The sequence below is a fragment of the Paenibacillus sp. UMB4589-SE434 genome (assembly GCF_030226685.1).
In the GTDB taxonomy this organism is placed as follows: domain Bacteria; phylum Bacillota; class Bacilli; order Paenibacillales; family Paenibacillaceae; genus Paenibacillus_B.
Window position 1 is genome coordinate 57,672 of record NZ_JASOYK010000010.1, and the last position, 57,671, is coordinate 115,342.

49 protein-coding genes and 1 riboswitch (2 of these 50 cut by a window edge) are annotated in these 57,671 nt (G+C 45.1%); of the genes, 42 read left to right on the forward strand and 7 right to left on the reverse strand.

Going from position 1 to position 57,671, the window contains the following annotated elements; all coding sequences use genetic code 11:
• The 25 genes from QP775_RS23735 to QP775_RS23855 all read left to right on the forward strand — a co-directional run.
• Nucleotides 1–921: the 3' portion of an endo-beta-N-acetylglucosaminidase gene (locus QP775_RS23735; protein ID WP_285109171.1), read on the forward strand. 1,488 nt of this gene lie to the left of the window's left edge; the window shows 921 of its 2,409 coding nt (coding positions 1,489–2,409); its start codon lies beyond the left edge, outside the window; it ends in the stop codon at nucleotides 919–921.
• A gap of 392 nt (nucleotides 922–1,313) precedes the next feature.
• Nucleotides 1,314–2,249: a metal ABC transporter solute-binding protein, Zn/Mn family gene (locus tag QP775_RS23740; protein ID WP_285109211.1), complete on the forward strand. Its 936-nt coding sequence runs from the start codon at nucleotides 1,314–1,316 to the stop codon at nucleotides 2,247–2,249.
• Between the two features lie 195 nt (nucleotides 2,250–2,444).
• Complete coding sequence (locus tag QP775_RS23745; protein ID WP_239333217.1) at nucleotides 2,445–3,218, forward strand: metal ABC transporter ATP-binding protein; 774 nt, start codon at nucleotides 2,445–2,447, stop codon at nucleotides 3,216–3,218.
• A 5-nt stretch (nucleotides 3,219–3,223) separates the two neighbouring features.
• Entirely contained in the window at nucleotides 3,224–4,177 is a 954-nt protein-coding gene (locus QP775_RS23750; RefSeq protein WP_285109172.1) for a metal ABC transporter permease, read from the forward strand.
• Complete coding sequence (locus QP775_RS23755) at nucleotides 4,174–5,064, forward strand: metal ABC transporter permease (RefSeq protein WP_239333221.1); 891 nt, start codon at nucleotides 4,174–4,176, stop codon at nucleotides 5,062–5,064. Before QP775_RS23750 ends, QP775_RS23755 begins: the two co-directional genes overlap by 4 nt.
• A 379-nt stretch (nucleotides 5,065–5,443) precedes the next feature.
• Nucleotides 5,444–6,181 (forward strand): Cof-type HAD-IIB family hydrolase, encoded by a 738-nt coding sequence (locus QP775_RS23760; RefSeq protein WP_239333223.1) that lies wholly within the window; start codon nucleotides 5,444–5,446, stop codon nucleotides 6,179–6,181.
• Between the two features lie 56 nt (nucleotides 6,182–6,237).
• Entirely contained in the window at nucleotides 6,238–6,717 is a 480-nt protein-coding gene (locus tag QP775_RS23765) for a DUF456 domain-containing protein (protein ID WP_285109173.1), read from the forward strand.
• Between the two features lie 38 nt (nucleotides 6,718–6,755).
• Nucleotides 6,756–8,426, forward strand: a complete 1,671-nt coding sequence (locus tag QP775_RS23770) for a putative polysaccharide biosynthesis protein (protein ID WP_285109174.1) — start codon at nucleotides 6,756–6,758, stop codon at nucleotides 8,424–8,426.
• 168 nt (nucleotides 8,427–8,594) lie between these two features.
• A complete protein-coding gene (locus tag QP775_RS23775; protein ID WP_285109175.1) occupies nucleotides 8,595–9,890 on the forward strand; it encodes a sugar ABC transporter substrate-binding protein in 1,296 nt (431 codons plus the stop codon).
• Nucleotides 9,891–9,940: 50 nt separating this feature from the next.
• The gene (locus QP775_RS23780; protein WP_285109176.1) at nucleotides 9,941–11,257 is read left to right on the forward strand and encodes a sugar ABC transporter permease; all 1,317 of its coding nucleotides are present in this window, start codon (nucleotides 9,941–9,943) and stop codon (nucleotides 11,255–11,257) included.
• Nucleotides 11,258–12,091 carry a sugar ABC transporter permease gene (locus QP775_RS23785; protein ID WP_239333233.1) on the forward strand — a complete coding sequence of 278 codons (834 nt, stop codon included), beginning with the start codon at nucleotides 11,258–11,260 and terminating at the stop codon, nucleotides 12,089–12,091.
• Nucleotides 12,092–12,184: 93 nt separating this feature from the next.
• The gene (locus QP775_RS23790; protein WP_285109177.1) at nucleotides 12,185–13,921 is read left to right on the forward strand and encodes an alpha-glycosidase; all 1,737 of its coding nucleotides are present in this window, start codon (nucleotides 12,185–12,187) and stop codon (nucleotides 13,919–13,921) included.
• Between the two features lie 83 nt (nucleotides 13,922–14,004).
• Entirely contained in the window at nucleotides 14,005–14,922 is a 918-nt protein-coding gene (locus QP775_RS23795; protein WP_350338995.1) for a LacI family DNA-binding transcriptional regulator, read from the forward strand.
• A 25-nt stretch (nucleotides 14,923–14,947) separates the two neighbouring features.
• Nucleotides 14,948–16,300, forward strand: coding sequence for an alpha/beta hydrolase (locus tag QP775_RS23800; protein WP_285109178.1), 1,353 nt, complete (start codon nucleotides 14,948–14,950; stop codon nucleotides 16,298–16,300).
• Nucleotides 16,290–17,633, forward strand: coding sequence for an alpha/beta hydrolase (locus QP775_RS23805; protein WP_285109179.1), 1,344 nt, complete (start codon nucleotides 16,290–16,292; stop codon nucleotides 17,631–17,633). The genes QP775_RS23800 and QP775_RS23805 overlap by 11 nt, the downstream gene beginning before the upstream one ends.
• Before the next feature lie 71 nt (nucleotides 17,634–17,704).
• Entirely contained in the window at nucleotides 17,705–18,346 is a 642-nt protein-coding gene (locus QP775_RS23810; protein ID WP_285109180.1) for a hypothetical protein, read from the forward strand.
• Between the two features lie 117 nt (nucleotides 18,347–18,463).
• Nucleotides 18,464–18,793 (forward strand): hypothetical protein, encoded by a 330-nt coding sequence (locus QP775_RS23815; protein WP_285109181.1) that lies wholly within the window; start codon nucleotides 18,464–18,466, stop codon nucleotides 18,791–18,793.
• Nucleotides 18,771–19,445 (forward strand): response regulator transcription factor, encoded by a 675-nt coding sequence (locus QP775_RS23820; protein ID WP_285109182.1) that lies wholly within the window; start codon nucleotides 18,771–18,773, stop codon nucleotides 19,443–19,445. Before QP775_RS23815 ends, QP775_RS23820 begins: the two co-directional genes overlap by 23 nt.
• Nucleotides 19,442–20,812, forward strand: a complete 1,371-nt coding sequence (locus tag QP775_RS23825) for a sensor histidine kinase (protein ID WP_285109183.1) — start codon at nucleotides 19,442–19,444, stop codon at nucleotides 20,810–20,812. The genes QP775_RS23820 and QP775_RS23825 overlap by 4 nt, the downstream gene beginning before the upstream one ends.
• A 202-nt stretch (nucleotides 20,813–21,014) precedes the next feature.
• Entirely contained in the window at nucleotides 21,015–22,046 is a 1,032-nt protein-coding gene (locus QP775_RS23830; protein ID WP_483312043.1) for an alpha/beta fold hydrolase, read from the forward strand.
• Between the two features lie 258 nt (nucleotides 22,047–22,304).
• Nucleotides 22,305–23,285 (forward strand): alpha/beta hydrolase, encoded by a 981-nt coding sequence (locus tag QP775_RS23835; RefSeq protein ID WP_285109184.1) that lies wholly within the window; start codon nucleotides 22,305–22,307, stop codon nucleotides 23,283–23,285.
• 324 nt (nucleotides 23,286–23,609) lie between these two features.
• Nucleotides 23,610–24,590 (forward strand): alpha/beta fold hydrolase, encoded by a 981-nt coding sequence (locus QP775_RS23840; RefSeq protein ID WP_285109185.1) that lies wholly within the window; start codon nucleotides 23,610–23,612, stop codon nucleotides 24,588–24,590.
• A gap of 121 nt (nucleotides 24,591–24,711) precedes the next feature.
• The gene (locus QP775_RS23845) at nucleotides 24,712–26,835 is read left to right on the forward strand and encodes a serine hydrolase domain-containing protein (RefSeq protein WP_285109186.1); all 2,124 of its coding nucleotides are present in this window, start codon (nucleotides 24,712–24,714) and stop codon (nucleotides 26,833–26,835) included.
• A 54-nt stretch (nucleotides 26,836–26,889) separates the two neighbouring features.
• Complete coding sequence (locus QP775_RS23850; RefSeq protein WP_285109187.1) at nucleotides 26,890–27,825, forward strand: alpha/beta hydrolase; 936 nt, start codon at nucleotides 26,890–26,892, stop codon at nucleotides 27,823–27,825.
• 197 nt (nucleotides 27,826–28,022) lie between these two features.
• Nucleotides 28,023–30,155, forward strand: a complete 2,133-nt coding sequence (locus QP775_RS23855; protein WP_285109188.1) for a serine hydrolase domain-containing protein — start codon at nucleotides 28,023–28,025, stop codon at nucleotides 30,153–30,155.
• A gap of 228 nt (nucleotides 30,156–30,383) precedes the next feature.
• On the opposite strand, the gene QP775_RS23860 is transcribed toward QP775_RS23855, so the two are convergent.
• Both QP775_RS23860 and QP775_RS23865 read right to left on the reverse strand, forming a co-directional pair.
• Nucleotides 30,384–31,985, reverse strand: coding sequence for a discoidin domain-containing protein (locus QP775_RS23860; protein WP_285109189.1), 1,602 nt, complete (start codon nucleotides 31,983–31,985; stop codon nucleotides 30,384–30,386).
• Nucleotides 31,986–32,330: 345 nt separating this feature from the next.
• On the reverse strand, nucleotides 32,331–34,403 hold the full coding sequence (locus QP775_RS23865; RefSeq protein ID WP_285109190.1) for a serine hydrolase domain-containing protein: 2,073 nt from the start codon (nucleotides 34,401–34,403) through the stop codon (nucleotides 32,331–32,333).
• A 261-nt stretch (nucleotides 34,404–34,664) separates the two neighbouring features.
• Here QP775_RS23865 and QP775_RS23870 point away from each other — a divergent pair, with 261 nt between their 5' ends.
• The 4 genes from QP775_RS23870 to QP775_RS23885 all read left to right on the forward strand — a co-directional run bounded on the left by QP775_RS23870 (nucleotide 34,665) and on the right by QP775_RS23885 (nucleotide 39,671).
• Entirely contained in the window at nucleotides 34,665–35,678 is a 1,014-nt protein-coding gene (locus QP775_RS23870) for a hypothetical protein (protein ID WP_285109191.1), read from the forward strand.
• Between the two features lie 66 nt (nucleotides 35,679–35,744).
• Nucleotides 35,745–36,275 carry an RNA polymerase sigma factor gene (locus QP775_RS23875; protein ID WP_285109192.1) on the forward strand — a complete coding sequence of 177 codons (531 nt, stop codon included), beginning with the start codon at nucleotides 35,745–35,747 and terminating at the stop codon, nucleotides 36,273–36,275.
• A complete protein-coding gene (locus QP775_RS23880) occupies nucleotides 36,272–38,857 on the forward strand; it encodes a DUF4179 domain-containing protein (RefSeq protein WP_285109193.1) in 2,586 nt (861 codons plus the stop codon). The genes QP775_RS23875 and QP775_RS23880 overlap by 4 nt, the downstream gene beginning before the upstream one ends.
• 358 nt (nucleotides 38,858–39,215) lie before the next feature.
• Complete coding sequence (locus QP775_RS23885; protein ID WP_285109194.1) at nucleotides 39,216–39,671, forward strand: YmaF family protein; 456 nt, start codon at nucleotides 39,216–39,218, stop codon at nucleotides 39,669–39,671.
• 157 nt (nucleotides 39,672–39,828) lie between these two features.
• Here the strand turns inward: QP775_RS23885 and QP775_RS23890 are convergent, their stop codons facing one another.
• Nucleotides 39,829–40,347, reverse strand: coding sequence for a GNAT family N-acetyltransferase (locus QP775_RS23890; RefSeq protein ID WP_285109195.1), 519 nt, complete (start codon nucleotides 40,345–40,347; stop codon nucleotides 39,829–39,831).
• Between the two features lie 153 nt (nucleotides 40,348–40,500).
• The gene (locus QP775_RS23895; protein WP_285109196.1) at nucleotides 40,501–41,757 is read right to left on the reverse strand and encodes a DUF2515 family protein; all 1,257 of its coding nucleotides are present in this window, start codon (nucleotides 41,755–41,757) and stop codon (nucleotides 40,501–40,503) included.
• A 147-nt stretch (nucleotides 41,758–41,904) separates the two neighbouring features.
• On the opposite strand from QP775_RS23895, the gene QP775_RS23900 reads away from it, so the two are divergent.
• A complete protein-coding gene (locus QP775_RS23900) occupies nucleotides 41,905–42,240 on the forward strand; it encodes a thioredoxin family protein (protein WP_285109197.1) in 336 nt (111 codons plus the stop codon).
• A gap of 251 nt (nucleotides 42,241–42,491) precedes the next feature.
• Entirely contained in the window at nucleotides 42,492–43,424 is a 933-nt protein-coding gene (locus QP775_RS23905; protein WP_483312044.1) for a COX15/CtaA family protein, read from the forward strand.
• A gap of 195 nt (nucleotides 43,425–43,619) precedes the next feature.
• Here QP775_RS23905 and QP775_RS23910 read toward each other — a convergent pair whose 3' ends face one another.
• The gene (locus QP775_RS23910; RefSeq protein WP_285109198.1) at nucleotides 43,620–43,790 is read right to left on the reverse strand and encodes a hypothetical protein; all 171 of its coding nucleotides are present in this window, start codon (nucleotides 43,788–43,790) and stop codon (nucleotides 43,620–43,622) included.
• A 315-nt stretch (nucleotides 43,791–44,105) separates the two neighbouring features.
• Between QP775_RS23910 and QP775_RS23915 the strand changes: the two genes are divergently transcribed.
• The 9 genes from QP775_RS23915 to QP775_RS23955 all read left to right on the forward strand — a co-directional run bounded on the left by QP775_RS23915 (nucleotide 44,106) and on the right by QP775_RS23955 (nucleotide 54,967).
• Nucleotides 44,106–45,893 carry a UbiD family decarboxylase gene (locus QP775_RS23915; protein ID WP_285109199.1) on the forward strand — a complete coding sequence of 596 codons (1,788 nt, stop codon included), beginning with the start codon at nucleotides 44,106–44,108 and terminating at the stop codon, nucleotides 45,891–45,893.
• A 126-nt stretch (nucleotides 45,894–46,019) separates the two neighbouring features.
• Nucleotides 46,020–46,736 (forward strand): Cthe_2314 family HEPN domain-containing protein, encoded by a 717-nt coding sequence (locus tag QP775_RS23920; protein WP_239333281.1) that lies wholly within the window; start codon nucleotides 46,020–46,022, stop codon nucleotides 46,734–46,736.
• 58 nt (nucleotides 46,737–46,794) lie between these two features.
• Nucleotides 46,795–46,952: riboswitch (SAM riboswitch) on the forward strand.
• A gap of 375 nt (nucleotides 46,953–47,327) precedes the next feature.
• Nucleotides 47,328–48,356 (forward strand): methionine ABC transporter ATP-binding protein, encoded by a 1,029-nt coding sequence (locus tag QP775_RS23925; RefSeq protein ID WP_239333406.1) that lies wholly within the window; start codon nucleotides 47,328–47,330, stop codon nucleotides 48,354–48,356.
• Nucleotides 48,356–49,027 (forward strand): methionine ABC transporter permease, encoded by a 672-nt coding sequence (locus QP775_RS23930; protein ID WP_285109200.1) that lies wholly within the window; start codon nucleotides 48,356–48,358, stop codon nucleotides 49,025–49,027. Before QP775_RS23925 ends, QP775_RS23930 begins: the two co-directional genes overlap by 1 nt.
• Before the next feature lie 96 nt (nucleotides 49,028–49,123).
• Nucleotides 49,124–49,975 (forward strand): MetQ/NlpA family ABC transporter substrate-binding protein, encoded by an 852-nt coding sequence (locus QP775_RS23935; protein ID WP_239333285.1) that lies wholly within the window; start codon nucleotides 49,124–49,126, stop codon nucleotides 49,973–49,975.
• A gap of 232 nt (nucleotides 49,976–50,207) precedes the next feature.
• Nucleotides 50,208–50,990 carry an SDR family oxidoreductase gene (locus tag QP775_RS23940; protein WP_285109201.1) on the forward strand — a complete coding sequence of 261 codons (783 nt, stop codon included), beginning with the start codon at nucleotides 50,208–50,210 and terminating at the stop codon, nucleotides 50,988–50,990.
• Nucleotides 50,991–51,102: 112 nt separating this feature from the next.
• Nucleotides 51,103–52,260 carry a sugar diacid recognition domain-containing protein gene (locus tag QP775_RS23945; RefSeq protein WP_285109202.1) on the forward strand — a complete coding sequence of 386 codons (1,158 nt, stop codon included), beginning with the start codon at nucleotides 51,103–51,105 and terminating at the stop codon, nucleotides 52,258–52,260.
• A gap of 223 nt (nucleotides 52,261–52,483) precedes the next feature.
• Nucleotides 52,484–53,752, forward strand: a complete 1,269-nt coding sequence (locus QP775_RS23950; RefSeq protein ID WP_285109203.1) for a GntP family permease — start codon at nucleotides 52,484–52,486, stop codon at nucleotides 53,750–53,752.
• Nucleotides 53,753–53,821: 69 nt separating this feature from the next.
• The gene (locus QP775_RS23955; RefSeq protein ID WP_285109204.1) at nucleotides 53,822–54,967 is read left to right on the forward strand and encodes a glycerate kinase; all 1,146 of its coding nucleotides are present in this window, start codon (nucleotides 53,822–53,824) and stop codon (nucleotides 54,965–54,967) included.
• Between the two features lie 153 nt (nucleotides 54,968–55,120).
• On the opposite strand, the gene QP775_RS23960 is transcribed toward QP775_RS23955, so the two are convergent.
• Nucleotides 55,121–55,816, reverse strand: coding sequence for an FHA domain-containing protein (locus QP775_RS23960; RefSeq protein ID WP_285109205.1), 696 nt, complete (start codon nucleotides 55,814–55,816; stop codon nucleotides 55,121–55,123).
• A gap of 241 nt (nucleotides 55,817–56,057) precedes the next feature.
• Here QP775_RS23960 and bla point away from each other — a divergent pair, with 241 nt between their 5' ends.
• Nucleotides 56,058–56,903, forward strand: coding sequence for a subclass B1 metallo-beta-lactamase (gene bla, locus QP775_RS23965; RefSeq protein WP_285109206.1), 846 nt, complete (start codon nucleotides 56,058–56,060; stop codon nucleotides 56,901–56,903).
• 241 nt (nucleotides 56,904–57,144) lie between these two features.
• Here the strand turns inward: bla and QP775_RS23970 are convergent, their stop codons facing one another.
• Nucleotides 57,145–57,390 carry a NifU family protein gene (locus QP775_RS23970; RefSeq protein WP_028546897.1) on the reverse strand — a complete coding sequence of 82 codons (246 nt, stop codon included), beginning with the start codon at nucleotides 57,388–57,390 and terminating at the stop codon, nucleotides 57,145–57,147.
• 90 nt (nucleotides 57,391–57,480) lie between these two features.
• Between QP775_RS23970 and QP775_RS23975 the strand changes: the two genes are divergently transcribed.
• Nucleotides 57,481–57,671: the 5' portion of a YuzB family protein gene (locus QP775_RS23975; protein WP_239333297.1), read on the forward strand. It continues 64 nt past the right edge of the window; the window shows 191 of its 255 coding nt (coding positions 1–191); its start codon is at nucleotides 57,481–57,483; its stop codon lies off the right edge, out of view.

A 57,671-nucleotide genomic window follows, 5' to 3' on the forward strand; every position in this document is an offset into this window, starting at 1 on the left:
GACAATCCGTCCCAGACGGAATATGTATCATTACAAACGTTGAGTACTTCTAATTGGACAACAGCATCTTTGCCATTGTCTGCATACGCAGGGCGTACGATTACGGAAATCGGTTTGAAATTCGAAAGCAGCACAGCTATTCCTAACTTTACTGTAAATATAGGGGAGTTGTCTGTACGTAATAGCAGTCCTCAAGCTCCATTGCCAGCGGTATCCAATCTAGCGGTTACAGAGCTTGGCATGAGCGGTGCATCGACGGATGTTCGCTTGAAATGGGACTCTCTTTCAGGCGGTGTTCAGGTGTACGAAATTTACCGCGTGAAGCCTGATGGATCAAAAGAGTTCGTGAATGCAACACCTAACCGTGTTTACTACATTCCGCCTATGTTCCGCATTGGCAACGAGCCACAGACTACACTCGAAGTAATTGCGCTTGGCAAGGATGGACAGCGTGGAGCAGCAGCGCAAGTTAGCTTCCTATGGTCAAATGTGCAGCCGGGTATTACGAATGTTGCTTTGAATCGTACTGCCACTGCGGATACTTTTGTAAGTGGGGAATCCCCAGCCAAAGCTGTTGATGGTACGGCTGCAAACAATAGCAAATGGTGCGCCACAGGCAGCGGCAACCACTGGTTAAGCGTTGACTTGGGATCTTCTTATTCCATCACGAAGTTTGTCGTAAAACATGCTGCGGCTGGCGGGGAGTCAGCAAGTTTTAATACTCGTGATTTTAAGCTTCTGTTAAGCGCAGACGGGGTTAATTGGGCAGATGCTGTAACTGTGACAGGCAACACCTTAGGTGAGTCAAGCCATACGATCAGCGCAACAAATGCCCGTTTTGCGAAGTTGGTGGTGACAAAGGCAACTCAAACGAGTGATACAGCTGCACGTATTTATGAGATGGAAGTATACGGACAATAATGCAGCGTAAATAGCAGAGGGATAGGGCTGTATAGTGATTTAGCAAGGAGTTGCTGCTTGAGTATTCCTACTCGAGCGGCAGCTCCATTTTTAGGACATAAGAAACAAGGCGCATAACAAACTTTTGGACAAAGTACCAGTTAGCTAGGTCGTACATACTTTAGTATGAAAAGTAGTCCTTTATCATTCTATTCACAATGAGTCAACAACTTTTTTTTGCTGAAAAAGTTGCACTTGGGAAACAATATTGTGTATATTAAACAAAAGAAGTGTGGGTAAAAAGTATTGCACTTATATAAAATATATAACTGCATACAATTTATAAAAGGGAGAGTGTAGTGAAAGTGAAGGCAAAGTCAACGAGATGGAATTCAGCGCTCAAGCGCTTGGTCATGACCGTACTGTTCTTAAGTTTGGCAATAGGGCTGGCAGCTTGCGGCAGCGGAAATTCGAAAGAAACTTCAGGCAGCACTACTGGAAATGAAAGCAGCGGTAAATTGACAATCACCACTACAATTGGCATGATTGCGGACGTCGTCGAGCAAATAGGCGGAGATCACGTAGCCGTCACCGGTTTGATGGGCTCTGGGGTTGACCCGCATTTGTATAAGGCATCGCAAGGGGACATTAAAAAGCTGGACGAGGCGGATATCGTGTTCTACAACGGATTGCACCTTGAGGGCAAGATGGTGGATATTTTAGAAAAGATGAGTAAGAACAAAAAGACAGTTGCAGTATCGCAAAAGCTGGACGAAGCGGAGCTGTTGGCCGACCCGGCGGCTCCGGAAGCTCATGATCCGCATATCTGGTTTAACGTGAGCAATTGGATCAGTGCGGCAGAGGTCATCCGTGACACTTTAGTTGAAATGGATGCTGTACACGCGGACGAGTACCGCCAGAATGCAGAAACGTATCTCGCCAAATTGAAGGAAACGGACAACTATGTTCGTGAGCAGGTCCAGAAGATACCAGAGGGCAGCCGTGTATTGGTTACGGCACATGATGCCTTCCATTACTTTGGTAAGGCATATGGAATGAAGGTGATGGGGCTTCAAGGAATCAGCACTGCATCTGAATATGGCAGCAGGGATGTGAGTGAGCTGCGTGATTATCTGGTTGATCACCAGATCAAGGCTGTGTTTGTAGAGTCAAGCGTCCCAAAGAAGGCCATTGAGGCCGTTATCGAAGGAGCGAAGAAGAAAGGCCATAACGTCACCATAGGCGGCGAATTATTTTCGGATGCGATGGGTACACCAGGCACACCGGAAGGTACTTATATCGGAATGGTCAAACATAACGTTGATGTAATTGTTAATGCTTTAAAATAAACAGGGTCCATAATTCAATGGAAAAGAAAGATTCCGTTAGCATGGCATTACTACATTTAGCATCTATCATGCGGGGCAGCATTTTACTTTGTATGTTAAGCACTACTACTTATCATATCTATCCGATATACAAGCTCAAAACGGATGACCGGATTCATGAATGCAAGAAGCAAGAAGTAGAGAGGAGGAGCAACAATGACACAAACAAGACATGCATCACCTTTGACTGTTACAGGATTAACAGTCGCCTATCAAAAAAAGCCGGTGCTTCGCAACTTAACCTTTGACGTACCAGAAGGCAAGCTAATCGGAATTATTGGACCCAACGGTGCAGGAAAGTCCACCATGATAAAAGCGATACTAGGATTGCTCCCTAAGGTTAGCGGAGAGGTTCAAATATATGGCAAGCCATATGCTGAAATGAGAAAGTCTATTGGTTATGTGCCGCAGCGTGAATCGGTGGATTGGGATTTTCCTACGAATGCGTTGGACGTTGTGATGATGGGGCGTTACGGGCATCTAGGCTGGTTCAAACGACCGGGTGCTAATGAGCGGGAAATAGCGCTGGACTGCTTGAAGAAAGTAGGCATGGCAGATTATGCGCATCGCCAAATTTCGCAATTGTCAGGTGGACAGCAGCAGCGGGTGTTCTTGGCTAGGGCGCTCGCGCAGAATGCGGATCTGTATTTCATGGATGAGCCATTTGTTGGTGTCGATGCTATGACGGAGAAAGCGATTATCAGTCTGTTAAATGAACTAAAAGCGCAAGGCAAGACCGTACTTGTCGTTCATCATGATCTAGCAACTGTTAAAGAGTACTTTGACTGGGTGATGCTGCTGAATGTGGAACTGATAGCTAATGGACCTACAGAGCTTGTATTTACGAAATCGCTGCTCCACGAGACGTACGGTGGCAAATTAGCCGTATTCGATCAAGAAGACGGGGCTACCCTCGTCGGATCGAGGTGATAACAATGTCATTATGGTCATGGTCTGTGTTGGCAGACCCTAATACACAATGGATATTGATCGGATGCATGCTGCTCGGTTTGATGAGCGGCATCATTGGCAGCTTTGCTTATTTGCGCAAGCAAAGCTTGGTGGGTGACACACTCGCTCATGCGGCGCTGCCAGGCATTTGTATCGCTTTTATGCTCACTGGCGTGAAATCGCTACCGCTATTTTTCTTAGGCGCATTAGTCGCCGGACTAATTGCGACTTTCTCTATGGCAGTCATCACGCGGTATTCGCGAATTAAGGCCGATGCGGCGATGGGCATCGTGCTGTCCGTATTTTTCGGTATTGGTATCGTGCTATTAACTCAGATTCAGCATTCGTCATATGGCAATCAGAGCGGGCTTGATAAATTTTTGTTTGGGCAAGCTGCTTCTATGATTCAGAGCGACGTATACACGATGATCGGGGTATCGGCAGTTATTATTATCGCGTGCAGCTTACTGTTTAAGGAATTCAAGTTGCTTAGCTTTGACCCGGGATTTGCCCGTGGATTGGGCTTTCCGATTGGCGTGTTGGAACAAATGTTAATGTTCTTCACCGTTATCGCAGTAGTTGTCGGGATTCAAGCGGTCGGTGTCGTGCTAGTTGCAGCGCTGCTTATTACGCCTGCTGTGTCGGCAAGATACTGGACGGATCGACTGGGACTGATGGTGAGCTTGAGTGGCCTATTCGGTGCTGTCAGCGGGGTCATCGGGACGTTGATCAGTACGACCACGAGCAACCTGCCTACAGGTCCATTAAGTGTATTGGCCGCTACGACAGTGTTTGTATTCTCTGTTCTCTTTGCTCCGCGCAGAGGTGTGTGTGCCAAGGTGATTCGAAGAATACGCACTAATCGTACTATTCGAGAGGAAGAACGTGCAAGGATGAGCGAACGTGGCACTCGTGTGCGGAAGGAGGCTTCGTTATGACTGATTTTTGGATCATTGCGACAGGTGCATTGGTCGCCATATCATGCGGCATACTTGGCTGCTTCCTTGTACTTAGAAAAATGTCACTTATAGGAGACGCGATAAGCCACTCCGTTCTGCCCGGAATCGTGATCGCCTTTATGATCAGCGGTTCACGTGATTCGCTTGCCATGCTGTTAGGTGCTTCTGTAGTCGGGCTTATTACGGTCTTTCTGATTCAAATGTTCCAGCAGAGCGGCGTTCAATCCGATGCTTCGATAGGTGTTGTGTTTACAGCACTGTTTGCAGTCGGTGTTGTGCTTGTCAGCTTAAATGCACGTCAAGTCGATCTTGACTTAGACTGCGTATTATTTGGCGAGATTGCGTATGTACATTGGAATACGATTGACGTCTTCGGCATCGATTACATACCGAAGGCAGTATGGATACTTGGCTTCACGGTTGCTGTTATTTTTGTAGTGATTGGACTCTTTTACAAACAATTTAAAATCTGCGCGTTCGATCCCGCTATGGCACTTGCTTGCGGCATTCCGGTTGCGTTGTTCCACTACCTTTTAATGGGTCTGGTATCGATGACAACGGTAGCCAGCTTTGAGAGTGTTGGTGCTATTCTAGTCGTAGGTATGCTGATCGTACCTGCTGCTACAGCCTATTTGTTGACAGAGCGGTTGTCAGTGATGATCATATACAGTGTGCTGATTGGCATAGCTTGTGCAGTACTGGGATATTATACGGCAGCATGGCTCGATGCTTCTATTGCCGGAATGATGGTAACTGTAGCAGGCGCATTGTTCGTATTGGCTTTTATTTTCTCCCCAAGCCACGGTATGTTGGCGCGGTTAATCAAGCAGCGTAAACTTGCTGTACTTCACAGTCAAGTAAGCTGACATATAAGCATTCAGCAAGCGCGTAATAAGCGTGTGATAAGGATCTAACAGGCACGTAAGCAAGTAAGCAGCAAGCACGCAAGATGGTGTGTATCAAGTGCGTAACAAGCATGTTACAAGCACGCATGAAACGAATAGGCAATAGGAAAGCTGGATTCGGGCATCTCATGATGCATCGGATTCAGCTTTCTGTCATATAGGCCAATATACTCAAGTTATTTATAGGAAGAGGTAGATATTTTTGTTGTGCTCGTACCGTTTATGATACAATGTCGTTATGTAAAATGGCGTATGGTAGCCGTCTTACGCGCAGGGTCGCGAATCATGACGAATGTGCGGATGAGCAAGCCATAAACGCCGGACGGGAGTGTAGGCAACAATGAGTAAATATACACTGTTAGCTCTCGATATGGACGGGACGCTGTTAGACGAGGACCAACGAGTGAGTGAGGATACCGCCCAAGCGATAGCGGAAGCGCAAGCAGCGGGTGTAACGGTCATATTATCGACAGGCAGAGCGATTCAAAACGCGGTGCCCTATGCGGAACAGCTTGGTTTGACGGGACCAATGGTAACGGTAAATGGTGGTGAGGTATGGAAAAACCCTCAAGAGCTTCACATTCGCCATCTGCTGCAGCGTAGTGCTGTTACTAAGATGCTTGAGCTATCTGAGAAGTATGACACTTGGTTCTGGGCCTATTCGACTGAACGATTGTATAACAGGGAGAAATGGAACGGAAATGTGGAGCAGGAGGATTGGCTGAAGTTCGGTTATTTTAATGAAGATGATATCGTACGCGGTCAATTGCTTGACGAATTACGTACTTTAGGCGGATTGGAGTTAACCAACTCTTCGCCGCACAATATTGAGATTAACCCGCTCGGCATCAACAAAGCATCAGGTGTACAGACTGTGTGTGATATGCTCGGTCTGGACATCTTGCAGACGATAGCCGTCGGGGATAGCTTAAATGACATTGCAGTCATTCGTCATGCAGGACTTGGTGTGGCAATGGGGAACGCGCAGGAGGAAGTTAAGCAGGCCGCTGATGCGATCGTAGCTTCCAACAATGAAAGCGGCGTAGCGGAAGTGATTCGGCGGTTTATTTTAGCATAATTATAGCGCATGAAGTAATCAATAGGATATCGGCAGCAGCTAAGGAGGAATTCATGATGGCCATTTTGGGATGGATACTTGTCATTGCTTTGTTTGCGGTCGGGATGGCGGGTGCCATCTTCCCTATACTTCCAGGGGCACTCGCGATATATGCGGCGTTCTTTGTGTATGGCCTATTTTTTACATTCGAACCGTTCGGGTTCTGGTTCTGGTCCATCCAGACACTAATCGTTGTGGTCATGTTTGTGGCGGATTATGCGGTCAGTGCCTGGGGTGTCAAACGATATGGGGGCTCAAGGGCATCCGTTATTGGCAGTACGATTGGGGTTATATTCGGCCCGTTTGTCATTCCGGCATTTGGTCTCCTATTAGGTCCGTTTCTCGGAGCTTTGATCGGGGAGCTGATCACAGGGGCTGATGTCGGACGTTCGACTAAGGCTGCGATTGGAGCGATCGTTGGTTTATTTACCAGCATGGTGACAAAGTTCATTCTGCAAATCGTTATGATTGTGTTATTTATAATTTGGATTATTTAATTTGTGGTCTGTGGTAGAAGAGGAAAGAAGGGAAGCTTTTGGCAAAGGAGTCTTTTATTAAAGGGACGCTCATCATTGCAGCTGCTACTTTAGTAGCACGCGTGCTGGGCGTATTCCAGCGGGTACCGCTTGAGCATATGCTCGGTTCTGTAGGTAACGCGGCGTTTGCCACATCTCAGAACGTCTATTTGATGATCTTGGCAATCGCGACTGCGGGTATTCCGAGCACACTCAGCAAAATGGTATCTGAACGTTACGCCCTTAATCAGGTGCGTGAGGCCGAGCGTGTCTATGCTGCGGCGCTGCTGTTTGGTCTCATATCCGGCGTCGTTGTGACGCTGCTGCTGTTCTTCCTGGCACCTGTCTATGCGACAGCAATCAAGCAGCCGGAAGCCGCGCTCGCCATTCGCGCGCTGGCACCAGCGCTGTTATTGTTTCCGATGCTCGCGATGATGCGGGGGTATACACAGGGACGCAACATGATGCAGGCCAGCGGTGTGTCCCAGATTATTGAGCAGATTTTACGCGTCGCAACGGCGATCGCGCTTGCTTTAATCCTTGTGAACAATGGCGCATCCCAAGCTTGGGCAGCTGCAGGTGCTTCCTTCGGCGGTGTGCTTGGTAGTATCGGTGCTTTTGCCGTAATGATTTATTACTTGCGCAAGCTGCGCCGCTTGGATCGTGAAGCAGGCGTACGGGCTCGCAGGTCTAATACACCGCCTGTCTCGTTGAAGGCGATCTTTGCATCCATCTTTGCGTTATCGATTCCTATAGTGCTGGCATCACTTGCCGTGCCATTGGTCAACTTTATTGATTCGTCCATTACAGTGCCGCTGTTGTCCTCGGACGTAGGTGAGGCCACTGCGACGCATATCTATGGCATATTAGGGCAGCGTGCCCAATCGATTGCAGGCATACCGCCGATTCTGGCGATTGCGCTCAGTACATCGATTATTCCGGTCATTTCCGCTGCTTATGCGAAGCGGGATATGCAGCACTTACAGCGCCAGATCTCGCTTGCGATGCGGATTTCTGTATTAAGCGGAATGCCGATCGTATTGGCGCTTGGCGTAGGTGCCTTTTCCATTAACGGATTGTTATTCAGCTCGCTAGATGGTGCTGGAATTATTGCCATGCTGACGCTGGGTACGATATTGCAGATTACGATGATGACATCAAGCTCGATCCTGATCGGACTTGGCAAGCCTTATATTGCCATGATTAGTGTTACGCTGGGCATTATCCTTAAGCTTATTTTCAGCTTTGTGCTGGCTCAATTTATTGGTGTATACGGTATTATTACGGCAACGATGATTACGTTCTTAATTATTACGTATCTCAACCTGCGTGTGATGAAGAAAGTCGTCAAGTTTGACGTTATGGGCAAGCGTTGGCCTGGTTTTATGCTGGCTACTCTTCTTGCAGGCGGCCTTGGTTATTTGACGGAGCGTTTGGGTGAGCAGCTTGTTGGCATTACAGCCCAATCTGTTAAATATGGAGAGCCGTTGGCGGTTGTTCCTCATGCGGGCCACAAGATTGGTTTTATGTTTACAGCAGGGTTTGTTGGTATAGTAGTGTTGGTTGTATTTATCGTAGGCCTGGTGGTGTTCCGTGTCGTTCGTAGGGACGAGCTTGGCAGTTATCCTCGGATTGTTCAGAAAGTACTGCGGCCTATTATGCAAATCCAGAAGGTGGGTTCCAGAGGGTAGGCCCTAGTGGCTAATATATAGGAAGACAGGTATTCTCTCTTAAGCATAGAGGATACCTGTTTTTTATGTTATTGACGACTTGTTTTAAAGGAGTTATCATATTAATGAAATTACTTAAACGTTTAAGTTAACTTAAGTCGAGTTGAATGAAGACTGGAGGGATAAGTCGTGTCAAAGCGTTTTATGATTTCCATGTGGGTGGCGTTAGTTAGTTGTATGCTTCTGCTTACAGCATGTGGGTCGCAGCAGACGGGCCAATCTGCTTCGCAAAAAGAAGAACATTCTGAACAGCAGCAAGGGCTGCAAGCAGAGTTAAAGCCAGAAGAAGGCGCAGAATTACTTGTGTGGGAGTCCAAGGGACCTGAGTTGGATTTTATGAAAGCGGTCGCAGTAAGCTTTGAACAAGAATATGGCGTAAAGGTGAAGGTAGAAGCCGTTCCTGCTATAGATGCCGTGACTAAGCTGACAACGGATGGGCCTGCTGGGATCGGAGCAGATGTTTTTGCAGCGCCGCATGATCACTTAGGTAATGCAGTTATGGCAGGGCTAGTCCTGCAAAATGATGTGTTAGACGACCCAGCAAAAAATCAATTTATGACCTCGGCTCTGGAAGGTGTTAGTTATGAAGGGGTATTGTACGGTTATCCAACCGCAATTGACACCTATGCGTTGTATTATAATAAAAAATTGCTGCCAAAGGCCCCTGGGACTTATGATGAGTTGATCCAATTTGCCAAGTCGTATAATGATCCTGCGAATAAGAAATACGCCCTTATGTGGAATGTAGGACAGTTGTATCAATCTTACTCTTTCTTAGCGGGTTATGGCGGATATGTGTTCGGCAACGGGGGGACGAATGCGGCGGATATGGGGCTGAATAGCGCTCAGTCGGTTGCAGGAGCAAAGTATTTACAATCGTTAAAGCAAATTTTGCCAATCAACGTTAACGATATCAACGATAATATCATTACCGGATTTTTCGTAGAAGGCAGCACGGCAGCTATCATTAATGGCCCATGGCTAATGAATGAGTTGACGAATGCAGGTGTCGATTATGCAGTGGCTCCGCTGCCGCTCTTGCCAAATGGAGAGCACCCGAAGAGCATGTCGGGTATCCGGGCAGTATATGTCAACTCGTATACCGAATATCCAGCAGCAGCAAAGCTGTTTGCGCGTTATGTTACTTCACAGGAAAATGGCAAGAAGCGATTCGAAATGACAAGACAGCTGCCGGCCAGAAAAGATTTAATGGCCGAGCCTACGATCGCGCAGGATGCTAACATTATGGCTTTCTTGGAGCAAGCGGAACATTCGACACCTATGCCATCCATACCAGAAATGGGAACCGTATGGGTTCCAGCAGGTGCTGCACTAGCTGCTATCTGGAACGACAATCAGGAGCCAAGCGTTGTGCTGGATAAGGCAGCAGCTCAGATCAAGACAGCGATTCAATCCAAGAAATAATCGGTCACAGGAACGGGTAATCTCAAAATTCGACTAAGGCGGTCTTCCGTATGATGGCAACAACAGATGCTCGTCGGCATCGGACCATAGCTGCTATTTTCTCTGCGGTATTTATAGGTTTGGGTCAGTTGTACAATAGGCAATATATAAAGGGTTTGCTATTTATGACAGCGACTCAATTGTTCTTTTGGAATTATTATCCTATCGTTTATCAAGGCATTAAAGGGCTCATTACATTAGGGGATGTGCCTTCCAAAATTGTTGCTGGTAATGTCATAAAAGGGGACCACTCCATCTTTATGCTGATCCACGGCATCATTATGATCGTCTTGGTGTTGTTATTTGCAGGTTTCTATGCGTTGAATATATACGATGCCAAGAAGAATGGTGAGCTAAGAGATCAAGGCAAGGCGGTTCCTGGATTTCTAGTATCGGTAAGACAGGCTAAGTTCAGACACTTTCCGTACTTGCTGCTGGTGCCCTCTCTCTTTTTTGTTTTATTTGTGACGGTGCTGCCGCTTGTGTTTAATGTATTGATTGCTTTTACGAACTATTCAGCACCTCATCACATTCCAGACCGCAACTTGGTGGACTGGACGGGGCTGCGAACATTTTACGATTTGTTCGCGCAGGAGTCGTGGCGGACGACCTTCTTTGGTATATCCGTCTGGAATATCATCTGGGCGGTAGCGTCCACGCTGTCTGTATTTTTTAGCGGCCTTGTACTGGCATTAATGGTGAATCATCCTAGAATAATGTTCAAAAAGTTTTGGCGAACGATATTTATTCTGCCGTGGGCGGTTCCGCAATTTATATCGATACTGGTGTTCCGCGTGCTGCTGAATGGTTCTTTTGGTCCCGTGAACGATATGCTGGTTAAATTGGGTATGTCGCCCGTGCCTTGGCTTTCGGACCCGACGATGGCCAAAGTTACCATTATAATTGTAAACTTGTGGTTCTCTACGCCGTTCCTAATGGCGTTAATGTCTGGTGTGTTAACGACACTTCCGCGTGACTTGTACGAAGCAGCTGCAGTGGATGGCGCCACTGGGACACAACGATTCACGAAACTTACACTGCCACTTGTACTAGCAGCGACAGCACCGATTTTAATTATGCAGTTTGCATTTAATTTTAACAATTTTAACTTGATTTATATGCTGACGGATGGCAGCCCGAATCATCCTGATTACTATTACGCGGGCAGTACGGATATTTTGATCTCGTGGATTTTTAAAATGACACTGAATCAAAGCCAGTTCAATATGGCTTCCGCAGTATCGATTATCATGTTTGTCTTTATTGCGGTCTTTTCCCTGTGGAATTATAGAAGGATGAAGACAACACGAGAAGAGGATAGGATCTAAATGTCAAAATTGCTGAACAATTTGGTCGTCATTGGCATATACGCGGTGTTTGCCGTGCTTCTGTTGACGACAATATATCCGTTGATTTGGGTGATCGGTACCTCTCTTCATCCGGGAAATACTTTAATGGTAAGCAGTATGTTTCCCAAGCAGCCAACGCTGGAGCATTATGTCGAGCTCATTCGAAATACTGATTTTGTACTGTGGTTCCGAAATACAGTAACGATTGCACTTGCAAATGCGGTTTTATCAACAGGATTAGTGGCAGCTACAGCCTATGCCTTTTCCCGTTTTCGCTTTAAAGGCAGGCAGCAAGGTTTGATGGCGCTGCTTATCCTGCAAATGTTTCCTGGCTTCTTATCGATTATGGCAATCTTTGTCCTGCTGCTGCAAACGAAGCTGCTGGATACGCACTTGGGCCTTATTTTAATTTACGCTGGCGGTTCTATCTCGATGGGGACTTGGGTGATGAAAGGTCATTTCGATACGATTCCGAAAAGTCTGGAAGAGGCAGCATACATTGACGGTGCAAGCCATATGGTCACGCTGTTTAAAATTATTTTGCCATTGTCGTTGCCTGCTATTACCTTTGTCGCTTTAAACAGCTTTATAACGCCTTTTATGGACTTTATACTTCCTCAGATTGTGCTGAGGTCGTCCGATAAAATGACGTTGGCGCAGGGCTTGTACAATATGGTTGCGACAGAGACCAATTCCAGCTTTACGACGTTTGCCGCGGGTGCGGTACTAGTAGCGCTGCCGATCACGATCTTGTATATGTATTTCCAAAAATATCTCATCCATGGTATGACGGCGGGTGCGGATAAAGGCTAACCATTACAAGACGAAATTTACCGTACTATTTAGGTCTCAATATGACAAGGCATATGTTTAATTATCTGGATTCAGGAAGGAGTAGGTCAGATCATGTTTCTCGAAGCGATCTATCATCGACCGGGACAGTCCTATTGTTACTCTTATGACGAACATACCATCCATATCCGACTGCGGACCAAGAAGAACGATCTGCACTCGGTTAGAGTACTTTATGGCGACAAGTACGATTGGGACAACACGGCAACCGTATCCGAACTTTATAAGCTGGCAAGCGATGAATGGTTTGATTACTGGCAAGCAGAAGTTGTTCCTCTGCATCTGCGGCTTCGGTATGCATTCCAGTTAACAGATGACGAGCAGTCGATATGGTATACGGAAAAAGGCTTTGTGAAGGACAAGCCGCACAATCCGCTGACTTTTTTTGATTTCCCGTTTCTTTGGGCAAATGAGGTTCTTCAGCCACCTGCTTGGGTAAAAGATGCTGTGTTTTATCAAATATTCCCGGATCGATTTGCGAATGGTGACCCGTCAAATGATCCAGAGTCGGTTTTACCATGGGAAGCATCCTCACCAGGTCCGCAAGATTTTTATGGCGGCGACCTGCAAGGTGTGCTGGAGCGACTCGATTACATTAGCGAGTTGGGCATCAACGCAATTTATTTTACACCTTTGTTTGAAGCGAAGACGAACCATAAGTATGATACCACTGATTATATGAAAGTAGATCCGCAGTTTGGCGATACCGAATTGTTAAAAAGTCTAGTAGAGGCTTGCCACAACCGTGGAATCCGAGTCATTTTGGATGCCGTATTTAATCATTGTGGCTATTGGTTCGCCCCTTTTCAGGATGTGCTTGAGCATGGGGAAGCATCGCGCTACCGGGATTGGTTTCATATTAAATCGTTCCCGCTGACACGAGCGCCGAGGCCTTCCTATCATTGCTTCGCTTTTGAATCACATATGCCGAAGCTGAATACAGTACATCCGGATGTGAGGCAGTATTTGCTGGATGTCGCTCAATATTGGATTCGTGAATGTGATATTGACGGCTGGCGCCTGGATGTTGCCAATGAGGTTGATCATGAATTCTGGCGCGAATTCCGTAAAGCATGCAAGTCATTAAAGCCGGACTTTTATATTCTCGGGGAAATCTGGCATGATGCGATGCCATGGCTGCAAGGCGACCAGTTTGATGCGGTGATGAACTATCCGGTGACGGAAGCGGTCCTTGATTTTTATGCAAAAGACTCGATCAATGCGGAGCAGTTTGCCTATCAAGTGAACAAGCTATTGGCTGATTATCCGCAGCAAGTCAACGAGGCCACCTTTACGATATTAGGCAGTCATGATACGCCTCGGCTGCTGACGATGGCTCGGGATGAGCGGAAGATGATGCTGGCTGTACTGTTCCAATTCAGCTTCCTGGGTGCGCCATGCATTTATTATGGCGATGAGGTTGGCATGACAGGAGGAGAAGACCCGGATTGCCGCAAGCCGATGGTATGGGATGCTTCACAGCAGAATCGTGAATTGTATACATTTTATCATCAGCTTATCGCCCTGCGAACTTCAAAACGAGCACTACAAGCAGGCCGTTTCCGAATCGTATATGCAGATCGGCAGCAGTTGGTTGTAGAAAGGAAACACGGCAGTGAGCAGGTGTACATTTGCTTTAACAACAGCAAGGACGCCACCACATTTACGGTTGCGGGTATGACAGTGGTAACGGGATTAAGCATGCTGCTGGGGGTTGGGACATTCAAACAGGAGAGCGATCAGCTTATCATCAGCTTACCTGCTTACGGAGGGTGCATACTTCATAACTAACGTCAGTCTGATAGCAAAATTGACATGCAAAAGGCGGTATGCTTTAATTGGCTTAAACGTTTAAGTTTAAGTGAGGTCGGAGAATGATGAAGAAAACAACGATTAAAGATATCGCCCAAGCAGCAGGCGTGTCGATTGCAACCGTGTCTTATATTTTGAACGATGTAAAAACGCAGTCCATCTCGGACGAAACTCGAGTGAAAGTATTAAAAATTGCACAGCAGCTCAAGTATGTCACTAATCGTACTGCTCAATCTTTGAAGATCAAAAAGACAGGTCTTATTGGGATTTTATGGTTTAAAGACAGTGAGCCAAGTCCATGGTCCGAGCTTAAATATGCCAAAACGATCAGCAAAATTGAACAACAGTGCAGTGCACTGGGCTACCACGTTATATTGATGCAGATAGACAGTTCGGAGCCGTCTTACAAAGTCATTATGGAACGTAATCTGGACGGTGTGTTTCTCATTAATGTGGATCAAGAAAGGTTTGCCACCATCACCCCTTATTTTGGGTTCGGCATTCCGGTCTTTGTAGTTGATAGTTATATTGAGGATTCGCTCTTTCACAAGGTAATGCCGGACATTAAAACAGGTTTTGATGCTTCTACGGCTATGTTGGGTGAAGCACCACAATTTCTGATGCTGGATGCGTATAACAATAAGAAGTGGATGGACATGATCAAGCATGTGTCCGGCTTGCCTGAAGAGAAGATACATGTATATAAGGACGCAGGTGGTATGCGGGCTTTCTTGGGCAAGCATGAGCATCATCCCGGGATCGTTCTGAATGAATTTATAGCCAATCAGGCAGCCATGTCACATGCGCGTTTCGTTGCATGGTGCACGTGTCATTGTCCAGAAGTGCTGCGTGACGATATCAAGCGGGTATCGTTCCGTATGAACGAGTATACGTCTATTGTGAACTTAATGAACAGTTATATTGATGACGCGGAATATAGAAACGAGGAGAAATTTATCATATTGTCTGTCTCCTCGTAATTATACGGTATGAGGAGAATGCCCAGTGGGTTCAGCACGTTTAATAGAGATTAAACAGTATTATTCCACTATTTTAAACAATACAAGAGATATGTTTGTTTATTTGCCGGCTAGCTATGATCAGGAAGAGCATCGGCGCTATCCTGTCCTCTATATGCATGATGGACAGCATGTGTTTTTTGCAGATCACAAGGGAGAGTCCTGGGATGTGCATCAGACGGTTGATCGTTTAGTGGCCGAAGGGAAAATGCAAGAGATCATCGTGGTTGCCATTGCCCACGTGGAAGATGCGCGAATTGCGGAATATATGCATGCGAATCCAGACGGGCATAATGTGTTCAACACGGCTAACCAAGGAGAACTGTATGAGCAGTTTCTCGTGCAGGAAGTGAAGCCTTACATGGATCGAGAGTACCGAACTTTAGCAGGCAAGGAGCATACCGCCTTAATGGGATCATCTGCAGGTGGGTTAGTGTCCTATAACATAGGCTTCCGTCAATCGGAAACCTTTGGCATGATCGGTGCGTTATGTCCATTCTTTGTTAGTGTTGAGCCGAACACGATGGAAGCCAGATGGCTGAGCCGTGTGTATACGGAGAAGAAGGATCTTAAAATATGGATCGATGTCGGAGATGCGGAAGGCTTCACCGTCATGGAACAGCATGTGCGCCATGTAGTAGATGTTCTCGTTCAGATCGGTTATGAGCCGGGCAAAGACCTTATGTATTACTACGCAGTAGGCTCTGGTCATTCGCAGAAAGACTGGGCGGCAAGGGTTCAGGCGCCGCTTCTCTATTTTTTTGGAGACATCGGCAAGCCAGTGGATGTTGATCTTCACGGACCTGACATAATAGGCATTCAAGGACCTAAGCGGGCATTGAATCCAATTGTTCGTTTTGACAGCGGTTTTATGATGACGGATATTCACGCTACCTATGAGGTAGCTGATTCGGAATTATTGGCAGTAGCAGCGGATGGAACGTTAGCCCCGCGTCAGTCTGGGCAGACAAGCGTTACGTATGTTCGTCAGCAGCTGCGAGCCAGTAAGGATATGGCCGTGGTTCCGTATGTGTCAGATACGGCGACGGTTGACATCTATGTAAAAGTGCCAGATTACACGCCGCGTACGGATAGTCTGTATGCAGGCATTGAATTGCCAATGATAGATGAAGGCCTCTATGGTGGCAGGTTTGAGGTGCCAAGAGAGATGTCGTTTGAATTTAGAATTTCGCGAGGCTTAGGCAAGCACGAAACAGACCGCAATGGCCACGAGGTTCCTTACCGTCAGTTTACTGTGACGGATGGACTGGAATTACATTATGAAGTGGAGCATTGGGTGGATTTAATCGTAAGTAAAGGTGATGACAATGAAGCATAGCTCAAGCATTTTACGAAATGAAGGATTCTACTCTGATGTTTTGGATAATATGCGTGATCTTGTGGTGTATTTGCCTCCGAGCTATCAGCTTGACCTGAACAGGCGGTATCCGGTGTTATATGTACACGACGGACAAAATATTTTTCACCCCGCGTTTAACGGGTATTCATGGAATATTCATACAACTGCAGACCAGTTGATTAAAGATCGGATCATCGAGGACATTATCGTGGTTGGCGTTCCCAACATGGGGATGGAACGGGCTAATGAATTCACGCATGATCTGGAGGGAGTTTGTTATCAAGACGATAAGGTGCCGATTCAACCACGGGGCGAACTGTATGAGCAGTTTATTATTGAAGAGGTAATGCCGTTCATGGATGCCGTATTCCGCACAAAAAAAGGGCCGGAACATACCGCCTTGATGGGCTCTTCAAGAGGTGGACAAGTGACGTATCATATCGGGATGCGCCGTCCTGACGTATTTGGCATGTTGGGAATCGTTTCTCCTTATTTCTATTGTGTAGATCCACAGACGCAGAACGAAGTGCCTATGTATCATACATTTACCGCCAAGCAGCCCGTGTCTAAAATATGGATTGATCTTGGCAGTCGTGAAGGACTGCTGGTGAGAGAGAAGCATGTACGTGAAGTGACCGAGAAACTGCTTCAATTAGGGTACAGCCCAGACGATGAACTCGTTTATCTATATGAACCGGGAGCAGCTCATGTGGAGCGGGATTGGGCGGCCAGAGTGGCATCGCCGCTGATTCATTTCTTTGGCGACAAGGGAAAGGCATGTGGATTAAAGCTGAATAGCGGTGAGCAAATGGAGGAGGTTGGGTTGATCGGTCCTTCCTGCCGATTGAATCCAATCGTTGAGTATGATTCGGGCTTTAGGATGACTGTATTAAGAGCATTCTATCGTATCGAGGATGAACGTATTGCACAGGTTCGAGAGGATGGAACTGTCATTCCTTTGCAGTTAGGAGAGACAAAGGTGACAGTTCAATATGGGGACCTGGAAGCTGCTGTTACACTGCGTGTTGTAGCAGAGATACCATCCAATGTCCAGTTGGAACTCATCGTTCATGCACCTCTAAATACGCCGGATGGCGTCAAGCTCTATGCGTGGTTTCCGCTCGTACATCATCCAGAAACCGATACGTATACGAATCAACTGCAAATTCCGATGCATTCGGAGTGGGTGTTTCAAGTAAGTCGTGAAGATGGAAAGGTAGAGGTAGATGCAGCGGGGAATAAGGTGGAACGTCACTATAAAGCGCTGGCAGATGCGAAGCTCCATATTCATGTAGAGCAATGGTCTTCGTAATGTAGGAGCACTTACCGTAATAGAGAGATAACGTGGAAGAGGATAGGGATTAGTGGAAAGGAGAGAACAAGATGAGTAAACTGGTTGTTGGCATTTTATGCAGCACGATGGTCTTTACAGGAATTGCGTTGGCAGCCGCACACAACACGTCTGATGCAGAGCTGGTAACTTTTAACGGGCGGGATGTCGTTCAGGTTATGTATGACAAGCCGATAGCTATAGAGGGTAGCATAGAGCTCCCCAAAGGGAAGCTAAAGAATTCAGATCAGAAGCCTCATATGCCTAATACAGACAGCCTGGATCAGCAGCGCTCTGCTTTTCAAACATTGCCGATTACTCAAACCAACAAAGGTGTTGAAGTGACGGTGCAAGCTGTTCGATTAACGAAGGATCATACCGACTTTGAAATTACGGTTAACAACAAAACGGACAAAGAAGAAGTTAAGCTTTACTTGGCTGGTACGAAGGCTGGAGCCAACCATGGAATCAAGGGCAAAACCTATGAGACGGTCGTGGCTGCTTCTCACAATCCTGATTTTAAAGATGCTGTGATTAAGCCTGGTAAAGAACGGCACGGCTGGTTATATAACAAAGCGCTCACAGATAAAGACGTGCAAAATTTAACATTACGGTTATCCGTCCATGGGAAAGAGGGAAAGAGAGAATTTTTGTTCAAAGTGGACTGTAAGGACCTGAAGTTCCGTACGCTTTGATTGGGAAATGCCTGTACGTAAACGTAAACTTAATAAAGGATACGTAGTCCATCATATTTGTGCATATCGCGGAATAGGATAGATCATACGCCTTTTATGTGCTACCCGAGAAGGGGCATGAGTGAAAAGTTTAACTTTTTGCTTATGCCTTTTTGTTTTGGCGTGGCTTTGTACGGGCTGTATGCACTCCGGCGGGAGGATGCACAGCTTCTTCTGCCCCCATTTGTTAGCGGTATCGATTTAGATTTGGCCAAACCAGCCTATTCATCAGGAAATGAAGTCGATTATCTTGGACCAGAGTTTGCTGTAGACGGAAAATGGGGACAAGAGTATCGGATCCCCCACGTTATTCTGCGTTTCAAATTCATTTATAGTATAATGATTGCAACTGTATGGGATGGAAAACAGGGAAAAGAGGGAACAGATGCCTACTATACTTGTTGCTGACGACGATGCGAACATTCGCGAACTTGTCTGCTTATTTCTACGCAACGACGGATTCGCAACAGTCGAAGCCGCGGACGGCAAGGAAGCACTAGCCGTCTACGCCGCGACGCATGTCGACCTTGTTGTGCTCGATATAATGATGCCGATTATGGATGGTTGGACGTTATGCAAGGAGCTCCGTAAAGCCAATCCAGATCTTCCGTTACTTATGCTGACTGCGAGAGGCGAAACATGGGAGAAAGTGAAAGGTTTTGAGTTGGGGACCGATGATTATTTGACGAAGCCATTCGATCCCTTGGAGTTGACGGTGCGTGTTCGAGCATTAATGAAACGATACCGGATTGGCTCCACACAGACGATCCAGTTCGGCAACGTCACGCTTGATCGACAGACCTATAAGGTGATGAGAGGGACGGAGTCGCTTACGCTGCCGCTCAAGGAGTTTGAATTGCTGTATAAACTAGCTGGAACGCCTGGACAGGTCTACACACGCGAGCAGTTGATCGATCAGATTTGGGGGATCGATTACGCCGGAGATGATCGAACGGTAGACGTACATATTAAACGCCTGCGTGAACGGTTCGCAACTACATCCGATTTTCGTATCGAGACGGTTCGTGGGCTTGGATACCGGCTTGAGGTTTACGAATGATCAGATCTTTATATATACGTGTTGTCCTGACATTTTTAGTGTCCGTTATCGCAGGCACGATCATTTCCTTTTTTGTGTCTACTTTGATGTTTGAAGAAAAATTAAACGAAAACGCACAAATCAATATTCGTAACTTTGGCCAAGACATTGTCCGGATTTACAAGACTCTTCCGTTAAGTGAAGCGGACTCGTTCGTAAGTGAGATGAAGATGCTCGATTCTTATCATATTCGGATTTACGAAGCAACAGGTCAGTTCCAGTCGTACGGAAGAGTTAACGAACACAAACCTGCCACTGTGACGAAGGAGCAATTAAAGAAAGTAATAGATGGAGGCGTTGTTCAAGACAATCCGAAAGGTATTGGCAAGGTCCTTTTAGGACTGCCGTTGAAAACGGAACTGGGAACAAAAGCGATGTTCTTGGAAATGCTCGCCCCCCCTTCCACCTCCTTTGTCACCATGTGGGCATCGATCTTTGCAACTTGTTCGTTGATTGCAGGAAGCTTAATTATTCTGGTGGCCTCCATATTTTTGGTAAGACCGATCAAAAAGCTGACAAAGGCGACCAAGCGTATAGCTGCTGGAGATTTCAACGTCAAGCTGAATATTAAGCAAACGGGTGAGTTGGGTACTTTGGCTCGCAGCTTCGAAGAGATGATGCACGATTTGCAGCAACTGGAGCAGATGCGCAGGGAATTCGTAACGAATGTGTCGCACGAGGTTCAGTCTCCGCTCACCTCGATATCCGGTTATGCGCTCGCGCTCAAGCAAGTAGACTTGGCAGACCACGAACGAAGCCGTTATCTTGATATTATCATCGCTGAAGCGAAGCGGATGTCCAAGATGAGCGACAGCCTGCTCAAGCTGAGTTTGCTTGAAGCGCAGTCACAGCAGCTTCGTTTGGCCACACTTAGCCTTGATGAGCAGATCAGACGGGTAATTGTGGCGCTTCAGCCGCAATGGTCTGCCCGCAGCATCCGTTTCGAGCTCAATTTGAAGGCTGTTCGCCTAACGGCTGATCATGATCTATTAAACCAGGTATGGACGAACATAATCGGCAATAGCATCAAATTTTCGGTGGATGGCGGCATTATTGACGTCAGCATCAAACAAGATGCCAAAAATGTGACCGTCCGCATATCCGATACGGGCATTGGGATTTCCTTGGAGGATCAGAAACGGATATTCGAACGTTTTTTCAAGGCAGATCGTTCACACAGTCGTAAGTATAGCGGCAGCGGTATGGGACTTGCCATCGTTAAACAGATTGTATCGCTTCATCAAGGCGACATTCGAGTGCAAAGTGAACCTGGTCAAGGAACGACCTTCATTGTCACCTTGCCAATCATTACGCCAACAGATAGTTAGATTCATAGGGTATCGATCGGATTGACTAGACCGCGTTCCCCATGCTGCGGCCCACATGCAAGTTTCCTTGTATGTAGGCTGCAGCATTTTTTTCTTGTTCATATTCAGTTCATATTGTCGTCATGGGGAGTACATCTCTATTGTATATGCTTGCTTAACGGTCAGTTAAGGCAGTCCGATACAGAAATAACGACAGGAGAAGATGAGAGTGAAAATAGGCGAGGGAACGAAAATGGATTTGGATACAACAACAGGCAAAAAACCAGCTAGTAAGATGAAAAAGTGGCTTAGCATTTTACTAAAAGTGTTAGCAGGATTGGTTATAGCAATCGTACTTTTTTTAGCCATTGTGTTTATAGTTAATGTGATCAGCAACAAATCAGAGGAAGGAAAAATAAAACCCTATGGACAGTTTGTAACCGTTGATGGGAAAAATATGAACGTATTAATTCAAGGACAAGGTGAAGAAACAGTCGTGCTGCTACCAGGTTTGGGAACAGGAACACCAGCACTGGATTTTAAGCCGCTAGTAGATCAGTTATCACCATTTTACAAAGTCGCAGTGATTGAGCCTTTTGGTTATGGATTAAGTGATGGAACCGAAAAAGAACGAAGCACAGGAAATATTGTAAGTGAAATTCATGCAGCTTTACAGAGTCTTAAAATTGATCGATATATTTTAATGGCTCACTCCATTTCAGGCATTTACGGACTAGATTATGTGAACAAATATGAACACGAAGTGAGTGCATTTGTCGGGATCGATAGCAGTGCTCCCAAGCAATACGGTGATAAGGTTGTTGAATCTCCAATATCAAATACAACAATTACGCTACTTAAAAAATCAGGTTTAGCCAGATTAATAATGAAACTAAGTGCTGACCCATATGCTAAAATACCAGTTGATGATGAAACAAAAGAACAAATGAGAATTCTTTCTTTCAAAAACTTCAGAAATCCCACCATTGTGAATGAAATAGAAAGTAGGTCTTCTAATTTTAAGGCAACTGAAAATTTAACATTCCCAAAAAACCTGCCTGTTATATTCTTTTTACAACCGGATAGTACAGGAATTGAAGGATGGTCAAAACTACATGAAGAGCAAGTAAAAGATTCTGTACTTGGAAAAGTGATGGCATTTGAAGGAACCCATTATTTACACCATACCAGATCAAAAGAAATCGTTGAAAACTTCAGGGGATTTATGGAAGAAGTAAAAAAGACAAGTAGATGATTTTTAAAATGGAAAGTTTGTTTGTAACTATTTGATGTAACAACGTGCTCGCATTCGTTTTATCTTAACACGGTCCTCGTATTATCCATGCTACGGCATCACGTGCAAGCTTCCTTGCATTTCATGTCGTAGCATTTTTTGATCGTTCATATTCAGTTCATATTGCCGTCATGAGGAGTACATCTTTGTTGGTTAAACTTTCATTAGTCGCACGGTTAAGGTAACTGAACAAACAGATCAAGACAGGAGTAGATGAGAGTGACACAAACAGAGGAAAAGAAAACGGGAAATGGAACGAAATTTAAGAAAGTGCGCAGCATTTTACTTAAAATCATAGCAGCAATCGTTATCGTTATTGTTCTGTTTCTAGGGATTGTTTATATCATGAATGTAATAAGTACGAATTCGGAGAAAAAACAAATAGAGCCCTATGGTCAGCATGTATCTGTAGACGGGAAAAATATGAATGTGCTCATTCAAGGAACAGGCGAAGAAACGATCGTGCTCCTACCTGGTTTTGGAACAGCTACACCCGCACTTGATTTTAAGCTGCTCATCGATGAGTTAGCTCCATTTTACAAAGTTGTCGCGGTTGAGCCTTTCGGTTATGGATTAAGTGATGAAACGGAAAAAGAGCGAACCACAGAGAATATCGTAGGTGAAGTTCATGAAGCGCTGCAGCAGCTTAACATTAATCGATACATGCTCATGGGTCACTCTATTGCAGGTATTTACGGCATTGATTATGTGAGCAAATATCGAGATGAGGTAACTGCATTTGTCGGAATCGACAGCAGTGTTCCAACACAACCAGGTATGGATGTTAAATTCCCATTAAAAAAATTAGAGCTTCTCAAAAAATCAGGTCTCTTACGATTTGCTCTTAAATTTAGTGCTGACCCCTATAAAGGTCTGGCATTCGATGAAAAAACCGTAGAGCAAATGAATTTGATCACGAAACAAGTTAGTAACAATGACACAATGTTGAATGAAATGGATCATATTGGATCTAATTTTAAAGGTGCTCATGGCTTAACATTCCCGAAAGACCTTCCACTTCTTCTCTTTGTGCAAGCGAATAATGAAGCGAGAAAAGAATGGGTTCCTTTGCATGAAGAACAGGCCAAAGAATCGGTACATGGAAAAATAATCACCATGGTGGGATCGCATTATTTGCACCACACCCAATTCAAAGAAATTGCGGAGAATGTTAGAGCATATATGAAAGAAGTAAAGTAAGTGTATAGGTAAAGTCACCGCCACGATTTAGCAAATGGTCATAAGTCATATGTGGAACCGCCCTTTGGGGCGGTTTTTCATTGTGCGGTTGTACCCATATAAGATGTTATCACATGGTAGGACTGAATTGGCTAAGCACTTGTATGTTCTATGTTACGGCAGGCCTGTGCAAGCTTCATTACATATGACGACGTGGCATTTATTTTCTTGTTCATATTCGGTTCATATTGACTTCACGGGGAGTACATCTTCATTCGTTACACTTTCATTCGTGGGCACTTCAAGCTTTGTTGAAAAAACAGATCAGGACAGGAGTAGATATGAATGGTACAACAAGTGGAAATGAAAACGAGGAATCGAACGAGAACCAATAAAGTACGAAACATCTTTCTAATAGTCATTGGAGCAATCATAATAGCCATCGCCCTTTTTCTAGCCATTGTGTATACAGTTAATCTTATATGTAATCAATCGGAGTTAAACAGATTAGAGCCTTACGGCCAGCACGTAGCTGTAGACGGGAAAAATATGAATGTTCTAATTCAAGGAGCAGGTGAAGAAACCGTGGTACTTCTACCTGGTCTTGGAACAGCGGCACCCGTACTGGACTTTAAACCGATAATCGAAGAGCTATCACCCTTCTACAAAGTAGTCGTCGTTGAGCCTTTTGGTTATGGGTTAAGTGATCTAACCGAAAAGGAACGAACCACAGAGAATATTGTCCGTGAAATTCACGAAGCGTTACAGGGTCTTAACATTAAACGTTATATTCTAATGGGCCACTCCATTTCAGGCGTTTACGGACTCGAATATGTGAATAAATATGAAAACGAGGTAAGTGCATTTGTCGGGCTCGATAGCAGCGTTCCAACGCTAACGGAAAAGGTTGAATCTTCACAATTAGAAATGGCTAAACTGTTCAAAAAATCAGGTCTCTCCAGATTGACCATAAAATTGGGGGAGGACCCATTGGCTGAACTGCCCTATGATGATAAAACGAAAGAACAAATGAGAATCCTTATGCACAAAAACATATTTAATTCCAACCTTTTAAATGAAATTGAACATATGTATTCTAATTTTAAAGCAGCTGAAAGCGTCTCATTCCCGAAAAATCTTCCCGTTATTTTCTTTGTCCAAGCGAATCATCCAGTTACGGATCAATGGATACCGGAGCATGAAGCGCAATTAAAAAATTCTGTACATGGAAAAATGATGCTGTTTGAAGCAGATCATTACATCCATCGTACCAAAGCCAAAGAAATTACAGAGAATTTGAGAGAATTTATGAAAGAAATAAATTAAGTAATCTTGTTCATACTCCATTCATATTGTCGTCATGGGGAGTACATCTTCGTTGTATAGGCTAGGTTTAATGGCTAGTTTAAAGTAGCCATTAAACCGATGAAGGCAGGAGAAGATGCGCATGAAACGAAGTGAGGTAATGAACAAGAGAGTGGGTACGAGAATAGCTAAAAAACGAACTTCAATTGCTGCTTTTACTCTGATGCTAACCATGTTAGCTCCGATGTCAGCAATGGCCGCTCCGGCTACGAGTAGCAGCACTTTTACCTATGATGCAACAAAGAAAATAGTTGCTGAGAAAGCCAAAATACTAACAGAAACTTACGGTACTACGAGTCTGCAATATGCACTCATTGATAAAGGAGAGATTGTGATCTCTGGGCAGGCAGGCAAAAACGATCTAAAGGATAAAGTACCTCTTACTTCAAAAACGATATATGGCATAGGTTCAACTAGCAAAATGGTACTTACAGCGTCTGTTATGAAGCTTGTTGATGAGGGCAAGGTCGATTTGGATGTTCCACTTGTGAACTACATACATGACTTTAAAATGAAAGATATTCGTTACAAGCAAATTACACCACGCATGCTGCTGAATCATTCCTCTGGTCTGCTCGGTACCTCGGGCCATAATGCTACATTATATGGGGATAATGATACTTACTCACATGATACTTTTTTAGAGCAATTGGCGACTCAAAACTTAAAGGCAGATCCAGGAGCATACTCCGTATATTGTAACGATGGTTTTACGCTGGCTGAGATTCTGGTAGAGCGAGTTAGCGGCATGGGCTTTACTGCATTCATTCACAAATATGTTACTGAGCCTCTGGGCATGAAAAATACCAAAACACCACAGGATCTTTTGGATCCATCGAAAATGGCTGGGATCTATTCCCCTCTGTATAAGGGGCAGCTTCCAAAAGAAAATTATAACATCATTGCTACTGGAGGCATCTACTCTACAGCTGAAGATCTCGTCAAATTCTCGCAAATCTTCACGGGTCAGGTCGATGGGATTCTTTCTAGCAAGTCAGTAGAAGCTATGGCCCAAGAAGAATATAAAAGAGGCATGTGGTCAGAAGATAGCGATACATCTATTTCTTACGGGTTAGGGTGGGATAGTGTGAACTTGTTCCCATTTAACGAATACGGCATCAAGGCGGTTACAAAGGGGGGAGATACCATATCGTATCACTCATCATTAGTGGTGCTCCCGGATTACAACATGGCTGCAGCGGTTACTTCTTCAGGTGGTTCAAGCGCAACTGATCAACTTATTGCGAGTGAACTGCTGCTCAGCGCACTTCAGGAGAAGGATCTTATTAAAGAACGGAAGCCGGATAAGTCATATGGCGTACCTATAAAGGCAGATATGCCGAAGGAAATGTCCCAGTATGCAGGTATTTACAGTGGTGGTTCAGGTAAGCTAATGAAGGTGGAACTGAATGCTGCCGAACAATTGTCGGTAACCACACTTACCTCTCCAAACAGCCCTGATCAAAAGTATACGTATACGGCTGATGGTTCTTTTGTAAACGATAAAGGCACAGAAAAATTGAAATTTGTTGTGGAGAAAAATGGGCGCGCCTATTTGTGGTCCCGTTCCTATTTATCTGTACCGGGGCTTGGACAGTTAGCTTTCTCAGAATATAAGGCAGAAAAGCTTGAAATGAGTGAATTCTCTCAGGAGATTAGGGCCTCATGGGAAAAGCGTAAAGGCCAAAAATATTACTTGATGAATGAGAAATATACATCAACGTTCTACCTCAATGCTACACCAATCATACCTATTCATTTCCTTAAGGAGGTTCCGGGCTTTGTCTCGAACCATAAAATTATTGGAGCAAACGAAGCGGTGAACCAACTGCAAATCCCTGGCATGGCAGGTCGTGACACGAAGGAAATCAATTTCTTTACTAAGAATGGATTAGAGTATTTTACGGCAGGAGGGAACATATACGCTGGTGAGGAGCTTGTAAAACCGCTCCATACGGGTACTCAATCGTCGACAACGATCCAAGCGGACGGCTATGCCAGATGGTATTCAGTGCCTGCGGCTGCCAAAGGAAAGGTTATGGCAGTTACAATGCCTTCAAATGGCGCCTTTGCTGTCTATAATCAGGCTGGTATTTGTATGAACCATACTATTGTCAGCGGTAATAATCAGGTCGTATTGCCAGAGAATGGTAGCATTGTATTTGCAGGTGAGATCGGCTCCAAATTTGAGATTACATTGAAATAATAAATTAGGGCTTGTCTACGAGACTGTTATATAAGGACATTTGAAAGGTAGAAAATGATGAAAAAAGTACTAATCATGATGCTCAAAATATTAACAGTCATCGTTATCGTTATAACACTATTTATTGCCATTGTTTATATCGTTAATATCGTCAACAACAAATCGGAGCAAGGAAAAATAAAATCCTATGGTCAGTCTGTAGCTGTTGATGGGAAAAATATGAATGTTTTGATTCAAGGAAAAGGCGAAGAAACCGTCGTGCTGCTACCAGGGTATGGAACAGCAGCACCAGCTCTTGATTTTGAACCGCTGGTGAAAGAGTTGTCTCCTTATTACAAGGTTGTCGTAGTCGAGCCTTTTGGATATGGGCTAAGTGATGTAACAGAAAAGGAACGAACCACAGAGAATATGGTAGATGAAATTCATGAAGCATTAAAGAGTTTAGACATCGACCGATATATTCTAATGGGTCATTCAATTGCAGGCATTTATGGCTTGAATTATGTGAACAAATATCCAAACGAGGTGAGTGCATTTGTCGGGATCGATAGCAGTGTTCCAACGCAAGACGGTACGGATGATCCATTTCCATCAGGAGCATACAAACTGCTCAAAAAATCAGGTTTTTCCCGGTTGTTCATGAAACTGAGCTCCGACCAATTGGTTGTACCAATCGAAGATGATGAAACTAGAGAACAAATCAGGATCCTTACGCTCAAAAACATGTTTAATCCGAACGTCCTAAGTGAAGGTGAACATTTTAGCCCTAATTTTAAAGGTGCTGAAAACTTGACCTTCCCGAAAAATCTTCCTGTTATTTTCTTTTTACAAGCGAATGATACCGAAACAAAAGGATGGATACCACTGCACGAAAAGCAAATCAAAGATTCTGTACATGGAAAAGTGATGACATTCGAAGGTGGGCATTATTTACACCATACTAGATCCAAGGAAATCGTCCAAAACTTTAGGAAGTTTATGAAAGAATAATATGTGCATAAGGGATGAAAAAACCGTCATATTTGACGGTTTTTTGTTTGTCATAGTGAGCCTGCCAGAGATTCATATGTATGCCGTATTATTTTTGCTTGTTCATACTCCGTTCATAATGGCGTCACGAAGAGTACATCTTCGATGGATAAAATTTCTTTAACGGTCCGTTAAAGTAGCCCAGAAGATGACAGGAGATGATAAAGGTGAAACCAAGAGAAATAACAAATATGAGTATAGGTACGAGAACAGGTAGAAAACGAATTTCAATCGTCGCTTTAACCCTCGTGTTAACGATGCTTGCTCCAATGTCTGCAATGGCCGCAACGGCCACTAATAACAGCGCTAAACTTCCTTTTGATGCGTCTAAAAAAGTAGCTGTTGAGAAAGCCAAGGTGCTTATAGAAGCTTACGGTACGACAAGTCTGCAATATGCGCTCATCGCTGATGGAGAGATTGTCATTTCAGGATATGCTGGGAAAAATGACATAAAGGACAATAAACCACTCACTTCAAATACGATTTATGGCATAGGTTCAACGAGCAAAATGGTGCTCACGGCGGCTGTAATGAAGCTTGTAGATGATGGAAAGATAGATTTAGATGAACCTGTTGTGAAATATATACCTGATTTTAGAATGAAAGATGACCGTTACAAACAGATAACACCACGTATGCTGCTAAATCATTCTTCCGGTCTTCAAGGAACTACATCAAATAACATTTTTTTACATGATGATAATGATACTTATGCACACGATACTTTGTTAGAGCAACTGGCGACTCAAAACTTAAAGGCAGATCCAGGAGCGTACTCGGTATATTGTAACGATGGTTTTACGTTAGCCGAGATTCTGGTAGAGCGAGTTAGTGGCATGGGATTTACGGCATTTATACACAAGTATTTGACAGGTCCTCTGGAAATGAATCATACGAAAACACCGCAGGACCTCGTAGATCCAACGCAACAGGCCGGGATCTATTTTCCTGCCTATAAGGGACAGATTCCAAGAGAGAGTACGAACACAATTGCGTCGGGTGGCATTTCTTCAACAGCTGAGGATCTCGTTAAATTCTCACAAATATTCACGGGACAGGTTGATCATATTCTTTCTAGTAAGTCGGTAGAAGCTATGGCACAAGATGAGTACAAAAGAGGCATGTGGCCGCAGGAAGCTGATCCGTCCCTCGTCGCATACGGGCTAGGCTGGGATAGTGTGCGCTTGTTCCCATTTAACGAATACGGCATCAAGGCACTTTCGAAAGGAGGAGATACGGTATCCTACCATTCATCATTAGTAGTGCTCCCAGAATACAACATGGCTGCAGCCGTCGTCTCTTCAGGTGGTCAAAGCATACTAGATCAAATGTTAGCAAATGAAGTACTGCTTAGTGCACTTCAAGAAAAGGGTGTTATTCATGAGCGGAAACAAGAAAAGCTGCATAACTTATCTATAAAAGCAGACATGCCCCAGGAATTATCTCAGCACGCGGGTATTTATGGTGGCGTGTCAGGTGCCTTAACGAAGGTAGAAATAAACCCATCGGGCGATTTGTCTGTAACCACAGTGAAAGCTCCGAATAATCCTGCTCAAAAGTATACGTATAAGGCAGACGGTTTTTTTGTGAACGATAAAGGCACAGAAAAAATAAAATTTGTTGTTGAAAAAAATGGGCGTACCTACTTGTGGTCCAGCTTATATATAACTTTACCAGGGCTTTCACAGACGGCTTTAATAGAGTATAAAGCTGAGAAGCTCGAAGCTAATGTATTATCAAAAGACGTAGCTGCCGCATGGGAGAAACGTGAAGGTAAAACATTTTATGTGGTAAATGAGAAATATTCATCGGTGCTCTATACTAAATCTGCACCAACTGTAACCATTGATATGGGTGTTCCAGGGTATTTCTTAACGAATAAAATTATTGGAGCAGACAAAGCGGTGAATGGGCTGCAAGTTCCTGGCTCAGCTGGCCGAGATACGATGGATATCAATTTCTTTAAGAAAGATGGATCAGAGTATGTTACGGCAGCGGGTTACGTATACGCTAATGAAGATCATTTCAAATCGCTTTATTCTGGGAAAGAATCAACAACAACGATCAAAGACGACGGCTATGCCAAATGGTATTCCGTGTCTGCGGCTGCCAAAGGAAAAACCATGACGGTTAAGATGCCTAAGAATAGCTCCTTTGCTGTCTATGATCAAGCAGGAATTTGCATCAACAACACTGTGGTTAGCGGTAAGGATCAAGTCATATTACCGGAGAATGGTAAGATCGTTTTTGCAGGAGAAGTTGGCTCTAAATTTGAGATTTCATTAAAATAATAAATATGGACTTATCTAAGAGGCTGTCTCATAAGGTCATTGTTGACCTTATGAGACAGCACTTTTTTTGTACGGCCGCAGAGGGGTGTTTAGCGGAAGATCGATATCCCAAACATCAACGCTATTTTCTAAATTTTAAACGCCAATTGGATGAGAGAATCCAATTGGCGTTTTGTGTTTCATTTTTATTTACAGCATATAAAATGTGAATATTACTATTCAATCTTGTTAATTGTTAGTAAGAGATTGTTGATACTGAGACCAGAGCGTATTTACACCAATACCTGTGATTGATTGGATTTGATTCTCTTTCCATACCAGAATTTCATTAGGCTGCAGGCCGTATGGAATCATACTTGTTGCATTTAATGCTCGAATGAAACCACGGTGCTTCGTATCCTCAATCCAGCGAATGAAGTTTGCTGTTCCATTGCTGTGCCAAGTGCCACCAGCGCCGACACCATAGCGATTATGGTAACCTGCTGCATAACGTAAACTATCAGCCACAGCTTCCACATCAAAGTTGCTATATTGATAAGCATGACCCAATTCATGGTAAAGCATGCCTATAATTTCGTCGCGTACAGAATTGTTGGGATTAGAAGCAACGTTTGCAAGATGTTGTGAGCTGATGCCTAATGTTTTAAGTTCACTATCACCCGATATCCAGGCTGCTCCAGGAACGTTCTCAATTTTCACTAAGATCTTCTTTACTCTAAGCGGCATATCTAACGGATTTTTGTAGAAGATTTCATTTACTTTACGAAGGATAGCTGTGATATCTTTCTCGGCGTTTGGCATAGCTTCTTCAAACAATGTGCTCCCTGAGAGGTTCTGAATTTCGATGATTGGGTTTTCGGTATGCCACATGTCATTGATGCGAGAAAATTCGACTTCACTCAATTGCACAGTGTAACCGCTGTGATTTTGAATATTGTTGAGCTTATAATATCGGTAGGATGTCGTGTTGTTATTTAAGAGGTAATGTTTGCGTTGATGTCTAAGGTTGAAGTTCTCATTGTTTTTCGTATCTAAGGTTGTCCAGTTGACAGTGTCATTTGATCCCTGCAGCACCCAGCTCTTTGGATCACCATCGGCACTATTGTTATTCGATTTGGCAGATGTGAGCGCGTAACCATCGATCGTTACTTGCTCGCCGAAGTCGAACTGCAACCATGCCTTATTGTTATAAGCTAGCCACTTGGTCGTGCTTGTCCCATCAACGAGGTTCGCTTTCGTATCGGATGGAGCATTTTCTTCGCTGGCTGTAACCGTAGGTTTAATCGTTCTTACCGTCTGCTGCTCATCACCGAACAGTTTAATTTCAGACAACTGCAGCAGTTGGCCATTTTCGTATTGATTAACAAATGAGTCGAACTTTACAAATTTATAAGCTGTCGTATTGGCAAATGAGTAGGTTTTTGTTTGGTGTCGAGAAGTAAAGGATTGATTCTGCTGTGTATCCAAATCCGTCCAGGTAATCCTGTCGTTAGATCCTTTTAGGATCCAGCTTTTTGGATCTCTTCCAGGCTCATCTTCTGCGGATGTAATGGAGTAGGATTTAACGCTCTTTGCAGAGGGGAATTCATATTGCAGCCATGCTGGGGAATTAAATGTTAACCACTTTGAAAATATATACTGGTCGAATGCTTTATTCTTCCCTTGATCTGTTCCATTCTCTCCACTTGCTGATACCGTTCCGCCTACAGCCAAATTTATTGGAATAGTGGTAGTAGTGGCTTCGGCTGCCTCAGCTGTAGGAATAAATACATTGGTGTGGACACCTAATCCTATTGCGACAGCTAGGAGTATAGCTCCCAATTTTTTCATGTTGTCCCCTCGTCTTTCCATTAAGTGTAGTGTTAATACCGATAATTGAGAGTAAGCTCTAAGCTCCTTTCTTAAAATTAATTTGATAATTATGTAAAAGGATAGCATAAATAACCGAGTAATCACAGCTATTTAAATGTGATTATTTTGTAAACAAAATGAACAGAATCAAACAAAATGAAGCTAAGCTCTATATTATATGTAATTAGAAATACATGCTAAATCGTTACGAATTGTATGGGGTTCTAAATGATGAAAAAAGACTCGATAGCTTACGCTTCGAGTCTTTTAAATGTTAAGAAGTTTGTTGCTTAGCCAATCTGATCAACAACTCAACTTGCGTGCTTATTTCAAGGTGAGCTTGATCTGAACGCCAATGTCGCCAGCAAATACAATGGAGCCTTTTGCCGGCAGTTCGATCTCTGTTGTCTTGCTTTGTCCTAAAACGTATCTGACAGACTTTCCATTCTCGTCAAATACGGTAAAGGAGCTGTGTGCTGGCAAAGTGACGGTCAGCTTCTTACTTGTTGCTGCTTCTGGAATGGAAAACCATCTAGCGTAGCCATTAGGTTGTATCGTAACGGTTGACTGCTTACCCAAGTATAACGGCTTAATTGCATCTTCAGATACAGCCAGCATGCCTGCGGAATCCAAATACTCGATACCATCCTTGGTAATAAAGTTGTATTCCATCGTATCCCGGCTGCCTAATCCTGGAATGTTTAATGGATTACTGGCCGAAACAGCACTTGTAATCATCTTATCATCCACATACCCTGGAAGTCCGGCAACTTTATTTATCTTCACCCCGTCGGCAAGGAGATAAACGATCGAAGTGTATTTCTCACTCAAATGGTAATATTTCTTCCCTTCGCGTACTTTCCAAGCAGCGGCTATTTCTGTGGAAATGTCATTAGCAGCAAGCTTCTCCGCGGAAAGTTGCGATAAGGCAATCTGCCCGAGATTAGGAAGTTCTTGGTACATTTGCGACCAAATATAGGTTCTTCCGTTTTCCTTCGTCACGAAGCTCACTTTTGTGTGACCATCTTCTGTGATAAAAGCTCCGTCAGCTGTGTATACGAATTTCTGATCAGGCAATTCCGGTGTAGTGACAGCGGATAGGATCATCTCCCCGTTCTCTTTCATCGCCACTTTCATTACTTGACCGGTAGAACCGTAATAACCTGCATGTTTTAGTACATCTGCTGGTATCGCTGCTTTGATAGGCTTACCAAAAGATTTGGCAGGCTGTAACTCTTTAATCGTACCTTTTGCCTTTAACGTCTGGAGCAGCATTTCGTTGGCCAATAATGTATTTATCATGCTGGAACCACTTGAAGATAGTACAGCAGCGGCCATGTTATGCTCAGGGAGGACAACAAGAGAAGCGTGGTACAACATAGTGTCGCCGCCTTTGTTAACGGCTTTAATGCCATAATTGCTAAACGGGTAGAGCTTCACGCTGTCCCAGCCTAATCCATAGTTAATGATGCTGTCCTTATCATCGGGCCATAGTCCTTTTTTGTACTCTTCCTGCTGCATGGCCTTAGCTGATTGGTCAGATAAGATGCCCTTTCCTTGTCCGGTAAATAATTGAGAGAAGCGGGCGAGGTCCTCTGCAGTGGAATAAATTCCGCCAGTGCCAAGCACGTTAACTGATTCAACTGGCAATTGACCTTTGTGAGCGGGATGATACAAGGCTGCAAACTTGGCAGCATCCACCTTATCTATCGGTGTATTGGTATGTTTCATTCCAAGAGGGGATGTCACATGTTTGTGCAAATAAGTTGTGAAGTCTAGGCCGCTGACTTTTTCAACAAGAATTTCGGATAACGTAAATCCATCATTGCAGTACACGGAGTATGCGCCAGGATCGGCTTTTAACGATTGTTCTTGCAAATTTTCTAAAAGTGTATCATGAGCATGAGTGTCATTGTCTCCTAATAAGAAGGCATTGGGAAATGTGGAGCCACGCAGACCGGAGGAATGATTCAGCAGCATACGTGGTGTAATTTTTTTGTAACGCTCATCCTTCATTTTGAATTCTGGGATGTATTGCACCAAGGGCTTGTCGAGATCTATTTTACCTTCTTCAACTAACTTCATAACGGCTACCGTGGCGAACATTTTGCTCGTTGAGCCTATGCCGTACATCGTTTCATTGGTCAGCGGTATTTTCTTGCCCTCGTCATTGAGACCTGTTTGACCGGATACCACAATATTGCCGTTATCGATGAGTGCGTACTGTACGCTTACCGTGCCCATTGCTTTCACTAGCAACTCTGCTTTTTCAGCAGCTAGCTGTTGAATGCTTTGATAGTTCACTGTCGTAGCAGCAGATTCCGCCATGACTCCTGCGGGGAGCAGCATGGTGAATGTAAGTACGACTGCCAATATCCATGATAGTCTTCTTTTCATTTATATACCTCCTTTTGATAGATACATAAGTTAATACGAATGAGGTTTCTAATCAGTTCATTCATAACCCAAAATTGACCATTACAATAATGTAAGGTTGGACATTACAAGATTCGACAGTAATTGCCGAATATACATGATAGCACCCATTAAATCTATTAATTCAGCGGCAATTCTAGTTCAAACATCAAGTGCCCAAAACTTTACCGCCCACTTCTGCATCTTAAAGGGGAAGTTATTTATCATGAGGAGGAACTGGATATGAAAAATTTCAAGTGGATGCTTGCTGTATTAGTGATGGCTGGTATGTGCACGATATCTTCCCGTGAGGTTGCCGCTGCTAATGAAACACCCGTTAAGAAACAAGAGCAGAAAAGGGTAGAGAAGAAAATGGCGGAGTTGAACCCGAAGCTGGCAGAGATGGCGAAGAAAAGCATACGTAAAATAGCAGGTAAAGAAATTGAATTAGAAAGTGTGGTCATCTTTGATCACACGATCTTTATTTATCCGAAGGCTGGCAGAGACAGAGGGCAAGTAGTCATAGATCAGAAGTCGGGTAAGCTCTCTAGCGTCTCTATTCATCTGACACCAGAAGAAGTAAAACCCGAGATGAAACAGCAGCTGCTGAAGGGATTACAAGCTGTCAATTCACAGCAGAAATATACCATAGAACGTATATCACGAACGATCTCTTACATAGGAGACAGCTCGTTAAATGGTGTCATATTTACCTATGTGGAAGGCAGGAACTTTTCGGCAAGATTTCAAGATGAAAAGTTGGCAGAGGTAAATGTCACTTATGCGTTGTCATCAGTAAATCCTAAAGTTCGTCAACAAGCAGAGCGTACGATAAAAGACACAACTGGACGTACTATTAAAGTAGATAAAGTACAACGCATAAAGGGAGTGAAGAAGGACGTCTGGTTATTGGATAGTCCTTACACATTACAAGGGTCGTTGTCGATTACAATAGGTGTCCAAACAGGTAAGGTCTGGTCTATCTTCAATTCATACAATCGAAGCTCAGGTGACGCGGAGGCAAATCAGAAATTTAAGTCTGCATTAAAGGAAAAAGAAGCAATCCAGTATGTGGAGGCATTTGCGCAGAAAGGGTTCGGAATGGATTTGAAAGGTTACACGGCTAAGCGAGATACCAATATCCCTGGATTGTTCGTTTATACCAAAAGAGGAGCACCTACCTTATGGTCAATGGTAAATATAGATAAAAAGATAGTTTCTATGGATATTATAACGGAGGATGGAATTCAAAAATAAATCTAAAGTCCTAAAACTATTTGCGTCTTCCAAGCATCATACGAGTGACTAAAGGGGGAGACACAGATGGAACAGAAGACGCTGATCACCCGTGCCATGAAGGGGGACCACGACTGCTTTGCGATTGCGGTGGAGCAGGTTCAGGATCGCTCCTATCGTATTGCATACAGTTACTTGCATGACGAGGCAGCAAGTATGGATGCAGTGTGTGATGCGGTAGAGAAAGCGTTTATCCATATTGGCAAGCTGCGTGAGCCGGAGAAGTTTGCGACCTGGTTTACACAGATCGTCATTAACCAATGCAAGATGCAGCTGCGCAAAAGGCAGCCTATTATATATACCGATGACGACGACAGTCTAGGCTTTGCGGAGGTTCCGCCGAGCGATGATCTCATGGATTTGCACGCCCTAATGGACCAACTGCCGCCGATGACACGTACTTTAATCCAATTAAAGTACGTACAAGGATACACGTTAGATGAGATCGCGGAGATGACCGAACTGCCGCCTGGGACAGTAAGAACTAAAATTTACAAGGCTGTTAAGCAAATTAAGCTTGCGATGTGCCCGGAGGAAAAGGAGGCGTACTTACGATGAGAGATGAAGAACTTGAACTGGAGTTGGAACTGGAACTGGAACGATTTTTCAAGAGTCTCCCAGAGATCCCTGTGCCTGAACTTCTGACGCAACGAGTGAAGCAGCGGATGGATACGGTCGTTCGTAAACGGCGGCGTGTAACTTGGACCAAACGATCGCTGGGAACGGCAGCGGCAGGCGTATTGCTATTTTCAGGTTCCGTTATGCTGGTACCGTCCTTCGCCGTATATGCCAAGCAAATTCCGGGGGTAGAGGCTGCCGTTAGATGGCTGCAAAGCGCGGGCGAGTATATGGGGGTTAACCATGCAAAACTGCACGGATATTATCCAGTAACACCGTATGTTACCACATGGGGTGAACGCGAGGTAAGTATCGATCATTTATATCTGGAAGATGACTATATTCATTTGACAGTGACGATGAAGGGGAAAGACATTGAAGATGCATTCCGCAACAATCGAATTGTAAATGCTGAAGTGGAGTATTCCGCCACGGCACCAGAATTGTCCGAGCACAGTGTGGCCAGCAGCTCGGATTCTAGTATCGGATATCCTGTGGAGAGCCGAGAAGAGAGTCAGAAGCGGTATCAGAGACAGATGGAAGATATCTATGTTACGAAGATCGCCTATCACCTGGATCCCGCCTATGTGGAGGAGTTACGCTCCAGTAAGCAGCCACGCTTTATTACGATAAAGCTGGAGAAAATAAAGCGTAATAAGGAATTTAAGATTACGCACAAGGAAAGCAAGGTAATTCAAGTTCCTTTGGGAGCGGAGAATTTTAAACCTGCAAGAATCGTCAAGTTGGATCAGGACTGGAATATAGCGGATAAAGCGTTTCAACAAGTATACTTGGACAATATCAGAATCTATCCGACAAGGATGCTGTTGGATGTAGGTACCCGCATCGATGGTGGTGGTAGATTTGAATTAAATTCACCGAACAACTGGGAGGATATTCAAGACAATATCCAGCTTACTGACGAGACAGGAAAAGTGTACCCTATTTTATCCGCAGGAATTAATAGTAGCATGCTGAACGGTGTTACTCGTAGTACGTGGGATTTTATTCCATCTATTTATTTTGACGGTAAACCAAAGACGATGACGCTGCATGTGAAGAAAATATGGATGTCACAGTATAAGATCGCTGACCAATTTACAATCCGTATGGATGATCAGTATCCGAAAAAAATTCACTATCGAGGTAAGGAAGTTGTAATAGCAGGTGTATCTTATTCGAATGGTTATTTGCGATTGCGTGTGGAACCAGATGAGAACGGCTACAATCCATTAGAATGCACGTTTCTTACGTATGAGCCCTATTACTTAAAGCTGCAGGAGCTTGATGGGGAGGAGAAATGGAAACAGCGAGGACTGGAGATTTTCACACCTGAGACGGAAGCGATCCCAATGACGGGTAAACAGCTGGATGAGAAGTACACTTCTCTGAGCAGAGCAGGCGCCATTAGCTGGAGTCCTGAGTTCGGCTACTATTCGAAAAATTTTGATGTTTGGGAGCTTTCAGGCAAGAAGATGCCTGTATACGACATGATGATTATGGCTCCTGAGCAGCAGGAATATCGGATAACCGCACGTCGTTATCATGAGCCTGTCGTCGTTAATCAGAAGCTTAAGTTTACCGTTCCAGGAGTTGGCTCAGCAGATGACCGCGTAGGGACGGTGCTGCAGCCCGCCTATATGAAGACGGTATCCGATCTAGAAGATGATATTGCTGATAAGGCGTCACGGTTAATACGCAAGGTTGCAGGTCGGAAAGTAGAGCTGAATGGCGTTGAGGAGTATAAAGGCACATCCTATCACGATATTACGGTCTACAGCAAAGACAATAAAAGTTATGTGAAGCTGGACGAGAAGCAGGGAACGGCTGACGTCCATGTGGAAACGAGCTATCCAGATTTGGACCCGGCGAGCAAGCGGATTATTGAAGCGGAAACGGGTCTTAGTGAGCAAGAACTGGCGCTGCAAGCACAAAAGATAACGAGGAAAATGACGAAGGGCTCACAGGATGTCGTCACATTGCTGGAAAGCAAAGGAATGCGTATTGTTCAAATGAAAGGTGATCAAATTACCAGCCTTTATTATGAAGTGCCTGAGGATAAAGTGAACCAGAAAGCCGTGCAGGCTGCTGAGCGGGCGGTACACCATATGCTCGGCAAATACGTGAAGTTTGAGGTTGTCCGTCGTTCAATGGATATGTATGATAATGGAATGAGAGATGTCTACAGGTTAGAGAATAAGGAGCGAAATGTTGATGTCAGTGTGGACTACCATACAGGGCAAATATTAGACATTTCACTGAGTGACCTGTATGAGACGCAGACCGACGATACGGAGAAGATGTTCCGCCAGTTTACGGACGATCAAGTCATAGAAGCAGCTTCTTCAGATGTGATGAAGGTATTCGGCATTCGTCTGGCTGGGTATCAAGTATGTCGGGATGAAGGAAGCAGCTACTATACGTTCACGAAACCAGGCCATCCTACGATAGAAGGCTACATGAACAGACATCAAAAGTTCAGCGACTATTTCCTGAAGCCATTTAACGATACCCATAATTAACACAGACAGATAACACAGAGCTAATCTGATATGCTTTTGACGAGAAACCAACTGGGCAGTTCATGTCTGGTTGGTTTTTTTGATGCACATTTGTAAGATAATAAACAGAATGATGAAAGGCAGGATACAGATTATCCCTTATGGCTGCTGCCTGATGGGTGAAGACTTGCAATTACACTGCAGTCAGCATATTGTCAAATATAAAATGCCTAAGCAAATACGGACAGTAAATTCCTCGTTAATCATCGTATTAGCAAGCAAAAATGATGGGCGGCATATGGTCGAATGTCCCGTTGCATGAACATCCGGTTACGCATAATCTGTTACGGTTATAGATCAGATGAGAGGATGAGTGCATGTGAAAGCTCAGAATAGAAAAGCGGGCCAATTACCGGCTAAGTTAGAAAAGTTAAAATCGAGGCAAAGTAAGAAAATCGGTATTCGTCAGGACCGTTTCCAACATCGGATGAGTGGTCGTACTTCTATTACGCTAGGACATCGTCATAACTTTCTAAATTTCACAGATCGCTTTATTCCAGGTAGGGGCACTCACCGCCATACCTTTAACGGCATTACCCGTATTGCCGACGGCCATCGCCATTCCTACGCAGGGATAACGGGGCGAGCAATCAACGGTCAGGGACCGCGTCATTTTCATCGATTCCGGCAAGTGACACGGATTGCGGATGGACACACCCACGTCATCTCAGGACGAACCAGCATACCTATTCGAGTAAGTGGATCTTCACGACATGTTCATAAAATTATTGTGCAAAAGATTAAAAAACATAAGTGTTGCTGCAACCGTAAGTGATGGGATTGTGTTAAAAATTTAATTTAAGCCGGAGAGATGACCAACGTTGGAATGCAGTCATCTCTGCGGCGATGTTCGACATATAACGAACCAAGCGGAGGCTTAAATGCTTATAAATGTAAGCATCTAAGCCTCCGCTTGGTTCTATGCTTGAGGACTATCGATTACCCTGCTTGTCAGGACCAAGCTTCCAGCCAATCATCCCATGTTCGTGCTCGCAGCGGACAAAACCCAACTTCTCCAGCACACGAATCGAAGCACTATTTGTATCGAAGCAATCTGCTTCAATCACCCCAACCTTGAGGCTGTCCCAGGCAAAGCTCACCAGTTCACGTACAGCTTCAGTAGCGTAACCACGGCCTTGATAATTCGGCAGAAGCCCATAGCCGATCTCCACAGCCCGCTTCTCATTCGGCACTCCCTTGAAACCAATGTCACCGACGACGTTCATCTTATCCTTCGCTATGACAAACCATATCCCCCAGCCCAGCAGGTCAGGATCGGCATCAAGCGCAGCCATATAATGAGCAAAGTGAGAGCCGAACGGATATTTCAGAAGAGACACGGTTGCGTTCCAAGGAGCAGGAAGTTCAATCTCGCCATCCTGAACTTGCGATCTCACGCATGGTACCAGAATTAACCGAGCAGTGTGCAAATACAGATGTGTTGCAGGCATTCAGGTAACCCTCCTTCGGCAAACTCCGTTGTCGGTTTCCTAATTATACCTTGATCGTGCCACACCTTAGCGTATGGTTCAACCCTTATTTTCAATTATCTTATTGATATGCTTGAAGAACAATATTTTATTAATATTTGCTGGCCTGAAGTGTCAAGGTGACGGACCTGTAATTACGGCAAGTGTTTCTAATTCTAGCCACATCTGCTCATGAACAGCCGTCATGTCTGCTTTTTGCGGTGCCGCTGCCATATACAGCTCATGCAGCACACCATCGTTATGGAGCCAGTCTCCCGGCTCAATGGGGGCATAACGATTATCCTGCCATACTGCTTCCAGTTTTGGACTGTAGGCAAGACATGCATCAGACTGCGGGTGCTCCTTGACGGACTTTTGAGTTGTAAATCGGTGTGGCCAGTAGTCAGCCCGTGATCCAGTATGGGGAACAGCGCGCATGAAGCGAGTTGCGCCTTCGTAAACATCCGGCATGTCAAATAACAAGCTGTACAATTGCTTGCCAAAAGCAATTCGTTCATGAAGACTATCAAAACGCTCTAATGTCAATCCAACCACTGACAAGGGAGCTTCTATGCTCGGAACACCGATTGGGAATATGACTTGGTTCATTTGCAACCATCCATGTGCGTGGGATTCAATCCGCTGGATGGCGTTTTTCTGATAATCGGGGTGCTGAACAACACGACCTTCTATAAAATGCTGCTCATTAATGATCAAGGCAATAGTTAAAAGCGGGCTATTCGGTTGAATCCAAAACGATTCCCAGAACGGTGTCATAAAGGAAGAGACACCAAACTCCGGCAGCAAGTGAAACAAGCTTTTTCCTTGCCGTCGACTCATCGTATACAGCAACAGCTGCGGATAGGCATCCCTGAATATGAGCGCATTGCAGCGTTCCAGTACCCGATAGCTCCAATGCCGATATTCGCCATCCATAATGGAAGGGAGCCATTCCCCTTGCAAGTCCGTCATATTCCAGCCGCCATTACGTGATACCATATGCGCCAACAATGCCCAATGCAATTCTGGATATGATTGGTATATGCGAGCATAAGCAGTTGTACGAGTGATATTGTTCCGATTTGCGTTGCGTACACTTCTGTTAATATAGTGGATGATTTCACGCTCTTCGCGACTGAATGCTGTCGACTTCATCCTACACATACGCAGTTCTCCTGCTCGTTGTTTGTCCAGCTCGGTCACAAGCCATCGGACTCTTTCTTCTACACGTTGAGCCTGCGTCCGATTCCATTCCAGTATGTTTGGGCTTGTATGAATCCAAATGGAGTTTAATTCTCCAACTCGACGTCTTAACGCCTCGTACGCTGTAGCTGTCAGCTGCCGCATTAATCTAATGAGCGACTTCCATTGCTTAGGTTTTGAGGTGCCCATGGAACAGCTCCTTTCTAATCCGCTTCCCTTAAAATATTAAATTTTTATTATTATGCCCATTAAATGGGGATAACTTCCATAGATGGTTTGACAACGATTCATCATTTGATTTATGTTAGATTGAACATAGTAAGGAGGTGATTATCCATGGAAAAGTTACAATCGGTTGAGCGCTTTTCAGCGCTAATTGCAGAGCAACATCCGACGATTGCCGTATTTAAGACCAGCTGGTGTTCGGATTGTCACTTTATCGATCCATTTATGCCAGAAGTAGAACAAAAGTATAACCAAGTTACATTCGTTGAAGTAGATGCTGAGGCATTTGAAGAGATTGCCCAGAAGTATAACATCATGGGAATTCCAAGCTTTGTGGCTTTTAAGGGTGGTAAAGAAACGATTCGTTTTGTAAACAAGCTTCGCAAGACACAACCGGAGATTGAACAATTCGTAGAACGTGCTGTAGCTGTATCTGAAGCCGTATAATGCACAATCGGAATTGAAGGCAAACTCTTAATGCTGTGTCACGGCGTTAAGAGTTTGTTTTTTGTCAATCCAAAATTGTGAAAGTTATGGTATTATATTTGTCACAATTTTCCCCTACACGATTGTCCATTTTTCGGTATAATGATAGCAATTGGAACAGATTTCTATTTATAGCGGTTCCAAACTGAATAACGGGTCAGGTGAAACGAGTGAAGGCTAACCAGTTCATCCCTCTCAAGAGACTCGCCTACATGACATGTATTGGCATGTTTATCGTCGTACTGAACGGGGCTTTAGTGACGAAGACGGGCTCAGGAATGGGCTGCGGGACCGATTGGCCGCTGTGCAACGGCAAATTTGTGCCCGCTTACACGATAGAATCGATGATTGAATATTCCCACCGTTTTATAACTGGAATTGTAGGTCTACTGGTGTTGTTGACGTTTATTCTTACACTGAGACAGGCAAAGGACAAGCGTGATGCCGTGTTGTATTCTTCGTCAACGCTGTTGTTCACCATCGTACAAGCCATTATGGGAGCGCTTGCGGTTGTGTTTACACAAAATCCTCCAGTAATGGCGCTGCATTTTGGTTTCTCGCTTCTGGCATTTGCCTCTTCGTTTCTAATGTGCATGGCGATGAGGAAGTATGCACAGGGGCAAGTGACGCACAGAAATCAAGCTGCTCGTCCGGTTCAGGAAGTATTCCGGTACGGCGTATGGTTCACGCTGCTATATACCTATATTGTTATTTATGTAGGTGCATTTGTCCGACATACAGATTCATCAGGCGGCTGCATGGGCTGGCCGCTGTGCAATGGCGAGCTTATACCAGAGCTGACCGGCGGCACGCTCATTGCTTTTATGCATCGAATTGCAGCTGCGTTGTTGTTTGTTGTAGTCGCGATCATGGCACATTTTGCGTATCATCACCATAAGGATAATCGGGAGATACAACAGTTGGGCATTTGGTCAATGATATTATGCGCTGGGCAGATCGTTAGCGGTGCGCTAGTTGTATTCACAATTACGGATATGAATACGCTATTATTTACGAGCCTGCTTCATACGGTCCTTATCTGCGGCTTGTTCAGCGTTCTTTGTTATATGAGTATACGAGTGTGGCAGCTAAGGGAGCTTCCACAAGCGGAATCTTCATCGGAGAGCATGTCTACAGAAGGATAGGCAGCGTTTACTGAGGGTAGAAGTTCGAGTTGTCGGCATGCTGGAGCGATTGGAACTTCAATACATACAGATACACATACACAAAAGCAGACCACAGCGCGTACCACGATTTGTGTACGTCACTCGGTCTGCTTTTGTCTGGTTACAAATATAAGGCTGCTATGAATTACAACTCTAAACATCGATTTGTACTCCTTATGCGCCCTTAGGTGTGAAATGGACTTCATCGTCTGCGTTAGCACCCAAGAAGACGACTGCTGCTGCGGCTTTAGCTGCTGCTAGCCAGCGTAGATTCCATTGTGAGTGCTGCTGTTGGCTGGAAGCTGCTGCCTTCCGTTTGTTCATGCTGCGTGTTGTGTTCATCATTGTAAGTTCCTCCTCGGTTATGTTTGTCGGTAAGTTGCTGCTTGATGTCTTTATTGTACCGAACGATAACATGACGAGCCATGCATGGGACTTACGCCTGTCTTACAATGTCGTCATGTGACGAAAGAGAAGATACGGATAGATGTTCCTAATTCTAAACTTGGGATTAGATTAAAAAAAGATTATACTTATGATTATGTGGAATCCAAGCACCAACTGAACTTATTTCAAAAAAAATGTTTAGTAACGAATATAGAGGACCGAATAGAACATGCCATGCGATTCGGCGTAATTCGCGGTCCAAGGAGGGCTAACATGTCATTTGCTAACATACGACAATTTGTGGACAAGTTGAAGCAGGAACAGGACTTGGCGGTAATTGAAGCGGAGGTAGATCCATATCTGGAAATTGCGGAAATACACCGCCGTGTCATTGAAGAAGGGGGACCAGCACTGCTCTTCACCAATGTAAAGGGGAGTCCTTTTCCTGTTGTCACCAACTTGTTTGGCACGATGCGTCGTACGGATATGGCTTTCGGACCGCGTCCTGAACAATTTGCGAAACAGGGCATCGAAGCTATACATAAATTAATGCCTCCCACGCCTAAGAAACTGTGGGATCAGAAATCTTTATTTTGGGATGCATTGAAGGTTGGCTTCAAAAATGTACCGGCTCATCAAGCCCCAATCACTCAAGTGCGCAAGACAGAAAAGCCGCTGCAAGGCTTACCTGCATTGACCAGTTGGCAACTAGACGGGGGACCTTTTATTACGCTGCCCCTCGTATATACGGAACATCCTGACTTCGGCGCGAGTGATCATAATCTTGGCATGTACCGCATTCAGATTTATGACGACCAAACCACTGGCGTCCATTGGCAGATTCAGAAGGGTGGCGGCTTCCATTATGGTGAAGCAGAGAAGCGGAATCAGGATTTTCCGGTGTCCGTTATCGTAGGTGGCCCACCTGCCCTAATCGCTTCGGCGATCGCACCTCTGCCTGAGAAGCTGCCTGAACTCCTGATGGCTTCATTTGTGTTAGGAGAACGTTTGCCGGTAGTAGACAGCGGCTTTGCGGGTCATCGTATCCCGGCGGAGGCGGACTTTGTCATTCAAGGCTTTGTACCGCCCCATATTCGCCGCCCTGAAGGGCCTTTCGGTGATCACTATGGTTATTATTCCTGGGTGCATGATTTCCCTGTGCTAAACGTGAAGCAAATGTATCACCGCAAAGATGCGATTTATCCGGCTACCATTGTAGGAAAGCCGCGCCAAGAAGACTATTTCTTGGGCGAGTATCTAGTTCGCTTATTGTCTCCTGCGTTCCCGATGGTCATGCCAAGTGTGCGTAAAGTGCATCCGTATGCAGAGACTGGTGTCCACTCGATGGCCGCGGCAGTCGTGCGGGAAAGTTATTCCCGCGAAGCGCTCATGTCTGGATTCCGTATACTTGGTGAGGGACAGCTCAGCTTAACGAAGTTTCTGTTCCTGACGGATCAGATGGTTGATCTTGAGAATTTCCCGCTGCTGCTGGAATCTGTATTGGAACGATTTAAGCCGGAGACGGATCTGTACATTATCAACAACACGGCACATGATACGCTAGACTATACCGGGCATAAGCTGAATCATGGCAGTAAGGGCATTATGCTTGGCGTAGGCGATCCTGTACGTAAACTGCCACGCGAATATACGGAAGGTGAAGTAGCAGAGATTCGCGACATCGCTGCATACTGCGGCGGTTGCTTGACGATGACCGGTGCAACTTACGAAGAAGAACCGCAGCTTGCGGAGCGGCTTATGCATCGTTTGGCAGAGAAGGGCACGGAATGGCCGCTTATCTTCTTGGTGGACGACGCCCATCAGATTGCAAGCAGTCAATTATCGTTTCTGTGGGCAGTATTCACGCGCTTTAATCCGGCCTCAGACATTTATGCGGCGGCGGAAGTACGTCAGCACCATTTAAGCTACAAGCTGCCAATTGTGATAGATGCACGTATGAAGCCTGGATACCCGGATGAGTTAATTCCTCGTGAAGACATTGTCAAGCTGGTTGATGATCGCTGGAAACAATACTTCCCGAGCGGAGTCACAGGCAAATAGGAGCCAGTTGGCTCATTGAAGGACAGGCATCTTAACCTTTTCTGGTTAAGATGCCACTTTTCGAGTTACCTTAACAACACATGGGAGATGGTTAAAGTCATTTCATTGGTGGATGGAGGGCGTGTTATGCTCCGAATGCTGTTCGGCGAAGCACCGCGTGTAGATACAGGCGAATTATTAGAAGCAATGGCTGCAATGGATCATTATCTGGCAAAGGTGCGCGCAGTAATGGAACGAGATGGGGACCCTCACCATGATTGGCGCAAGATCGAAGTGTGGACGGTAGGATTGAAAACGTCTCTTGATGAGTTAGAGCAGAGCATGTATGCATCTGATCGGTTTGCCAGTCAGGTTACGAAGCAATATCAAGAGGAAATGAATGAAGAAGAACTGGATAATTACTATCGTCATGTCTATTTCTACAAGAATGGTTTTATTCGGTTGTTCTCGGTGCTTGATAAGGTGGGAACCTTGTTAAATGAGGCTTTGCAGCTTGATACAGGGAAGGTGAAGAACCGATTTTCGTTTTTTACCGTCTTGAGGCAAATGAATTATTTAAATACGACACCTGCATTGACTAGGGAGCTTATGCATTTGAAGGACGTCCATAAAGACTCCTTGCAGCGCTTACGCAAGCGCCGCAATACAGAAATTCATCATATGAACGCTGAAATGCAGGATGACTTGTGGCAGCGACATCGCAGCCTTAACGATAAAGTAAAACTCGAGAACATCCAGGCAAACGTCCATGACCTAAAAGATGGATATGAGGCGGTTTGTCAGGTCTTAATCGCTATATTTACACATTTACTCAGTATGAAAAATGGTAACGAAAGCAAATAAATGGATGTTGACAAGGTTAATTCCCTGCTATATACTCTGAATTAACTTCATAACCATTTTCTTATCAAGAGAGGCGGAGGGACAGGCCCGATGAAGCCCGGCAACCGATTATGCAAGCCCGGTAGTGCTTATGTCAGCGAATATCGCGACAAGCATGCTTGCATAATGATCAAGGTGCTAATTCCTTCAAAGCGTGATTGCTTTGGCAGATGAGGAAAGGGAGACTTCGACTCATCCGCGCCATCCGGCGATATGATTTTCGAGAGCCCCCTTTTGGCATCTGCCAAGAGGGGGCTCTTGTTATTTATACAAGATCTGCTTGCATGGGGTGTCCACAAACTGTTAAATGCGGCTTGCCATGAGATATAAGGTAGGCTGCATCGATTTCGGCAATCGAAAGCGATGGTGCTGAGAGTGACACAGATGTAGCGGCAATCCTGAACAATGGGATGCAAGTTAGAAAGTTGCAGGTTTAAGTTGTATATTACAAGGTAAGATTTATGGAATGATGTGGTCTTCCCGATTTAACCCGATGTTAAAATGGGAAAGAAGTGCATCCTAAAGTAAGTCGGAAGGATGGTGTCACAAGTTTTGATTGAGATCAAACAATTATCCAAGCGGTATCCTGCGCAGGGCAAATCAAGCGCAGGCATGCTCGCCTTAGAACATATTGATTTGCATGTGTCAGCAGGTGAAGTGTTCGGTATTATCGGCCATTCCGGTGCAGGCAAGAGTACCTTGCTTCGCAGCATTAATTTGCTGGAGCGGCCCACGTCAGGTTCCGTCCTTATTGACGGAATTGAAATGACGGAGTTGTCAAACAAAGAGCTGCAGAAGCAGCGCAGCAAGATTGGCATGATCTTTCAGCATTTTAATTTGCTGTCATCCGCAACGGTGTTCGACAATATTGCGTTTCCGCTGCGCCTGCATAAGACGCCTGCGGACAAGGTAAAGGCCAAAGTCAATGAATTGATTCGACTGGTTGGTCTGGAGGAGCACCGTGATAAGTATCCGGCTCAATTGTCTGGTGGGCAGAAGCAGCGTGTCGGTATTGCAAGGGCGCTTGCCAATGATCCCAAGGTGCTGCTGTGTGACGAAGCAACGTCTGCGCTTGATCCGCAGACGACCAATTCTATCTTGGAGCTGCTGCTGCAAATCAACCGCAGCCTTGGCATTACGATTGTACTGATCACGCATGAAATGCATGTTATCCAGTCGATCTGTGACCGGGTTGGCGTTATACATGGCGGCAAAATTGTAGAACAGGGTCCTGTAGTAGACGTATTTTTGAAGCCGCAGCATCCGGTTACTAAAGAGTTTATTCTCGAAGAGAGCCATCATGAAGAGCTGCAGCCATGGACATCGTTTAAGACTCAGGCTGGTGACAGCTCACGCGTCGTTAAGATTAATTATTTGGGCGACGTCACTTATCAGCCGATTCTGCACCGCGTATTATCTGAGGCTGGCATCGAATTCGCCATTTTGCAAGGTACAATCTCTCGTATGAAGGATACACCTTATGGGCAGTTGGTCGTTCGACTAGACGGGGAAGCAAGGACTTTGCAGACGGCACTTGAAGCCTTGGTGAAGCAGGGACTTGACGTGGAGGTGATTGCGTAATGGTATTCGGAATTGACTTCAGTGAAGTGAACTGGAGCGAGGTGTCTCAGGCATCAGCGGACACGCTGAATATGCTAGGATTCTCGGTACTGTTTACGTTTATCATCGGCCTGCCATTAGGCGTTCTCTTATTTTTGTCAGGCAAGTCCAGTCATTGGTTTGTCAAAGTAATGTACAGCTTATTATCGCTTATGGTGAACGTGTTGAGATCGGTTCCATTTGTCATTCTGATGATTGCGATATTGCCGTTTACGAAGGTGCTGATTGGGACAACAATCGGTGTGAAGGGAGCCATTCCTGCTTTGGTCATCGCAGCCGCGCCATTTTTTGCTCGACTCGTCGAAACTTCACTTCGCGAAGTAGATCGTGGTGTTATCGAGGCAGCGCAAGCGATGGGAGCTTCAACCTGGCAGATTGTACGCAAGGTGTTATTGCCAGAAGCAATGCCTGGCTTGATTGCTGGTACGACCATAACGGCAGTCACTCTAATTTCCTACACAGCAATGTCTGGACTTGTAGGCGGTGGCGGCCTTGGTGACTTGGCGATTCGATATGGCTACCAGCGTTATGAGACCAGTGTTATGATCATTGCGATCGCAGTTATGATCGTAATGGTGCAAATTTTGCAATGGATTGGCGACCGATTCGTTCGTCATTACACTCGCAAGTAAGGAAGCACGCTCAATCGGGCTTCATATAGATGACAGCCTCTTAGGTCAGTCACCAACAAATCACAGGGGTTTATTTTGGAAGGGAGAGAAATAAAAATGAAAAATTTCAAAAAACTTACACTCGTATTAACACTGATTGGTCTGGTGGCAATGCTGACCGCTTGCGGCGGCAAGACTGCAGAGAATAACGCTGGGACTGCAAGTAATGGTGGGAATTCCGCAGCAGAAACAACAAAATTGGTTGTAGGTGCTACACCAGTTCCACATGCAGAAATTTTAAAGCATATTGCTCCTAAATTGAAAGAACAAGGTATTGAACTTGAGATTAAAGAATTTACGGACTATGTGCAGCCTAATGTGCAATTAAACGAGAAGCAGCTTGATGCGAACTTCTTCCAACATAAACCTTACATGGATGATCAAAATCAAAAAGCTGGCTTGAAGCTGGTATCTGTAGGCAACGTTCACGTTGAACCGTTTGGTGGATACTCCAAGAAGATCAAGTCTGTTGATGAATTAACAGATGGCGCTACCGTAGCGATCCCTAACGATGCGACAAATGGCGGCCGTGCTTTGCTGCTGCTTGAGAAACAAGGTATCGTGAAGCTGAAAGAAGGCGCTGGCCTTGCAGCAACTGTACGTGATATCGTTGAGAACCCGAAAAACTTGCAGGTGAAAGAGCTGGAAGCAGCAATGCTCCCACGTGTACTGGAAGAAGTGGATCTGGCGCTTATCAACACGAACTATGCGCTTGAAGCAAAATTAAATCCGACAAAAGATGCCCTCTTCCTGGAAGATAAGGATTCTCCATATGCGAACATCCTGACATCCCGTGAAGACAATAAAGACAGCGACGGTATCAAGAAGCTGGTAGCTGCTCTGCAATCGGATGATGTAAAAGCATTTATCGAAGAGAAGTACAATGGAGCAATTGTTCCGGCGTTCTAATCTGACTTTTCCGTAGATTTCCTCCTAATCATACCCTGACCCTTACTAAAGGTGTCAGGGATTTTTTTGTTTAATAGGTGGTAAATAGTTCAACCTAGTATTGAATAGAGCTTGAATGTATGCTATAAAATGGGAAATTATAGAATATAAAATTTAGGTCTGTTGTTCTCCTTTGGCAAATATTTTATACTTTAGAAGGATTACTGTTGCAGCGCCGAAGGAGGTACATGACGTGGAACAACAGCGGAAGGCCGCGCTTATTACAGGAAGCGCCAAAGGCCTGGGCAAGATGACGGCCCTTACATTGGCCGATACGGGTTGTGATATCATCTTGAATTACGTACATAGTACAGAGCAAGCATTGGAGTTAAAGTATCAAATAGAAGCAAAGGGTGTTCAGTGCATTGCGGTTCAAGCAGACATTTCACGAATCGATGATGTGAAACGGCTTGTATATACGATGGAATCAGAGCTTCGCGCACCTGATATCGTCATTAATAATGCAGGTCCTTTTATACGTGAACGTAAACGATTTGCTTCATACTCAGAAGAAGAGATTATGTATTTGTTAAATGGAAATTTAACCGGTGTCATATTGTTAGATCATCTTGTATTACCATCGATGCGTGAGAAAGGATGGGGCCGTATCATTCATTATGGCTTCGGGCACGCCGCAGAAGCGCGAGCTTGGCCTCATCGAGCAGTATATGCAGCTTCTAAGGTTGGCCTTGTCTCTTTCACAAAGACACTCGCGGTAGAGGAGGCTCCGTACGGGATTACAGTTAACATGATCTGTCCCGGAGATATCAGGGGCGAGGATAAAGAGCGCACGATAGCAGAGGTAGCAGGACGTGACGATACCGAATCACCTCGGGGACGACCAGGATCAGGTGAAGACATCGCCCGTGTCATTCAATTTTTGTGTGAAGACAAATCTGATTTTATTACTGGGAATATGATGGATGTATCCGGTGGGTTGGACCCGATTCGTCCTATTATTGCTAAGCAATTATAAAGTAAAGCATGTTCGTATAACTCATGACAATAGGCTGCAGCTATAGTCGACAATAACGGGTTGTCTTGGTAACTATCGTCGGCGATCCATCATTCAGAGGAGAGATGACAGCATGAAAGGGATAACGAAGCAGCTCGCTCAGGATATTGTTCGCCGTACGATGGGTGTCATTGGATATAATGTAAATGTGATGGATGAACATGGTCGCATTATTGGATCAGGGGACAAAATGCGGATTGGCAAGGCGCATGAGGGTGCGCTGCTGGCGATCAAGCGTCGTGGGCGATTCGAGATAGATGAGGCAAGTGCGGCCAAGCTGCAGGGTGTTCTGCCAGGTACAAATCTGGTGATTGAGTTTCAAGATGAGGTTGTTGGAGTCATCGGTATTACGGGTGATCCAAAGGAAGTGACCAAATACGGTGAATTGGTAAAAATGACGGCAGAGATGTATTTGGAGCAAATGTATTTGTTGGAGCAGGCACAATGGGATAAGCGAATGAGGGCAGATTTCCTGCTTTCGGTTATTAGTGCTGAAGAGAAGGATACGCCGAGCCTGCGTGCTCAGGCACAGCGTATCGGTTTTAATGCGGATGTGCTGCACACGGCTTGTATTATTGAGCTTGCAGAGGTAAAGCTTGGGGATTCCCTGGACGCGCTTAAGCGTGTAGCCGATCTACTGGAAGGACGATCAGCTATTAACTTGATTGCAATTCGGAACTCGCAGCAGGTCGTCTTGTTCAAAGAACAGCGTGACCTGCGTACACCGAATCGTGATATATACGAAGGTATAAGCCAGATTCGGGAATGGCTGAACGCAAGACAAGTCATTCCGATACGAATAGCGGTAGGGATGCCTTTTGTGGGCATTGAGGGGATGATGGCCTCTTTCCAATCCGCTCAGGACGCGCTGCTTGCAGGCAGAGCTACTCGTCCAGAGGATAACGTGTATTATGCGGTGGATATGCCATTGGAGGTCTTAACGGTAAAGCTGAAGCGTAATTGGATGACAGATGCGCTGATCGGGTTATGGGACCGCTTTATCGATGAGGATCGCAGCGGTGAGCTGCGGCAGACATTTGAAGTATACTACGCAAATAGTGGTGAAGCGAACAGGATAGCGGCCAGTCTGGCCATTCATCGTAATACGCTCCGTTATCGCTTGCAGCGTATTGCAGAATTAACAGGCAAAGATCCGCGTAATTACACTGATTTGTATATACTGATGCATGCACGCTGGTTATATGCAGCTAAGGAGCTGAATATGGAATAGTAGCTTGAGAGCAGATATTCCAATGTTATTATCGCAGGGCTTCCTAGAGGAGGCCTTTTTGGTTTGTTCAGTTGCACAAAAAATAGAGCTAGAGAGCCCGGAATATTTATTTTTTTGCCCAATGAAGCGCTTACAAATTAGCATTATAGTAGGGGTATGGGCTCATCCTACTTAAGAAGGAACATGTGATAATCAGATAACAACATCTGGGGAGGAACAACATATGACTGCTTCTGTAAGCGTTATCGGCGCATTGGCGGCACTAATCGTTGCAATAGTACTCATTTTACGTAAAGTTCCGCCAGCATATGGCATGATGATTGGTGCTTTAGTTGGTGGATTAGTCGGCGGCATTGGTATGTTGGATACAGTAAATTTGATGATGGACGGTGCAAAAAACATTATTCCCGCAGTGCTGCGAATCCTTGCAGCAGGTGTGCTTGCAGGTGTACTAATCGAATCCGGCGGCGCGAAGACGATTGCGGAGACGCTGGTTAAGAAAGTAGGAGAAACTCGAGCACTGCTTGCGTTGGCATTTGCAACAATGGTGCTCACGGCAGTTGGTGTATTTATCGATGTAGCTGTTATAACAGTGGCACCTATTGCCATTGCGATCGCGCAGCGTGCTAAATTGTCGAAGATGGCAATACTGCTTGCGATGATAGGTGGTGGCAAAGCAGGCAATATTATGTCTCCCAATCCAAATGCAATATCAGCAGCAGATGCATTTCATGTATCGCTGACCTCGATTATGGCGGCAGGCATCATCCCGGCTCTTGTTGGTCTTTTAGTAACTTATTTTATAGCCAAGAAGCTTACACATAAAGGAAGTATGATAGAAGCCAGCGAAGCAGTTGATCAAGGTGGTCAAGAGCTTCCTGGTTTTGGAGCCGCCATATTCGCCCCATTCGTAGCGATTGTCCTGTTGGCGCTTCGTCCATTATTCGGCATTGTGGTTGACCCGATTGTAGCACTCCCGGTTGGGGGGATTGCAGGGGCACTTGTTATGGGGCGATTTAAGCATTTGAACAAATATGCGATCTCTGGGCTCGGTAAAATGACAGGAGTAGCTGTTATGCTGCTGGGGACTGGGACTTTAGCAGGGATTATCGCAAACTCGCAATTAAAAGATGTAATTATCGATGCTTTGACTGCCTCTGGTCTGCCTGCCTATTTGCTAGCACCAATTAGTGGTGCACTGATGTCGCTGGCAACTGCATCCACGACTGCCGGCACGGCTGTGGCGAGCTCCGTGTTTGGTTCTACCATTATGGAGCTTGGTGTAGCTTCTCTAGGTGCGGCAGCGATGATTCATGCCGGGGCGACTGTGTTTGACCACATGCCGCACGGCAGCTTCTTCCATGCAACGGGCGGCAGTGTTAACATGCAGATGAAGGAGCGTCTGCGCTTGATTCCGTATGAGACAGTAGTAGGACTAGTGCTTGCCGCTGTGTCTACTCTCGTATTCGGTGTGTTGGGCTGGTTTTTGTAAGGCATGACCTCAGATCCATCTGGACAGAACATTATAGAATAGAAACAGCAGAGCAAGGGAGTGAGGAGAATGAAATTTGTTATTGCTCCGGATTCGTTTAAGGAAAGTATGACCGCATTAGAAGCTTGTGAAGCAATTGAAAGAGGAGTGCGCAGCGTATTTCCTGATGCGGATATTATCAAAGTGCCGATGGCAGATGGTGGCGAAGGGACGGTCCAGTCACTCGTTGATGCGACAGGTGGACGTATCGAGAGAGTTGAGGTGACAGGTCCGTTAGGAATTCCCGTAAGCGCATTCTACGGGGTGCTTGGGCATGGTACCACGGCCATAATTGAAATGGCCGCTGCTTCTGGGATTGGCCTGGTGCCTGCAGCGGAGCGTAATCCGCTAAAGACGACTTCACGCGGCACGGGAGAACTTATTGTGCATGCGATGGACGCGGGCGTTCAATCCATCATGCTTGGACTTGGGGGCAGCGCAACAAACGACGGCGGCGTAGGGATGGCCCAGGCATTAGGATTCCGATTTTTGCGACACGACGGATCGGAAATTGATGCAGGGGGCGGTTCGCTGGGCGAGATTGCAAGTATCGATTGCAGTCAGGCAGATAAAAGGCTGTTAAAGATGACGTTTGCTGCAGCTTGTGACGTGGATAATCCGCTGATTGGGGAACGAGGTGCCTCAGCTGTATTTGGCCCGCAAAAGGGAGCTACACCGGAGATGATTGAGCAATTGGATGCCAATTTGACTCATCTTGCTGCCTTAATCCGAAACGATATGGGCAAAGCAGTAGCGGATATGGCAGGTGCAGGTGCGGCGGGAGGTCTTGGCGCTGGTGTGGTCGCCTTCTTGAATGCTGAATTAAAGCGCGGCGTGGATATCGTGATAGAGGCAACAGGTTTGGCAGGAAGCATGCGTGGTGCTGACTTCGTTATTACGGGGGAAGGGCGCATCGACAGTCAAACTGCCTTTGGCAAGACTCCGATTGGTGTAGCCAAGACAGCGAGAGCATTAGACGTGCCCGTTATCGCGCTGGCAGGTTCACTTGGTGCAGGCAGTGAAATTGTGCACGAGCACGGCATTGATATGCTGTTTACGATTGTGCCTGGCGTATGCACGATTGACGAAGCACTGCGGGAAGCGGCTGTTAATATGGAGCGGACAGCGCGCAACGTTGCAACGCTTCTTCGTCTGGGAAGCATGTCCCGCATATAAAAACCAAAGGCTATCCTTATTCGCTTGAATAGGGATAGCCTTTGCTTGTGAAGAGTTCCATTGACTTCAAGTAAAGTGACATCAAAGTTAATCCTGCTTAGAGTGGAACGATACCGCTATGCTGTGTAAGAGCACCCTCTAGTAAGACATCTCTCATAAGGCGCTGTTCTCTTCCAATACATAGCCGCTCCCACGTACCGTGCGGATGTTGGCTTGTTGTTTCAGCTTTTTACGAATACGGTAAACAAGTGAATTGATCTCATCCAGTCCGACATCATACACGCCATTGGTATGACGCTCCGGCCAGACATGGCACATAATATCTTTATTAGATACAAACATCGTCCGATGTTGATACAGCAAATCCAACAACGCCCACTCTTTTACCGACAAACTCACTTCTTGCCCGAGTACCATACAGAACTGCCTGTCTACATCTAGCACAAAATGATCTACAGAGGATGGCATGACTGTTGGTATTTCAGGAGAGAGGATGGCTTCAAATTCTAGCGTGAAATCAGGCACGACATGTGTGAATTCGAGTTCTACCATGCCTTTCGCTAGCAAAATGGAGTCCGACTCGCTTAGCCGCACAGGAACATGGGGGCTCAGTTCAATTCCTTGTACTTCGGTACCGTGCTTGCTGCCCAGGTCAGCTATATAGTATTGATTATTTCGCTTGAATACGGAAGCATGCTGGCGCGACACAAATGCGTTGTGAAATGCTATGTCAGGTTCCCCCTGTGATCCATGGCGACCAATAACGGTATTTTCTTGAGATAAAGGAATTACTTCATAGGATAAGAAGGGTTCGCCTTTACGAACCACTAAACATGCTTGGTGCTTCATTTTGTTCGGACACTCCTTATGTAAGCTTTTATATTTAATAGATCTCTTAAGTATAATTGTAAATTGTTAAAAAAATATATAGATTTCAAAAAAATGATCGATAACGAAATCAGTTCAAATAGTTCAGGCTGTATAGGAGGGGTATGCTGTGATGGAGTTGTGAGGGAACTACTATGGAATGTGAGGCAGATCTAAGATACAACTAGGAGGTAGGCGTAGAGATAAAGGAGAGACAAATAGAATGAAGAAGCATGCACGTGATAGAAAACGAATAACATTGGGAGCAGCTGTGCTGGTATTAAGTATGTTGGCTGCGGGGTGTTCTCAAGCAGCAGGCATGCAGCTGAAACCGAAAGGCATAACGACAGAGATTAAGGTTGAACAGTCTGTTGTAGTAACCACTGCTGCCAAAACCTTCACCAATAAAGATAACACGATTCAACTAAAGCAGCTCAGCGATAAATTGTGGATTCAGACGACATATAAAGACATCGGAGGCAAGAAAGTTCCCTCTAACGGATTGATTGTGTCCACCGAAGCAGGTTTAGTGCTGTTGGACACAGCTTGGGATGATACACTTTTGCAGGAAGTCATGACGATGATTAACCAGCACATACAAAAGAAGGTAGTGCTAGCCGTCATCACTCATGCACATGTGGATCGAATTGGTGGCATTAAGACATTGTTAGATCAAGGCATTAAAGTTCAAAGCTCGTCTTTGACGGCACGCCTAGCGCTGAAGCAAGGCTATCCAGAGCCTTCAGGCGTATTGGACGAAAATCCTAAATTCCAAGTCGGGGAGACAGAGTTTGAAACGTATTATCCAGGAGCAGGCCATACATTAGACAACTTGGTTGTATGGCTTCCGCAAACGAAGACTTTGTTCGGGGGTTGTGTCGTACTAGGCTCGGATGCAACCAAGCCTGGAAATACGGATGATGCGTATATTGCACAATGGCCTGATTCGATACGTCAGTTAATGACTACCTATAAAGAGGCCAAGTTTGTTATCCCCGGGCATGGTACTTGGGGAGATTACTCGCTGCTGCAGCATACGTTAGACATTCTTCTGGCGCAGCGTACATAGGGGGAGCGTCAGACGTCAAATTTTGATTTTATGATCTCCACTTAAAATCGAGTATTTTTATAATAAGGGCCTCGAACCCACTTTGCAGTGGACCTTGAGGTCCTATTATGTGCTCATTAGGATGTTATTGTGTCATGCGAACACTTTGGGGACAGCTCCTGTTTTTCCTGTGAAGATAAGAAAAGGGACTGCTGCAAGCCAAATTGACTTGTCAGACAGTCCCATGATCAAGCATTCATCATTAGAATACTTGAACTACTTCCTTAACGCCATCTACTTCTTCCACCAAAGCGCGTTCGATACCCGCTTTCAGTGTGATTGTGGAGCTTGGGCAGCTGCCGCAAGCGCCCATCAGGCGAAGCTTAACGATGCCGTCTTCCACATCCACCAATTCAACGTCACCGCCATCACGCTGCAAGAACGGACGAAGTTTATCCAACACTTCCAGCACTTCGTCATACATGCCGTTAGCTGTAGTTTCGCTCATTTGTGCCAACTCCTTTCATCAAGACTACTTTTATTATATTATAAAGCTATTCGAATTCAAAGATACAAGCTAAAACTGGGGGAATTGTCAATGAGACCGATTATCGAGTTCTGCGTGAACAACATGCACCACGGCACAGATGCCATCATGCAGCGGTTGGAGCAGAACCCCGAGTATGACGTCATTGAGTACGGCTGCTTGGGCAACTGCGGCGAATGTTACCTGTTCCCATTTGCCTATGTGAACGGGGAGATTGTTGCTGCCGAGACGGCAGATGCCTT

Bases quoted from the DNA above. Each gene is read 5' to 3' on its own strand.
- QP775_RS23945 (WP_285109202.1), top strand. From the start codon at position 51,103: ATGAAAGGGATAACGAAGCAGCTCGCTCAGGATATTGTTCGCCGTACG.
- QP775_RS23890 (WP_285109195.1), bottom strand. From the start codon at position 40,347: ATGCCTGCAACACATCTGTATTTGCACACTGCTCGGTTAATTCTGGTA.
- QP775_RS23780 (WP_285109176.1), top strand. From the start codon at position 9,941: ATGATGGCAACAACAGATGCTCGTCGGCATCGGACCATAGCTGCTATT.
- QP775_RS23970 (WP_028546897.1), bottom strand. From the start codon at position 57,390: ATGAGCGAAACTACAGCTAACGGCATGTATGACGAAGTGCTGGAAGTG.
- QP775_RS23935 (WP_239333285.1), top strand. From the start codon at position 49,124: ATGAAAAATTTCAAAAAACTTACACTCGTATTAACACTGATTGGTCTG.
- QP775_RS23875 (WP_285109192.1), top strand. From the start codon at position 35,745: ATGGAACAGAAGACGCTGATCACCCGTGCCATGAAGGGGGACCACGAC.
- QP775_RS23740 (WP_285109211.1), top strand. From the start codon at position 1,314: ATGACCGTACTGTTCTTAAGTTTGGCAATAGGGCTGGCAGCTTGCGGC.
- QP775_RS23830 (WP_483312043.1), top strand. From the start codon at position 21,015: ATGAGAGTGAAAATAGGCGAGGGAACGAAAATGGATTTGGATACAACA.
- QP775_RS23895 (WP_285109196.1), bottom strand. From the start codon at position 41,757: ATGGGCACCTCAAAACCTAAGCAATGGAAGTCGCTCATTAGATTAATG.
- QP775_RS23920 (WP_239333281.1), top strand. From the start codon at position 46,020: ATGCTCCGAATGCTGTTCGGCGAAGCACCGCGTGTAGATACAGGCGAA.
- QP775_RS23820 (WP_285109182.1), top strand. From the start codon at position 18,771: ATGCCTACTATACTTGTTGCTGACGACGATGCGAACATTCGCGAACTT.
- QP775_RS23755 (WP_239333221.1), top strand. From the start codon at position 4,174: ATGACTGATTTTTGGATCATTGCGACAGGTGCATTGGTCGCCATATCA.
- QP775_RS23840 (WP_285109185.1), top strand. From the start codon at position 23,610: ATGGTACAACAAGTGGAAATGAAAACGAGGAATCGAACGAGAACCAAT.
- QP775_RS23905 (WP_483312044.1), top strand. From the start codon at position 42,492: ATGACATGTATTGGCATGTTTATCGTCGTACTGAACGGGGCTTTAGTG.
- QP775_RS23845 (WP_285109186.1), top strand. From the start codon at position 24,712: ATGAAACGAAGTGAGGTAATGAACAAGAGAGTGGGTACGAGAATAGCT.
- QP775_RS23805 (WP_285109179.1), top strand. From the start codon at position 16,290: ATGAAGCATAGCTCAAGCATTTTACGAAATGAAGGATTCTACTCTGAT.
- QP775_RS23790 (WP_285109177.1), top strand. From the start codon at position 12,185: ATGTTTCTCGAAGCGATCTATCATCGACCGGGACAGTCCTATTGTTAC.
- QP775_RS23785 (WP_239333233.1), top strand. From the start codon at position 11,258: ATGTCAAAATTGCTGAACAATTTGGTCGTCATTGGCATATACGCGGTG.
- QP775_RS23850 (WP_285109187.1), top strand. From the start codon at position 26,890: ATGATGAAAAAAGTACTAATCATGATGCTCAAAATATTAACAGTCATC.
- QP775_RS23930 (WP_285109200.1), top strand. From the start codon at position 48,356: ATGGTATTCGGAATTGACTTCAGTGAAGTGAACTGGAGCGAGGTGTCT.
- QP775_RS23760 (WP_239333223.1), top strand. From the start codon at position 5,444: ATGAGTAAATATACACTGTTAGCTCTCGATATGGACGGGACGCTGTTA.
- QP775_RS23815 (WP_285109181.1), top strand. From the start codon at position 18,464: ATGAGTGAAAAGTTTAACTTTTTGCTTATGCCTTTTTGTTTTGGCGTG.
- QP775_RS23880 (WP_285109193.1), top strand. From the start codon at position 36,272: ATGAGAGATGAAGAACTTGAACTGGAGTTGGAACTGGAACTGGAACGA.
- QP775_RS23870 (WP_285109191.1), top strand. From the start codon at position 34,665: ATGAAAAATTTCAAGTGGATGCTTGCTGTATTAGTGATGGCTGGTATG.
- QP775_RS23960 (WP_285109205.1), bottom strand. From the start codon at position 55,816: ATGAAGCACCAAGCATGTTTAGTGGTTCGTAAAGGCGAACCCTTCTTA.
- QP775_RS23950 (WP_285109203.1), top strand. From the start codon at position 52,484: ATGACTGCTTCTGTAAGCGTTATCGGCGCATTGGCGGCACTAATCGTT.
- QP775_RS23910 (WP_285109198.1), bottom strand. From the start codon at position 43,790: ATGATGAACACAACACGCAGCATGAACAAACGGAAGGCAGCAGCTTCC.
- QP775_RS23855 (WP_285109188.1), top strand. From the start codon at position 28,023: ATGATAAAGGTGAAACCAAGAGAAATAACAAATATGAGTATAGGTACG.
- QP775_RS23900 (WP_285109197.1), top strand. From the start codon at position 41,905: ATGGAAAAGTTACAATCGGTTGAGCGCTTTTCAGCGCTAATTGCAGAG.
- QP775_RS23810 (WP_285109180.1), top strand. From the start codon at position 17,705: ATGAGTAAACTGGTTGTTGGCATTTTATGCAGCACGATGGTCTTTACA.
- QP775_RS23745 (WP_239333217.1), top strand. From the start codon at position 2,445: ATGACACAAACAAGACATGCATCACCTTTGACTGTTACAGGATTAACA.
- QP775_RS23865 (WP_285109190.1), bottom strand. From the start codon at position 34,403: ATGAAAAGAAGACTATCATGGATATTGGCAGTCGTACTTACATTCACC.
- QP775_RS23750 (WP_285109172.1), top strand. From the start codon at position 3,224: ATGTCATTATGGTCATGGTCTGTGTTGGCAGACCCTAATACACAATGG.
- QP775_RS23860 (WP_285109189.1), bottom strand. From the start codon at position 31,985: ATGAAAAAATTGGGAGCTATACTCCTAGCTGTCGCAATAGGATTAGGT.
- QP775_RS23915 (WP_285109199.1), top strand. From the start codon at position 44,106: ATGTCATTTGCTAACATACGACAATTTGTGGACAAGTTGAAGCAGGAA.
- bla (WP_285109206.1), top strand. From the start codon at position 56,058: ATGAAGAAGCATGCACGTGATAGAAAACGAATAACATTGGGAGCAGCT.
- QP775_RS23795 (WP_350338995.1), top strand. From the start codon at position 14,005: ATGATGAAGAAAACAACGATTAAAGATATCGCCCAAGCAGCAGGCGTG.
- QP775_RS23955 (WP_285109204.1), top strand. From the start codon at position 53,822: ATGAAATTTGTTATTGCTCCGGATTCGTTTAAGGAAAGTATGACCGCA.
- QP775_RS23765 (WP_285109173.1), top strand. From the start codon at position 6,238: ATGGCCATTTTGGGATGGATACTTGTCATTGCTTTGTTTGCGGTCGGG.
- QP775_RS23825 (WP_285109183.1), top strand. From the start codon at position 19,442: ATGATCAGATCTTTATATATACGTGTTGTCCTGACATTTTTAGTGTCC.